Source organism: Vibrio sp. 10N.261.51.F12 (genome assembly GCF_041471725.1).
Classification (GTDB): domain Bacteria; phylum Pseudomonadota; class Gammaproteobacteria; order Enterobacterales; family Vibrionaceae; genus Vibrio.
In genome coordinates this window covers 1-57,671 of sequence record NZ_JBFROV010000034.1, presented here as the reverse complement: position 1 = coordinate 57,671, position 57,671 = coordinate 1, and the positions used below count along the sequence as shown (strand labels likewise).

56 protein-coding genes (1 of these 56 running past the window's edge) are annotated in these 57,671 nt (G+C 43.6%); 26 read left to right on the top strand and 30 right to left on the bottom strand.

The window, feature by feature from the left end; genetic code table 11:
- The 4 genes from AB4405_RS17625 to pyrC form a co-directional block, all read right to left on the bottom strand.
- On the bottom strand, positions 1-349 hold the 5' end (the start) of the coding sequence (locus AB4405_RS17625) for a M14 family metallocarboxypeptidase (protein ID WP_372062089.1). 572 nt of this gene lie to the left of the window's left edge; only the first 349 of its 921 coding nucleotides appear in the window; it begins with the start codon at positions 347-349; the stop codon falls past the left edge of the window.
- Between the two features lie 151 nt (positions 350-500).
- A complete protein-coding gene (locus AB4405_RS17620; protein WP_372062088.1) occupies positions 501-938 on the bottom strand; it encodes an acyl-CoA thioesterase in 438 nt (145 codons plus the stop codon).
- Positions 939-1,188: 250 nt separating this feature from the next.
- The gene (locus AB4405_RS17615; RefSeq protein ID WP_102469460.1) at positions 1,189-1,530 is read right to left on the bottom strand and encodes a DUF1289 domain-containing protein; all 342 of its coding nucleotides are present in this window, start codon (positions 1,528-1,530) and stop codon (positions 1,189-1,191) included.
- 131 nt (positions 1,531-1,661) lie between these two features.
- The gene (gene pyrC, locus AB4405_RS17610) at positions 1,662-2,687 is read right to left on the bottom strand and encodes a dihydroorotase (RefSeq protein ID WP_372062087.1); all 1,026 of its coding nucleotides are present in this window, start codon (positions 2,685-2,687) and stop codon (positions 1,662-1,664) included.
- Between the two features lie 167 nt (positions 2,688-2,854).
- On the opposite strand from pyrC, the gene AB4405_RS17605 reads away from it, so the two are divergent.
- Complete coding sequence (locus tag AB4405_RS17605) at positions 2,855-4,702, top strand: MOSC N-terminal beta barrel domain-containing protein (protein ID WP_372062127.1); 1,848 nt, start codon at positions 2,855-2,857, stop codon at positions 4,700-4,702.
- 178 nt (positions 4,703-4,880) lie between these two features.
- Here AB4405_RS17605 and AB4405_RS17600 read toward each other — a convergent pair whose 3' ends face one another.
- Positions 4,881-5,126: a YdcH family protein gene (locus AB4405_RS17600; RefSeq protein ID WP_102469457.1), complete on the bottom strand. Its 246-nt coding sequence runs from the start codon at positions 5,124-5,126 to the stop codon at positions 4,881-4,883.
- A 274-nt stretch (positions 5,127-5,400) separates the two neighbouring features.
- On the bottom strand, positions 5,401-6,231 hold the full coding sequence (nadE, locus tag AB4405_RS17595; RefSeq protein WP_102469456.1) for an ammonia-dependent NAD(+) synthetase: 831 nt from the start codon (positions 6,229-6,231) through the stop codon (positions 5,401-5,403).
- A gap of 117 nt (positions 6,232-6,348) precedes the next feature.
- Here nadE and AB4405_RS17590 point away from each other — a divergent pair, with 117 nt between their 5' ends.
- Positions 6,349-6,870, top strand: coding sequence for a nicotinate-nicotinamide nucleotide adenylyltransferase (locus AB4405_RS17590; RefSeq protein WP_372062086.1), 522 nt, complete (start codon positions 6,349-6,351; stop codon positions 6,868-6,870).
- A 21-nt stretch (positions 6,871-6,891) separates the two neighbouring features.
- Entirely contained in the window at positions 6,892-7,386 is a 495-nt protein-coding gene (locus AB4405_RS17585) for a hypothetical protein (protein ID WP_102469455.1), read from the top strand.
- A 45-nt stretch (positions 7,387-7,431) separates the two neighbouring features.
- On the opposite strand, the gene AB4405_RS17580 is transcribed toward AB4405_RS17585, so the two are convergent.
- Entirely contained in the window at positions 7,432-8,049 is a 618-nt protein-coding gene (locus AB4405_RS17580) for an AraC family transcriptional regulator (protein WP_102469454.1), read from the bottom strand.
- Positions 8,050-8,249: 200 nt separating this feature from the next.
- Here AB4405_RS17580 and AB4405_RS17575 point away from each other — a divergent pair, with 200 nt between their 5' ends.
- From AB4405_RS17575 to AB4405_RS17565, 3 genes are all read left to right on the top strand, one after another.
- Positions 8,250-9,380, top strand: a complete 1,131-nt coding sequence (locus AB4405_RS17575; RefSeq protein ID WP_372062084.1) for a 1-acyl-sn-glycerol-3-phosphate acyltransferase — start codon at positions 8,250-8,252, stop codon at positions 9,378-9,380.
- A 202-nt stretch (positions 9,381-9,582) separates the two neighbouring features.
- Positions 9,583-9,747 (top strand): hypothetical protein, encoded by a 165-nt coding sequence (locus AB4405_RS17570; protein WP_372062083.1) that lies wholly within the window; start codon positions 9,583-9,585, stop codon positions 9,745-9,747.
- Between the two features lie 167 nt (positions 9,748-9,914).
- Complete coding sequence (locus AB4405_RS17565; RefSeq protein WP_372062082.1) at positions 9,915-10,316, top strand: DUF4345 family protein; 402 nt, start codon at positions 9,915-9,917, stop codon at positions 10,314-10,316.
- Positions 10,317-10,406: 90 nt separating this feature from the next.
- On the opposite strand, the gene AB4405_RS17560 is transcribed toward AB4405_RS17565, so the two are convergent.
- Positions 10,407-10,565: a DUF3012 domain-containing protein gene (locus AB4405_RS17560; protein ID WP_372062081.1), complete on the bottom strand. Its 159-nt coding sequence runs from the start codon at positions 10,563-10,565 to the stop codon at positions 10,407-10,409.
- Between the two features lie 144 nt (positions 10,566-10,709).
- Here AB4405_RS17560 and AB4405_RS17555 point away from each other — a divergent pair, with 144 nt between their 5' ends.
- Positions 10,710-11,564 (top strand): MaoC family dehydratase, encoded by an 855-nt coding sequence (locus AB4405_RS17555; RefSeq protein WP_372062080.1) that lies wholly within the window; start codon positions 10,710-10,712, stop codon positions 11,562-11,564.
- Between the two features lie 84 nt (positions 11,565-11,648).
- Positions 11,649-12,107: a hypothetical protein gene (locus AB4405_RS17550; RefSeq protein WP_198593017.1), complete on the top strand. Its 459-nt coding sequence runs from the start codon at positions 11,649-11,651 to the stop codon at positions 12,105-12,107.
- A gap of 135 nt (positions 12,108-12,242) precedes the next feature.
- Here the strand turns inward: AB4405_RS17550 and artM are convergent, their stop codons facing one another.
- The 4 genes from artM to artP are packed head-to-tail and all read right to left on the bottom strand — an operon-like array spanning position 12,243 to position 15,120.
- Positions 12,243-12,914, bottom strand: a complete 672-nt coding sequence (gene artM, locus AB4405_RS17545; protein ID WP_372062079.1) for an arginine ABC transporter permease ArtM — start codon at positions 12,912-12,914, stop codon at positions 12,243-12,245.
- Positions 12,911-13,603, bottom strand: a complete 693-nt coding sequence (artQ, locus tag AB4405_RS17540) for an arginine ABC transporter permease ArtQ (RefSeq protein WP_102469448.1) — start codon at positions 13,601-13,603, stop codon at positions 12,911-12,913. Before artQ ends, artM begins: the two co-directional genes overlap by 4 nt.
- Before the next feature lies 1 nt (position 13,604).
- Positions 13,605-14,336, bottom strand: coding sequence for an arginine ABC transporter substrate-binding protein (locus tag AB4405_RS17535; protein ID WP_102469447.1), 732 nt, complete (start codon positions 14,334-14,336; stop codon positions 13,605-13,607).
- A 55-nt stretch (positions 14,337-14,391) separates the two neighbouring features.
- The gene (gene artP, locus AB4405_RS17530; RefSeq protein WP_372062078.1) at positions 14,392-15,120 is read right to left on the bottom strand and encodes an arginine ABC transporter ATP-binding protein ArtP; all 729 of its coding nucleotides are present in this window, start codon (positions 15,118-15,120) and stop codon (positions 14,392-14,394) included.
- Between the two features lie 352 nt (positions 15,121-15,472).
- On the opposite strand from artP, the gene AB4405_RS17525 reads away from it, so the two are divergent.
- Positions 15,473-15,898: a septal ring lytic transglycosylase RlpA family protein gene (locus tag AB4405_RS17525; RefSeq protein WP_102469445.1), complete on the top strand. Its 426-nt coding sequence runs from the start codon at positions 15,473-15,475 to the stop codon at positions 15,896-15,898.
- Positions 15,899-16,144: 246 nt separating this feature from the next.
- Here the strand turns inward: AB4405_RS17525 and AB4405_RS17520 are convergent, their stop codons facing one another.
- Positions 16,145-17,008: a hypothetical protein gene (locus tag AB4405_RS17520; RefSeq protein WP_372062076.1), complete on the bottom strand. Its 864-nt coding sequence runs from the start codon at positions 17,006-17,008 to the stop codon at positions 16,145-16,147.
- Positions 17,009-17,121: 113 nt separating this feature from the next.
- Entirely contained in the window at positions 17,122-17,856 is a 735-nt protein-coding gene (locus tag AB4405_RS17515; protein ID WP_372062075.1) for an IclR family transcriptional regulator, read from the bottom strand.
- Positions 17,857-18,078: 222 nt separating this feature from the next.
- Here AB4405_RS17515 and AB4405_RS17510 point away from each other — a divergent pair, with 222 nt between their 5' ends.
- Positions 18,079-18,597 (top strand): hypothetical protein, encoded by a 519-nt coding sequence (locus tag AB4405_RS17510; RefSeq protein WP_372062073.1) that lies wholly within the window; start codon positions 18,079-18,081, stop codon positions 18,595-18,597.
- A 272-nt stretch (positions 18,598-18,869) separates the two neighbouring features.
- Here the strand turns inward: AB4405_RS17510 and nfsA are convergent, their stop codons facing one another.
- The 4 genes from nfsA to AB4405_RS17490 all read right to left on the bottom strand — a co-directional run bounded on the left by nfsA (position 18,870) and on the right by AB4405_RS17490 (position 21,413).
- The gene (nfsA, locus tag AB4405_RS17505; RefSeq protein WP_372062072.1) at positions 18,870-19,592 is read right to left on the bottom strand and encodes an oxygen-insensitive NADPH nitroreductase; all 723 of its coding nucleotides are present in this window, start codon (positions 19,590-19,592) and stop codon (positions 18,870-18,872) included.
- 209 nt (positions 19,593-19,801) lie between these two features.
- Positions 19,802-20,062: a hypothetical protein gene (locus tag AB4405_RS17500; RefSeq protein WP_372062071.1), complete on the bottom strand. Its 261-nt coding sequence runs from the start codon at positions 20,060-20,062 to the stop codon at positions 19,802-19,804.
- Between the two features lie 329 nt (positions 20,063-20,391).
- Positions 20,392-20,823 (bottom strand): MarR family winged helix-turn-helix transcriptional regulator, encoded by a 432-nt coding sequence (locus AB4405_RS17495; RefSeq protein ID WP_372062126.1) that lies wholly within the window; start codon positions 20,821-20,823, stop codon positions 20,392-20,394.
- Positions 20,824-21,011: 188 nt separating this feature from the next.
- On the bottom strand, positions 21,012-21,413 hold the full coding sequence (locus AB4405_RS17490) for a hypothetical protein (protein ID WP_372062069.1): 402 nt from the start codon (positions 21,411-21,413) through the stop codon (positions 21,012-21,014).
- Positions 21,414-21,572: 159 nt separating this feature from the next.
- Between AB4405_RS17490 and AB4405_RS17485 the strand changes: the two genes are divergently transcribed.
- The 3 genes from AB4405_RS17485 (at position 21,573) to secF (ending at position 25,008) form a co-directional block, all read left to right on the top strand.
- Positions 21,573-22,154 (top strand): hypothetical protein, encoded by a 582-nt coding sequence (locus tag AB4405_RS17485; RefSeq protein ID WP_372062068.1) that lies wholly within the window; start codon positions 21,573-21,575, stop codon positions 22,152-22,154.
- A gap of 122 nt (positions 22,155-22,276) precedes the next feature.
- Complete coding sequence (gene secD / locus AB4405_RS17480; protein WP_372062066.1) at positions 22,277-24,103, top strand: protein translocase subunit SecD; 1,827 nt, start codon at positions 22,277-22,279, stop codon at positions 24,101-24,103.
- Positions 24,104-24,105: 2 nt separating this feature from the next.
- Complete coding sequence (gene secF / locus AB4405_RS17475) at positions 24,106-25,008, top strand: protein translocase subunit SecF (RefSeq protein ID WP_102469435.1); 903 nt, start codon at positions 24,106-24,108, stop codon at positions 25,006-25,008.
- Between the two features lie 124 nt (positions 25,009-25,132).
- Here the strand turns inward: secF and AB4405_RS17470 are convergent, their stop codons facing one another.
- On the bottom strand, positions 25,133-26,140 hold the full coding sequence (locus AB4405_RS17470) for a LacI family DNA-binding transcriptional regulator (protein ID WP_372062065.1): 1,008 nt from the start codon (positions 26,138-26,140) through the stop codon (positions 25,133-25,135).
- Between the two features lie 631 nt (positions 26,141-26,771).
- Between AB4405_RS17470 and AB4405_RS17465 the strand changes: the two genes are divergently transcribed.
- From AB4405_RS17465 to AB4405_RS17430, 8 genes are all read left to right on the top strand, one after another.
- Positions 26,772-27,611, top strand: a complete 840-nt coding sequence (locus tag AB4405_RS17465; protein WP_372062064.1) for a MalM family protein — start codon at positions 26,772-26,774, stop codon at positions 27,609-27,611.
- 112 nt (positions 27,612-27,723) lie between these two features.
- On the top strand, positions 27,724-29,289 hold the full coding sequence (locus AB4405_RS17460) for a glycoside hydrolase family 16 protein (RefSeq protein WP_102469432.1): 1,566 nt from the start codon (positions 27,724-27,726) through the stop codon (positions 29,287-29,289).
- A 141-nt stretch (positions 29,290-29,430) separates the two neighbouring features.
- Positions 29,431-30,783, top strand: coding sequence for a carbohydrate porin (locus AB4405_RS17455; protein ID WP_102469431.1), 1,353 nt, complete (start codon positions 29,431-29,433; stop codon positions 30,781-30,783).
- Between the two features lie 225 nt (positions 30,784-31,008).
- Positions 31,009-31,977, top strand: a complete 969-nt coding sequence (locus AB4405_RS17450) for a diguanylate cyclase (protein WP_372062062.1) — start codon at positions 31,009-31,011, stop codon at positions 31,975-31,977.
- Between the two features lie 167 nt (positions 31,978-32,144).
- Complete coding sequence (locus AB4405_RS17445) at positions 32,145-33,971, top strand: extracellular solute-binding protein (protein WP_372062060.1); 1,827 nt, start codon at positions 32,145-32,147, stop codon at positions 33,969-33,971.
- Between the two features lie 9 nt (positions 33,972-33,980).
- On the top strand, positions 33,981-35,069 hold the full coding sequence (locus AB4405_RS17440) for a microcin C ABC transporter permease YejB (RefSeq protein WP_102469428.1): 1,089 nt from the start codon (positions 33,981-33,983) through the stop codon (positions 35,067-35,069).
- Complete coding sequence (locus tag AB4405_RS17435; RefSeq protein WP_372062058.1) at positions 35,070-36,092, top strand: ABC transporter permease; 1,023 nt, start codon at positions 35,070-35,072, stop codon at positions 36,090-36,092.
- 15 nt (positions 36,093-36,107) lie between these two features.
- On the top strand, positions 36,108-37,754 hold the full coding sequence (locus tag AB4405_RS17430) for an ABC transporter ATP-binding protein (protein WP_372062056.1): 1,647 nt from the start codon (positions 36,108-36,110) through the stop codon (positions 37,752-37,754).
- Between the two features lie 159 nt (positions 37,755-37,913).
- Here AB4405_RS17430 and AB4405_RS17425 read toward each other — a convergent pair whose 3' ends face one another.
- The 3 genes from AB4405_RS17425 to AB4405_RS17415 all read right to left on the bottom strand — a co-directional run bounded on the left by AB4405_RS17425 (position 37,914) and on the right by AB4405_RS17415 (position 40,882).
- Positions 37,914-38,582 carry a hypothetical protein gene (locus AB4405_RS17425; protein ID WP_372062054.1) on the bottom strand — a complete coding sequence of 223 codons (669 nt, stop codon included), beginning with the start codon at positions 38,580-38,582 and terminating at the stop codon, positions 37,914-37,916.
- Between the two features lie 70 nt (positions 38,583-38,652).
- Positions 38,653-39,738 carry a hypothetical protein gene (locus tag AB4405_RS17420; RefSeq protein WP_372062052.1) on the bottom strand — a complete coding sequence of 362 codons (1,086 nt, stop codon included), beginning with the start codon at positions 39,736-39,738 and terminating at the stop codon, positions 38,653-38,655.
- Between the two features lie 223 nt (positions 39,739-39,961).
- Positions 39,962-40,882, bottom strand: coding sequence for a LysR family transcriptional regulator (locus AB4405_RS17415; protein ID WP_372062050.1), 921 nt, complete (start codon positions 40,880-40,882; stop codon positions 39,962-39,964).
- A gap of 154 nt (positions 40,883-41,036) precedes the next feature.
- Between AB4405_RS17415 and AB4405_RS17410 the strand changes: the two genes are divergently transcribed.
- Together AB4405_RS17410 and AB4405_RS17405 are read left to right on the top strand one after the other, a co-directional pair.
- The gene (locus tag AB4405_RS17410) at positions 41,037-43,034 is read left to right on the top strand and encodes a methyl-accepting chemotaxis protein (RefSeq protein WP_372062049.1); all 1,998 of its coding nucleotides are present in this window, start codon (positions 41,037-41,039) and stop codon (positions 43,032-43,034) included.
- Between the two features lie 172 nt (positions 43,035-43,206).
- A complete protein-coding gene (locus AB4405_RS17405; RefSeq protein WP_372062048.1) occupies positions 43,207-44,118 on the top strand; it encodes a LysR family transcriptional regulator in 912 nt (303 codons plus the stop codon).
- Positions 44,119-44,214: 96 nt separating this feature from the next.
- On the opposite strand, the gene AB4405_RS17400 is transcribed toward AB4405_RS17405, so the two are convergent.
- Positions 44,215-45,018, bottom strand: coding sequence for an SDR family NAD(P)-dependent oxidoreductase (locus AB4405_RS17400; RefSeq protein WP_372062047.1), 804 nt, complete (start codon positions 45,016-45,018; stop codon positions 44,215-44,217).
- Between the two features lie 454 nt (positions 45,019-45,472).
- On the bottom strand, positions 45,473-45,967 hold the full coding sequence (locus AB4405_RS17395; RefSeq protein WP_102469608.1) for an RNA methyltransferase: 495 nt from the start codon (positions 45,965-45,967) through the stop codon (positions 45,473-45,475).
- Between the two features lie 1,116 nt (positions 45,968-47,083).
- Between AB4405_RS17395 and AB4405_RS17390 the strand changes: the two genes are divergently transcribed.
- Positions 47,084-49,498, top strand: coding sequence for a hypothetical protein (locus AB4405_RS17390; protein WP_372062045.1), 2,415 nt, complete (start codon positions 47,084-47,086; stop codon positions 49,496-49,498).
- 217 nt (positions 49,499-49,715) lie between these two features.
- Here the strand turns inward: AB4405_RS17390 and AB4405_RS17385 are convergent, their stop codons facing one another.
- The gene (locus AB4405_RS17385; RefSeq protein ID WP_372062043.1) at positions 49,716-50,843 is read right to left on the bottom strand and encodes a JmjC domain-containing protein; all 1,128 of its coding nucleotides are present in this window, start codon (positions 50,841-50,843) and stop codon (positions 49,716-49,718) included.
- Between the two features lie 343 nt (positions 50,844-51,186).
- On the opposite strand from AB4405_RS17385, the gene AB4405_RS17380 reads away from it, so the two are divergent.
- On the top strand, positions 51,187-51,930 hold the full coding sequence (locus tag AB4405_RS17380) for a type 1 glutamine amidotransferase (RefSeq protein ID WP_102469415.1): 744 nt from the start codon (positions 51,187-51,189) through the stop codon (positions 51,928-51,930).
- Between the two features lie 202 nt (positions 51,931-52,132).
- Here AB4405_RS17380 and AB4405_RS17375 read toward each other — a convergent pair whose 3' ends face one another.
- Positions 52,133-52,492 carry a glutaredoxin domain-containing protein gene (locus AB4405_RS17375; RefSeq protein ID WP_102469414.1) on the bottom strand — a complete coding sequence of 120 codons (360 nt, stop codon included), beginning with the start codon at positions 52,490-52,492 and terminating at the stop codon, positions 52,133-52,135.
- 90 nt (positions 52,493-52,582) lie between these two features.
- Positions 52,583-54,166: a nitric oxide reductase transcriptional regulator NorR gene (gene norR / locus AB4405_RS17370; RefSeq protein ID WP_372062124.1), complete on the bottom strand. Its 1,584-nt coding sequence runs from the start codon at positions 54,164-54,166 to the stop codon at positions 52,583-52,585.
- A gap of 349 nt (positions 54,167-54,515) precedes the next feature.
- Between norR and hmpA the strand changes: the two genes are divergently transcribed.
- Positions 54,516-55,712, top strand: a complete 1,197-nt coding sequence (gene hmpA, locus AB4405_RS17365; RefSeq protein WP_102469412.1) for an NO-inducible flavohemoprotein — start codon at positions 54,516-54,518, stop codon at positions 55,710-55,712.
- Between the two features lie 171 nt (positions 55,713-55,883).
- On the opposite strand, the gene AB4405_RS17360 is transcribed toward hmpA, so the two are convergent.
- From AB4405_RS17360 to AB4405_RS17350, 3 genes are all read right to left on the bottom strand, one after another.
- Positions 55,884-56,423, bottom strand: coding sequence for a hypothetical protein (locus AB4405_RS17360; RefSeq protein WP_372062041.1), 540 nt, complete (start codon positions 56,421-56,423; stop codon positions 55,884-55,886).
- Positions 56,420-56,956, bottom strand: coding sequence for a YaeQ family protein (locus AB4405_RS17355; protein WP_372062040.1), 537 nt, complete (start codon positions 56,954-56,956; stop codon positions 56,420-56,422). The genes AB4405_RS17360 and AB4405_RS17355 overlap by 4 nt, the downstream gene beginning before the upstream one ends.
- Before the next feature lie 147 nt (positions 56,957-57,103).
- Complete coding sequence (locus AB4405_RS17350) at positions 57,104-57,313, bottom strand: cold-shock protein (RefSeq protein WP_102469409.1); 210 nt, start codon at positions 57,311-57,313, stop codon at positions 57,104-57,106.
- Positions 57,314-57,671 lie beyond the last annotated feature (358 nt).

Here is a 57,671-nt window from a genome sequence, read left to right as displayed (position 1 = left end):
TAACAATGTTGAACTCACCTTGAAATTGATGCGCATTTTCTTTAGCAAATTGTAGGGCACCGTGCACACCAGAGGTTTCGTAGCCGTGAACGCCACCGGTGATCAAAATAGTGGGTTTCGAAGGACACCAATTTTTAGTTTTCAGTGCAAAAAGAGGAAAACGCTCTTCGTCGTATGATAAGGCGCCGTATTGAATGACATCTAATGCTGATCTAAGCGCTTCAATCTTCGGTAAAACGTCTTCTCTATAGGTGCGTTTTACGGCAGTGGTTTTTCGCCATTCAAGGACGTCCTGTTGTGTCCATTTTTGACCCGGAGTCCCAATGGGATACTGAAAACTATTATGCATCTTGCTGTTCTCTTTTGTGTGGTATGACAAAGCGAGGGTGATATCGTTAGTAGGATAACGACGACATCGAAGAACAGCAAGAGCGTAGCGGTGAGGATTACGTAAGTATACGTGTAATCCTCACTCGTCGATGACGCCACGACAGTGACGTTTACGCCATATCGTGATGATGAGAGTTTTCGATGGCGAGCATCAGTTTTTCTGAGAGGTTTGATTTTTGACTGGAGATAAAATTAAACATAACGATACTCGCAGCACCGGTTGTGGTGACCTTGCCTTGTTTTTTACTCACAATTTGATATTCCATCTTAAAGCGATCGGCGCCAACATCGATGATACGTGAACCAACTAATAGCGTGTCGGGGTAGGTGACCGGAAGTTTGTAACGGCAATAGGTATCTCCTAGTACTGGACCTATGTTAGTGGCCGCCATGTCTTCCATGATGCTTAGGTGACGAAAATAATCTAAGCGAGCGGTTTCAAAGTAACGAAAGTAAACGGCGTTGTTAACGTGGTTTAGCGCGTCCATCTCCCCCCAAGCAACAGGGATTTCAGTGATGATAGGGTAATCTTTGAGTAACTCTTCCATGATAGCGGTACCTTTGTGAATTGAATTTTTACTCTAATCATCAATTAACAAATCCGCAACAAGTAACCGCTCGAAATGTGTACTCAATATGGGGAGCCAAGAGGGTAAAACAAGGAGCTGCTGCGCGAATGAGAAGGTAAAGTCCCCACGGGTGACGGGTGACGGGTGACGGGTGACTACGTTTTTGCCGGTAATAAACGACTGCAGATGGTCAAATCCTTAAAGCGGAAAAATAGGGCAATAAGGTGAGTTACTTAACCGGCAGTGCGGAAAGACATTGACGGCACAAGCATAATTTAGACGTTGTGAGCGATGACGTGTCTCGCTTATCTATTTCAAAGCACCAACAGCTTTCATTGCCAGCCGCGATTTCACAAAATGCTGGCGCGCCACACTGCTCACAGACGTGTGTCGAATCTGTACCGGAGATCTGATTCATCTTGGTTTGGCGATCGGTATTCGACAGGTGTCGCCAATCAGACAACTCATTTAGAGTGCGATGACAGCCACTACAGATCCCTGCATTGTTTTTGCAGGCGGCGCGGCAGGGCGTATAAACCGATACTTGCGCGTTATTTGTTTTGTCTGTCATTGCTTATTGTGCCTTATCATTTGCAACAAAGGTGGATAAAAAAACACCCAAATTATAACTTGTGTGCGGTGTGACGATAAAATAAACGCCCCAAAATAGGGGCGTTGGATTCAATGTTCGCTAAGTAATGTTTATTTTACTTTCCACACAATTTGCTCACCGGCACGAATTGGTACAACAATATCATTGCCAAATGGCATCGTTGCGGGTACGTCCCAAGCGGATTTTTCTAGCGTGATAGTGTCGGTGTTACGAGGAAGATTATAGAAGTCAGGCCCGTTATGGCTGGCAAATGCTTCTAGATTTTCAAGCTTACCTTCTTGCTCAAAAACTTCAGCGTAGAGCTCAACTGACGCATGTGCAGTGTAAGACCCCGCGCAACCGCAAGCCGCTTCTTTTGCGCCTTTTGAGTGCGGCGCTGAATCAGTCCCAAGGAAGAACTTTTTACTACCACTAGTAGCGGCTTCAACGAGCGCTTGTTGGTGTGAACCGCGCTTTAAGATAGGTAGGCAATAGAAGTGAGGCTTAATGCCGCCAACTAACATATGGTTGCGGTTATACAACAAATGGTGTGCAGTAATTGTTGCAGCCACATTGTCGTTGGCCTGTTTAACAAAGTTTGCAGCGTCGGCGGTAGTAATATGTTCTAAAACAATTTTTAGATTTGGGAAGTCATTGACGATCGGTGCTAAGACGGTATCAAGAAATTCTTTCTCACGGTCAAAAATATCGACGTCATGCGTGGTGACTTCACCATGAACAAGCAGCAACATGCCCACTTCTTCCATCGCTTCTAACGTGGTGTAAACATTCTTAGCCGATGTGACCCCTGAGTCTGAGTTTGTTGTTGCACCTGCTGGGTACAGCTTAGCGGCAACAATACCTGCCGCCTTTGCTTTGCGAATTTCTTCTGGAGATGTCTTGTCTGTTAGGTACAGCGCCATGAGAGGTTCAAACTGCTCGGAAGGCTGTTCCGCCATGATGCGAGTTTTGTACGCCAGCGCCATGTCGGTGTCAGTGACGGGTGGGATGGTATTTGGCATGATAAGTGCGCGGCCGTTGTAGCGGCTAATATCGCGAACGGTGTCTTTCAATACTTCGCCATCGCGAAGGTGAACGTGCCAGTCATCAGGACGAGTAATAGTCAATGTAGTCATTTCGGCTCCCACCAAGGTTAAATTCTTCTTGAAACGGAGCCTAAACGTGGCGTGAAAATGTGAAAGCAAACGCTTACGTTTAGGCGACAGGATGATAGTGGAATTCGGCACACATTTCACTAAGTTTCTGGGACTGAGCGAGAAAAGACGATAATATCGCTGTCAAAATACAACGACGAAAGGAAGAAATCGTGACTGATTCTGCTCAGCTCTCTCAAATTAATATTTACCCTGCTAAGTCTGTAGGGGGCATTGCTTTGTCATCATCATGGGTGGAATTGCAAGGGTTAAGCTTTGACCGCCGATTTATGGTCGCTTTGGCTGACGGCAGTATGGTGACAGCCAGAAAGCACCCTAACATGGTTAAGGTTTCTTCGAGTATTATCCCATCGGGTCTTGTGTTTACTTATCCTGGCCAGCCAGCGTTAAAACTAGAGTACGCTGGATTCAAAAAACAAGAAGCCTCCGCTCAGGTATGGAATGATAGATTTACGGCCTACACCACTACTGACGAAGCCGATGATTGGTTTAGTCGTGTATTGGGTCAGCGTGTTGAACTCTTGTTCACTGGTGAGCAATCGAATCGTCATCGTGAAAAAATAGGTCACAACGTGAGCTTTGCCGATGGTTATCCTTTGCTGATGATCAGTACTGGATCATTAGAGGCATTGAATAGGCGCAGCCCTGAAACCCATAGCATGGAGCAGTTTCGAACCAATCTAGTGATTCAATCGGACGAAGCGTTTATCGAGGATTCATGGAAACGAATCAAGATTGGTGAGGTCGAGTTTGAGGCAGTCAAACCTTGTGAGCGCTGCGTGTTGACGACGGTTGATGTCAATAAAGGCGAGTTTAGAGCTAGCAAAGAGCCATTAATGACGTTTTCTCGCTTTCGAGCAAATGAAAGAGGCGGTGTATTTTTTGGTCAAAACTTAGTCGCTAAGAACGAAGGCATGATTCATGTCGACGACGTAATTGAAGTGCTGGAATACAAAGAAAAAGAAGTGTACCCCGATTTGGATGTCCATAAGCAAACCTTTGTCTGCGTGGAAAGAGAGCATGTTGCCAAAAACTTTGAGACCTTTTGGCTAGAGCCTCAAAAAGGGGAGATGCCGAGCTATAAAGCAGGTCAACACTTGCCGATAGAGCTCGTTATCGATGGATGCGTTGTGAAGCGATTATATACATTATCTTCATCGCCTAGCAGACCAGGACGGCTCTCGATTTCAGTTAAACGTCTGGATAGTGGCGAGGTGTCCAACTGGTTGTTTGAGCATTTTCAAGTGGGTGATACGTTAGTTGCTGATGCGCCAAATGGAGATTTTCACCTGAAGTTGGATTCTCATGAACCGTTATTGCTGCTGTCGGCTGGAAGCGGAGTGACGCCAATGATGTCAATGCTGCGTGACTTATCCGACAGAGATAGGGTAGGAGACATTGTTTTCTATCATCAATGTTCAACGCCAGAAGATATTCCTTTCAAAGGCGAGCTTGATGCGCTCATGGCCAAGCACCCTTCACTGGTCATCAAGTTAGCACTAACGCAGCCAGGAAGGCATTGGGAGGGTTTGACCGGGCGTATAAGTGTCGGCCAATTGGCGTCAATTTCTGATTTACAAACTAGACAAGCTTTTGTCTGTGGCCCCGACGGTTTTATGACATCGGCGAAGACCTTATTGATGTCGTTGGGATTGCCCGTGACGCATTACCATCAAGAAGCGTTTGGTGTGAGTTCAGCGGTCGACGGAACTAAAAAAACGCTGCAGGTTTCGATTGATGGGCAAGAGTTCATGGGAACGAACCAAGCCAATTTATTGGAGCAAGCGGAAAATGCTGGCGTGACGGTACCATATTCATGCCGTGCAGGGTTCTGTGGCGCTTGTAAGGTGACAGTGGAAAGTGGTTCGGTGCATCAACCTGACGTACCCGCAATACAAGACAGCGAAGTCGCAGAGGGTAAGGCTTTAGCATGTTGCGCGATTCCACAAACCGATGTTGTGTTGTCTACACGTTAATTTGACGAGGTCAGTTTAAGTATGAGTGTTGTCCTGTAATCTCGGTGAAGTTAGCCCGGTAAATGGATATAAAAAGGGAAGTGATTACACTTCCCTTTTGACGTTAATTGCTTGTGGTAACGACCGTTTCTGTCATTGGGTTAACGATAACAGTTTCAGTGTTGACCGTAAGGCCGGTCTATTTTTCAGACTCAATTAAGTGTTTGTGTAACACGTCTTTAAGCACAGCCCGTTCGTGTTTGAGTTGGTGCATTGCGGCGTCATCGATAGGCGCCCCATTAAGTTCTAATACGCGAATTTCCTTGTCTAGAGCATCGTACTTTTTTGTCGCGGATGCAAAAGGTTCATCGGTTTTGATTAGTTGTACAATGGTTTCGTGATGGTCTGGAAATTCTTTTAGAAGAGAATGGTTTTCACCTAACATAGCTATCCCTTTTTATTGTTCGATTCAGGCTTTAAACGACCGCTATTACGTGTAAGTTGCCATGGCATAGATTACATAGATGACTTACACGGTAGCTTACTATAAACATGGCACAAGACTGTCGTTACGCAATGTTACTTAACACGAATGCGCTTGTTTATTGAGCTACATCACGATGCATTTTATTGCTAGGTAAAGATGACGGGTAGGGTAGGTTTGGTGAGAGGGTAGTAAAGCCAACGAGAACACGCTCATTGGCTTTAAATGAAATACTTTAATCGTAGATCGTTGGAATGGGTTCACGTTTGTGTTGTGTTGCTTTGTAGATCGCAACCAGTCGATCGGAGACATCCTGTGAGACGGCTTTACCTTCTAAGAAATCATCGATTTGGTCATAAGATAAATTCAATGCATCTTCATCGGCTTTTTGCGGCGCAAGTTCTTCCAAGTCGGCAGTGGGCACCTTTTTCACGAGAAGTTCTGGCGCACCTAAACTCGCGGCTACCTCACGAACTTGGCGTTTACTTAGCCCAAATAATGGTGCCATATCACAAGCGCCATCACCAAACTTTGTATAGAAACCAGTGATGTTCTCTGCGGAATGGTCGGTCCCCAGAACGAGGCCACCTACATACCCTGCGACTTCGTATTGTGCAGCCATACGAGCGCGCGCTTTCACATTGCCTTTTACGAAGTCAATTTTAGCGCGATCGGTTGGAAGTAGACCTGTTCCTTCTAGTGCAATGTGCGACGCGGCGTGAAGTCCATCAACCCCAGCTTTAATATTCACAGAAATAGAATGTGTTGGTTCGATGAAAGAAAGCGCAAGTTGAGCCTCATCCTCATCTTGTTGTTCGCCGTAAGGTAAGCGCACTGCGATAAATTGATAATCTGCAGAGTTCGCTTGTTGGTTTAATGCATTGATTGCAAGTTGAGCCAATCTGCCGCATGTGGTTGAATCAACACCGCCGCTGATACCAAGAACCAGTGACTTACAGCCAGAGCTGAGTAGTTTAGCTTTAATAAATTCGACGCGACGTTCTATTTCGAATTGAGGGTCAATAGACGGCAGCACACGCATTTCGTCACGAATAAGTTGTTCCATTAGATTTCCTTTTCCTGCAAGCAAATTGAATTGTTTCTATGATACCTACGAAAACTAATGAAAAAAAGTTACAGTAGCCCTGAAAATACCGAAGATAGTCAAACAAGTAGGACATTCATGACAAAGATTGCAATATTTGGTAGTGCTTTTAACCCACCGAGCCTTGGCCACTTGAGTGTGATTGAGTCTCTGAGTCATTTTGATCAAGTGCTATTAGTACCAAGTATTTCCCACGCTTGGGGGAAAACGATGCTTCAATACGACGAGCGCTGTAAGCTAGTGGATTTATTTATCGCTGATATCGAACAGGGCAATATTGTACGCTCGGCGATTGAAGAAACACTGGTTAAACCGGATACATCGGTAACGACGTACGCCGTCCTTGAAGCGATTCAGCATCGCTATCCACACGCTGACTTGACGTTTGTCCTAGGACCTGACAATTTTTTTAGTTTTAGTCGTTTTTATAAAGCAGAAGAGATCGTACAAAGGTGGTCTGTTCTTGCCTGTCCTGAAAAAGTGAACATTCGCTCCACCCAGATTCGAGAGCATTTACAGCAAGGTTTGAACATAGATCACTTAACAACCCCATCGATTGCTAAACATTTATTGAATTTTCCGTTATATTTAAAAGGATAATAAAAAGGATTTTTAATAAAAATGAAAGCAACATTGTGTGGTATTGCTTTGTTAGCAGTGGTGAGTGTGCCTAATGCACACGCGTTTTGCGAAGACAACAGTAATCGCTCTGTCGTACTTAAAGTGACGGAGGAAGAGTCGTTGTGCTCTTTATTGATAAAACCATTTAGCTACTTGGGTACTAAAGTTGTGACTTTAGGCGGACTTCTAGAACCCACAGACCCGTTAGCGGCATTACAAGACTCGTATTGGGATGAGTGGTTATTAAACCAAGAATCAGAGCCAGTATTGACCGGAAACTATAAGAGCAGCTTTGTTGGTATTGGCCTTTGGGCTCCGGCAGAGATTGCCCGCCAAAAGGATGAGATGTCAATGCAAGAGTGGCTCATGTCACAAGGGTTGCATGTTGGTGTCGGTTTTGGAGAAAAAGGCAAGGAGCCGAGGCTACGTCTAGATTACCGCTGGCATGAAGACTACCAGGGTGACATGATGATGCAGGTTGAAGTGCCATTCTAGTAAAAGAAATGAATATAAATAAAAGCGAGCAATGAGCTCGCTTTTTTAGATCGGTTCACCAAGTAGTGATAGATAGAGTTGTTTGAATTGTTCTTCATTACCGTCAAATAACGTTGCGCTTATTCTATCTGTTTTGATCCCGGACAGCTTTAGTTTTCTTGCCTCGCGTATTCTTAGTATTAATGCCAATTCGCCAGAAATTTGTGTTGATTCGGGCTTCCATTGAGTGACCAATTGGCTCTCTTGAGATGACCTAAGTTTTGGCTGCATCTGCTCCAGTTCGTGTTTTAATACTGACAGTAGGTCATTTAAGAACCCAGGTTTTTGTTCATGTTGGATGAACTCAGACTGAAGTTTGTCTAAAATCGCGGTCATCAACGATGTCGGCGTTATTTGACCAGCATTGACTGGAAATGATGTTAACAAGCGAATCGATAGCGTTGTGACTGATAGGTGAGTGCTAGGAAAAATAGTGAGACTGGATAAACAGTCAAAGGGTACCCAAAAGATATCGCCTTGATTATAAACATATTCATTCTTTCCAAGCTTGAGCAATACTTTCCCTGCTTCAACACGGATTAATTGATTATGGAGTGACTTCTTACGTGGTGTAATAGTCAAAAGCTCATAAGGAGCGGATCGAAATTCAATGGCGTGGTTCATGATGCACTTCACTGGTCAAAACTGCGCATAGATTAACGTGAGTTCCTAGTAATGCCAACCAAAGATCACAGTTTTATAGGTTTGAAAATGAACACTAGAGTTAAAATGTGGTCTGACCTTAACAAAAAAAGGCTTAAGATAGCTGCGGTCTTTATACTCTAAGCGTAGAATAGTGCAGCTTTTAATTTGATGTAACCAAAATGACTAACAATACTGACCCATATATTGAGATTCGTCCTTACAATGACGAAGAGATTCCAGCGGCTCTCGATCGTTTGATCAACGACGCTGAGTTTATTGATGCTATCTTGCAACACCGTTTTTCTAACCACGCTCCTTGGTTTAAGGCATTAATGAGCCCTATCCTAAAAGTGTACTTGAAGTTTAAGTGGGCCAAGTTCGATAGCGTTGAAGCCATTCAGATGGAAGTGAAAAAATATCTGACCAAAACACTTAAGTCGACGACTCAAGGAGTCACGTTTAAGGGCTTGGATAATCTTGATAAAAACACCGCCTATCTTTTTGTTTCCAATCACCGTGATATCGCGATGGATCCTGCATTGGTCAACTACGGTTTGCATCAAAGCAACCATAGAACGGTGCGTATTGCGATAGGTGATAACCTGCTTAAAAAGCCATGCGCGACGGAATTGATGCGCCTTAACAAGAGCTTTATCGTAAAACGTTCGGTGAAAGGACCACGTGAAATGATGAAAGCACTCGGTACGTTGTCGTCTTACATTAAGCATTCCTTGGAGACGGGGAATTCTATCTGGATTGCACAAAAAGAAGGCCGCGCAAAAGACGGTAATGACTATACTGACCCGGCTATCTTGAAAATGTTCCACGTCGAAGGCCGTAAACAAAAAACACCGTTCGCAGAATACATTCGTTCTCTTAAAATCGTCCCTGTGTCTATTTCGTATGAAAATGACCCATGTGATACGGCAAAAGCGAACGAACTGTTTGAAAAAGCAGAGCACGGTAGTTATGAAAAAGGTGAGTTCGAAGATATTGAGAGCATCGTTCAGGGTATTATTGGCCGTAAAGACCGCATTCAAGTGGTTTTTGGCGATGTTATAGACCAAGACTTTGAAACGCCAGACGCGCTGGCGGCTGAAATCGATCGACAGATACATGAGAACTACACGTTGTTTCCAATCAACAAGCTGGCTGCTGGATGTGATGACGAGTCGATTACACAAAGTACGCGAGATACGTTGCAAAACAAACTGGATGCCTTACCATCTGGTGCGCATTCATATCTTATTGATAGCTATGCAAACCCAGTAAAAAATGTAGTGAAGGAGCGAGAAGCCCTTTCTGCATAATCAGGCACTCAATCTAAAAAAACCGCTCTTATTCGAGCGGTTTTTTTCATTTATAAAATGATACCAGTGATTCATTGCACCCACTGAAACGTGAAATGATAGGTTAAATTGCCAGTTTTCTTGCAAATTTGTTTGAAGTGAATCACACTTTGCGTGAAATTCGATCCTCAATTAATAACCGTTTTGATGTAAAGGTGAACCTATGAACTCAGCACTTCTATCTATGCTCAACCCTGATAAGAAACAAGAAAGGGCTAAGGCATCGACATCGTCTACGTCGACACCATCAGAGATTGCAACTATCGCGATTATGTCGTTTGCAACGTTTTCAGTTTTAATGCTCCTTGCCATCATTTGGGTCCACTGATTTATAGACGTTCGATGATAGAGGCGCGCCTGCTAGCCTAAGTTGACTCAATAATGAGTCAGATGGGTGATTCTGGTGAAATACAACCCCCATTATCAGCATCTCCCTGTCGGAATATGAGATTTGCATTAAGCTTAGCGATGAGATCATGGTTAATGGACTAGTGTATGTTTCAAGCGAAACTAATGGTTTGGATTACGGTTTTTGTCTTCGTTATCTATGGCGCTTTGTTTGTGGTGTCGCCTGGCGTCATGTTTGAACGAGTGACGGGTAGTGAATTGCTATCAAGGTCTGCGCTGATTGATGTGCGAGCCACGTATGGTGGGTTATCTGTGGCAGTCGGGTTAGTATTGGCAAGGCTGGCGCTTAATGCTGATACACTAAGGACGGCGGTAATGGCATCAATGTGGCTTGCTGCTTTGATGGGATTAACTCGAGCGATGGGCTTTCTTGTGGATCAGAATCCCAGTGATACGATGGTTTTTTACCTTGGCGCAGAAGTGGTATTTACTCTCTGGGGAGGGTTAATACTCCGAAAGCTTCGTACTCGTCGGTATTACTTTAAATAAACCACCAACCTGTTTGAATGATGATCTATGAGCGCGTTTCAGGGAACGTTAACACATGCTCGTTCACCTGAAACCGATAGGGTGAAGCTGTTACTTAAAAATGCAATGCTTAGCGTAATCACTCGCCTCATTAGCGGTCCAATCGCCTTTAGGCTTTTCTTTCATATCTTTACACCATGCATCACTGCCCACCTCGGTACAAGCCATTAATGATGTTGCGATTATCATAGCTAGCGCGATTCTTTTCATTGTTACTTTCCTTGTGAATAAGCCTAATCGAGTCAGTTTATCTAACTGAGCGTGACATTGTTACCGATAATTGTCTTCTTATGGGTGATATTAATTATTTTTCTTCGCTACACTCAAATCCTCGTTTGTTTAGGAATCTAAGTCATGCATATTGAGGTCGATGAACCTACTTCGTATCTACGGCTATTAACGTTGGCGTTGTTTAAAAGGGGAGAGTTGGATAGTGGTGATGATATTCCATTTTTTTCTCTGAAAAGGTCAACGTTCCGATTCAATAAAAGCCAACACCGAGAGTATTGCACTTACTTTGGCTTTGATACTACGACCGTTCCTTTACCGTTTCTATTTGTGGCAACACAAAGTGAACAGTTGATGCTCTTTACTCATCCGAATGCAGTGGTGAAGCCATTAGGCTTGGTGCATACAGAGGTGGCGTTTAATCAAACACGTCCTTTGGCCGTAGACGACAGTTACGAATTTCGATTGTACTTAAGCGATCAACGGCATACGGATAGAGGGGTGTGGTTTGAAGTTACCGGAGAGTTTTATTTTCAAAGGTGTTGTGTCGCTTCATATAAATCCGGCTACCTTATTCCTAATAAGACTCAGCCACGAGGTAGGTCATCATCAGACTCACAACAAACTACTGTTGTTATTGATGAAAGTGCAAGACATTTAGATACCCTGACGTTGACGGTAACATCGTCAAGGGCATACGCTAAGCTGTCCGGTGATTATAATCCTATTCACCTTTCTAAAACATTATCGAGGTTATTTGGTTTCCGGTCTCCGATCATCCATGGCATGCATATGGTGGCTAAGACTTATCTTTTAATGTTGCAACAAGGCGCCCATAAAAATATTCGATTTACTTTTAAACGGCCGATTTTGCTCCCACAAACGATTACCTGCTTTATGGATAGTGAGCGTATTATTTGGAAAAATAAACAGGGTAAAGAACTCATTATTGCGATTTCGCCAGTATGTCATCCACTTTAAGACAATTGTCTACAAAGTGAGACGGGTTTCACAATTATTAGTGCGGTAAAATGAAGCTCAGTTTGACGATATGGTACGAGATTCATGAGCAAGGTAAAAGTGTTACTTGCTGCGGCGCTATTGTGTGCTAGTGGTGCGACATATGCGGCAGAAGAAACACCTCAAGAAGTCGACGCTTTAAAAGGAAATTTTGATCTTACTTACGCTGGCTGGTCAGAACATCTAACGTCTTCAGGAAGAAATCAAGATAACTATATAGTGGGCTTTCGGTATAAACAGTTTGAAGCATTTACGTTGGTGAATAGTTTTGAGCATCGCTCGTATATTCTGTCGTATCATCCTCAATATGACTGGACATCGTGGGCACGCGTTGGCGTTAGACTCGGTGGTATCAGCGGCTACACTGTGGATGAAAACAAAGTGCAAGTGGGAGGGATTACCCCTGTGTTTGCGCCGACGTTGACGCTGCATTACAAGCACTTTGGTTTTGAAACCGCGCTGTTTAATGACGTTCTCGTTTTCTCTCTCAAATTAATGGTCTAATTTCTTAAAGTATGATTTGACCTCTTAAAGTAATGTTTCACTTCTTAAAGTATTCGTTAATCTTTTAAAGCACAGTTTAGTCTCTTAGATTACCGCCCTAAACCAGAGGAGAGTCTCCTCTGGTTCGTTGCGTTGTTATCTGACGGATTCAAATGCCAGCGCTTTTCGTTCAATCTGTCTAAACACGACGGTAAGTAACCCATTGACGCCAAGATAGAATAAGCCCGCGATACCGAACACGGTGAGTGTATCGTACGTTTGAGCGTTGATACGCTGAGCATATCCCATAATATCCATTATCGTTATTGTACTCGCCAGTGAAGTGCCTTTGAAAACTAAAATGACTTCATTTGAGTAAGCGGGCATGGCGCGACGAATTGCGAATGGCAGCAATACACTTAATGTGGCTTTCATATTCATCCCTAATGCACGACATGCTTGCCATTGGCCCTCAGGAATAGCATTGAACGCGCCTTTAAATAGCTGGGTGCTGTATGCTGCAGTGTTCAGCGCTAGAGCTAGCATTGCACAAAACCAAGGTTGGCTTAGCCAATTCCATGCCATGCTTTCACGAATTACGTCAAATTGACCTGGACCGTAGTACACAAGAAAAATCTGGATAAGTAACGGTGTGCCTGTAAAGAGGGTAATAATACCGCGGCTGAGCCAATGAACAACGGGTGTGCGTAAAATAAGGCTTAGCGTCATGAGGATCGCCAGAATACAACCGACTAATAAAGACGCGGCGGTAAGTTGGAGACTCGTAATGAGGCCATCAAACATTTGCCAAATATGCTGTTGATTCATGCCGTTACCCCTTTCGCTGATGTCGATACTTGTTTATCAGAAAATTTATTATCAATACGTTTAACGACTTGCTGAGTAAGCAGTGTAATGACGAGATAAATGGCCGCAGCCGTTGCATACCAGGTAAAAGCTTCATGGGTAGCCGCTGAGGTTAATTGTGCTTGCTTCATCAGGTCAGTGACGCCAATCAGAGAAACTAACGCAGTATCTTTCAACAAAACGAGCCACTGGTTTGTAAGGCCTGGCAGTGCATGTTTGACGGCTTGAGGTAACACAATCTTTATAAAGGTTCGTGTCTGGCCCATGCCAAGTGCTCTTGCCGCTTCTTTTTGTCCGCTAGGGACGGCTTTTAACGCGCCACGAATAGTTTGCGCGGCGTAGGAAGCAAAAATAAGCGATAAAGCGATCACACCAGAAAGGAATGGACTTACCTCGATAAAATCCCCAGTGATAAGAAATAACACTTGGGTAGAACCAAAGAAGATGAACAACACGACTAATAGTTCTGGAAGGCCACGGATGATCGTGACAAAAGCCGTGGTTGGCCATGATATTAATTTGCGGCGCGACATCTCACCTGCCGCAAATAAGATGGCAAGGATCAGCCCAACAAGCAGGCTGACAAAAGCAAGCTGGATGGTTATCCAACTTGCTTGAGCGAGTGACGCAGAATAACCCGTCAGTCCCATATTACTTACCAAAGTACTTATCAAAGATGACTTGGTATTCGCCGTTTGCTTTCACGTTAGCCAATGCTGCGTTAAGTTGGTCGAGTAACGCTGTATTACCTTTGTTTACGGCGATACCGAAGCCATTACCAAAATACTGCTGATTGGTAATCTGTTCACCGACAAACGTCAGAGTATCATTTTTATCAAACCATTCTGCTACGACGGCCGTGTCACCGAATACCGAATCAATACGGCCATTTTGCATATCAATAAATGCATCTTGGTAGCTAGCATAAGGGACTGCTGTGACATCCGACATCTGTTCTAACAGGTAGCTTTGATGTGTTGAGCCATTTTGGACCCCAACTCGTTTACCTTCAAGAGCAGCTTGGCTCGCCACTTTGCCTTCCAGTGCGACAAATGCCGCGGTGTTATCGTAATACGGTGCGGTAAAGCTGACTTGTTGTTGACGCGCTTCCGTAATATCAATACCTGAAATCGCCGCGTCATAACGCTTAAATTTTAATGCTGGAATAAGGCTATCAAATGATTGGTTATGAAAGGTGCATTTTGCATCGATTTGCTGGCAGAGCGCATTCGCTAAATCAACATCAAAGCCTTGAATTTGGTTATTTTCATCAACGTATTCAAATGGTGCGTAGGTGGCTTCCATTGCAAACTTGATCTCTTGTTGAGCGGCAACGTTGGCAGACATAAGACCGATGATTGATGCGAGTACGATTTTTTTCATAATTCTTCTCCAAATAAAACACACCATGTCTGGCAGGTTTTGTTTATTAATTAATTTAGTGTGTTAAATAGTCTGCGAACGCTTGGGTTTTGGGTTCGGTAAACGATGCGTTAGTGCCGTGTTCTACAATGCGTCCCTGCTCTAAATAAAGAACATGGCTGGCAATCTTTTTAGCAAAATCGACTTCGTGAGTGACGACGACTTGGGTGATGCCTGTGCTACTTAGTTCATTGATTATGTTGACAATTTGCGTAGTGATTTCTGGATCCAACGCGGCGGTGGGCTCATCAAACAGTAATACATCAGGTTTCATCATTAGTGCACGAGCAATTGCCACGCGCTGTTGTTGTCCACCTGATAACTGTAATGGCCACGCATCGGCTTTGTCGGCAAGCTGTAAAGTATTTAAGATGACAAGTGCTTCTTTCTTGGCGTCTTCTTTTGCAAGACCTGATACTTTTATGGGTGCTTCGATCAAATTGTCCATCACGGTCATGTGTGGCCATAAATTGTACTGCTGAAAGACCATGCCTACTTTTTTACGTAGTGCGAGGCCTTGCTTTTCAGTAATGGTGGCAGAGAAGTCGTAGGTCTGGTTGGCGATTTCGAGCTGGCCGTTATTGGCGGTTTCCAATAGGTTTAGCACTCGTAAAAGTGAGCTTTTTCCTGCTCCACTTGGGCCGAGTAATACTAATGTCTCACCTTGTTCACAGGTGAAGCTGACATCATGGAGAACCTGTATATCACCATAGGATTTATTTACTTGCTTAACTTGAATTCTCATGCTGATTTACTGCATTAATAGTCACTAGGTGGCTATACTACTAAAAATGATGTTTTATGCAATAAAAATGTATAAAAATCTCAAGTGTTGTTATTTTGTTTTGTTTTTGGGTGTTTTTTTGGGCTTGAATGTTGCCAGGGCTTCATCAGGATGAAAGGTAGTCCAGTGAAGTGAGGAAATGGCTTTTTGTTGGCCGAAAAAAGGCATGATTAAGCTTGTTGATATTGGTTAAATGGTTAGAAAGTGGGAATTGGAGTGAAATTACCGACTACTGACATTGTATTGATGGCCCTTTAACGACTAGCCTTAATACTATTGGACCACACCTATGCAAAAGTGACTCTGTAATAACATGAAGCCATTACACATTGTACCAACCGTATTAGCATTAATTTTGCTAGGAGGTTGTTCATCGACAGCAACAAATGCATCACCGAAAACGAAAGAATATGCTAACTCTCACCAATTGACAGGCCAAGCGTCTTGGTATGGTAGTCAATTTCATGGTCGGCTGACGGCGAGCGGTGAAAAGTACAACATGAGAGCGTACACTGCTGCTCATAAAACATTACCATTCGGAACCGTGGTCCGAGTGGTGAACACCTCAAATAATAAGAGTGTTGACGTGAAAATCAATGATAGAGGGCCGTATGTTAAAGGGCGAGTCATTGACCTTTCGCAAATAGCATTTGAAAAAGTAGGAAGCACGACGCAAGGCGTAGTACCCGTTAGGATTGAAATTCTAGATGATAGTCGTACCTTTAGATATAAACACTAGAAGACGATATCCTTACGAACAAGCGATGAGGGCTAAGCACTGTGATGGGCTGCTACTCATCGAATATCGACGGTAGAGACTTGCTTACAATGAATCAATGGTGATGCTCATATCGTTTCACCATTGATTTATATGATGAGGTTTCACTCTCTGAGTGCCTCGTCAGTCAATACGACAACAAGCCAATTTAAAACACAGTTGATATGAAAAGTAGGCCATGCGAAAAACAGCTAGTGCGAAAACTAGCTAGTGCGAGAAATAGTAAAATTGGCTCGTTTCCTCGATTAACATCTGAGTCGCCTTGGAATAAATATGCTCTTCTTCAGAGCCGACAAGTTGAATCAAGATTGCTTTCTTTGAGGACATGCACTGCCTCAATACCCTAAGTACCATCGAAAGTTCGAGCTTTTGGCCTTTGAGTTTAGATGTGGTTTTCGATATTGAGGGAAGGTCAATGGTGACAATTATCTTGTCGCAATGATGAATGAAACGCGAAACTTGCGACTTAATCATGCCTCTATTTCGATAACAAAGCTCATTTAGTGTTGCCCAGTCACACCCCATATCCTCAGCATAATCCCATTGTTTTTTATGTGACCGCACTGGATCAACGCCTATATGGAATGCACGGCATTCATCATAACGGTTCAATGCAAAATGAAGCATCGAGCCGGTTTTAATTTCTAATGTAGGGTCCATCAAAAACTCGGTATTGATGTTAATCACACCGACTTGTTGAGAATCAATAAGCAGGCTAGGTAATAAGGTCAGTAATGTCTCATGGCAATTAGTGAGAACTAATGGGGTTGCACCATGGGCAAGCTGTTCTATGAGCTGTGTATTAAGGTCTACATTAGCGCGTGGGCTTTCAAAAAAAGGACGCTCTGCCCGATAAGTAGAAAGCAATGGGAAATGGCCCATGTTTCTCATTGAGTGAGAGCATTCGAAACCATTTAACCATTCAAAAGCGGTCTCCAATAATGACTCTGAGTCTTCAAACTGAATATGACTAATTGGTTTAATCGATTCACAAACGGTGAATATCGGAAGCCTATTCTCAGGTACAGAGAGGTATCGGTTTTTCCACAACTGCTTGAAGACACATAACATAATTAATAACCTTGCAGAAATATACTGGTTCAGTGAAGGCAAATAAACCTGATGACAAGCTCAATCTCAAGTATTGGGTTTGAGTGAGGCGCGCTAACGCAAACCCAATACTGTTATCTTTCTGGCGGCAGTGCTCGGGCTGCTTGTAAAACATGTAGGATAAATCTATCTTTATTCGCTTCTACTCGATATGCCGGAGCCATAATCGATACCGCGCCCAGTAGTTTGGTCCCTTTCATCACGGGCGCACTGATACCGGTTACCCCTGGGTCAAATTCTGATGTACTCACGGCATAACCTTGATGTCGAATCAGTGTGAGTTCAGCAATCCATCTATTCATGTTGTCTTCCTCTCCAAAATACCGAAGAATTTTTTCACAACGAATCTCTGGCAAAAAAGCTAACATGGCCTTGGAAGATGCCCCCCTTAATAACGGTTGGCTTTGTCCGCGGACATAACTGCATCGAATTGCCTGAGCGCTTTCTTGCAAGCTAACACATAGCGCTCTGTAGCCTACTGGGACCATGTAGGCGGCCATTTCTCCGGTCTGTTTTTGCAAGCGATTGAGAATGCTTTCTATCGCTTCAGAGTTGTGAGAATTAGATTGATAACTGTGCATCAACATTAGGGCTGCAGGGCCAACAATTAAGGTTTTGTCTTGCACGCTTTCTTCGATTAAATTCCATTCTTTTAGCAATTTGATATGACGATACAAGCTGCTTAGTGGTACCCCCATTTGTATACTGAGGGTTTTTGCTGACACTGGGATCTCGGAGAGCGCGACCTGCATCAGAAGCTGAAGCGGCTTTTCATTGACTTGATTCGTGGAGCGCTGTGTATGGCCCATGTTGGTTATCTACTTTTCAAAACGGATAAGCAATTTATATTCCTATGCAATAAGAAAGGGAATAGTTATTGATTTCGGAATTCTTATTGAGTGAAAAATCGGCCAATTCCTATAAGCGACCAAGCGTTAAGTCAGATTTTGGTTAAAGTGCTTTGATTGCTTTGACGCCGATAACGGAGATGCCTAGAGTGCGGCTCACTTTCTGTTGATGTGTTGACTCAAATGAACAAACCATACTTTAAGCGAGTGTCGCTCGCTATCTTGACGGCGACAGCCATAGCACCTGTTCATGCCCAGGATGCCAACGAGAAAATCGCCGTATTAGCTGGGGTGTCTTTTCTCAACGGTGGTAAAGGCTATTCACTCGGGGTGTACCAATTAAATGGCGATGAAAATTGGGGAGTCGGCGGTGTAATTGAAGGAGGGCGTATCGATGAAAACCCAGACGGTGGTTATTATACTCAATCAAACTTTTATGCAGCAAGGGTTGCCGTGACCTATGGGGTAACGGATCAAATCTATATTGTTCCAAGTTTAGGTGTGGTTCAATCAACGATGGATCGCAGTTATTTTTATGCTGGGCGAGATAACGTCGACCATCACTCATACACGGGCTTCACTCCTGCCGTCGATTTTATCGTAGAAAATGAAGGGTGGACGGCGAGTGTCGGGGTCAGTCAATTACCACTCGTTGACCGCTCAGAGACTGCGTTTAGTTTTAAGGTCGGCTGGTCTTTTTAAGGCTGTCAGTCTCCGCAAAATCATTATCGGCCTCAAGGTCTGCGGATTACGTTTAGACAGTAAGGTCATATAAGCGCTGCGGGTCATAGCGAGAGCGTTATTGGCTTTGAAAGTAGCGAATAACTTGGGGAAAACGCTCGGAACCTCAATCGTCCATGGGTATACCATAGGAATCAGTGCTCCGTTAGTCATCAGCGTGCTGGGGCTGTAGGTAGCGACAGTTGAAACCTTAAGTGTCGCTACCACGGTGATAACAGTAGACCCCCGAACTCTTAACGCTTTGCAAGCCCTTTGCTGTTGAGATACGGAAGAATGTGAGGGCGAGATTCCCCGGACAGTTTCCCCGTTACCTGTTGCGACCAAGAGGTTTGTTTTTGATTGCTTGAGCGACTAGCATAGTACTGAAGCATGGTGTCATCGTAGGCTTGAATGTCGGTCATATCGAGTGCTTGATAGTGGTTTTCATGCAAGATGACATGGGCGGGCAAGCGCGGCTTAACCTCTGGTTTTTGCTCTGGATGACCTAAGCACAAGCCAAACAATACCGCGGTATTAGTGGGTAACTCCAATAATTTGTCGACTTGTTCTGCGCTATTTCGTAACCCACCTATGTAAACCCCGCCCAACCCTAATGACTCAGCGGCCAGCAAGCAATTTTGCGCCATAATGCCTGAGTCGACTGCACCAATTAAAGTCAACTCTGTAAAGTCTGCTTGGACATCGGGATTGATGCTCACATGACGCTGATAGTCGATACAAAACACTAAAAACTCAGCGGCACTTTCCACGTAAGCTTGTCCACCCGCGTATTCGGCTAATAACGTTCGTTTGTTTTTATCAGTAACTCGAATGATGGAAACAACCTGCAGCAAGCTAGAAGACGAGGCCGCAAGGCCTGATTGTATTATGATATCGAGTTGCTCAGCACTGATTGGTTGCTGGGAGAATTGACGAATGGAGCGATGTTCAAGAATAGTTTCTATTGTACGGTTCATAATAGTCAGGTTGTCCTTTGTGCTTATGATGTCGTGAATAGAAATACCATAACGGCATTTATTGGCGAGGTAAATGGCTCATGTTGTAGTGTGGGGACGGCAACGCTTTAGCTCAATGGTTTTGAGCGTGCGGTTATATAACGCGAAACGGGGTCTAGAAGCGTGATGCTTAGCTCGCTTCACGCTTTAAGGTAGTGAGCCTAATAGGCTTACAAACAGATGGCCAATATGCCCGATATTGTGAAGACGATGACCGCATACCAAATAATTTGATTGGAACGATTCACGACGTTGTTTTTGATGTATTGGATTTCTTCTGTCGCGAACGTAGTGAACTCTACCTGGCTGACAGTAAGCTCACTATGTGCTTTTTGCACTTTGTGTTCAAATATATTGAAAGCATTGAGAATAAAGTGTTTTATTTCTGCTAGTGGCGCGGTGCTATTTGCTAGGCTATCCCATATGGCCATTCTGGACTCAAATTCGTTTTCGCTAACACAATTTAATATAAGTAAATCATGCTCGCGCTTGACGCGTTCTTTGCGCATTTTATTGGGACAAATATTCTTGAAACTATTCACGACCGTCACTCCAAGCCATTGATGCTATTGTTCGAGAAGGGCGGAGGCCGCCTCTAATTTGAAAGGCATACTAATGATGACGTTTAGCAACATCAAATGGCGAATTTTGTCGAAACGATAATGAATTGTTATATAGATTTAGTGTATGTCCTGAAGAGACAAACTAAGTTTGAGATAGTTTGTCGTCATTGGGGGGACGTAAAAACATCGGCTAATGCTTAAGGTTGAGACGTCATATTGTGCTTCATCTTCTCGGCGATTTCCTGAAATTTGGCAAGGTCATCTTTAGATAATCCTTTTGTTAGGTTGACTAAAACGTGGCTATCTACACCGGAAATCTTCTCTACAATCTCTTTTCCTTTATCTGTCACTCGTAGGCATTGGCTACGTTTATCTTTTGGGTTGGGCGCTTTCACGATGAACTCTTCTGCGAGTAGGGTATTCAGTAGTCGTGTTACTTGCGCTTTATCGCGATCAAGTAAGCTTGCAATGTCATGAGCAGTACAGGAGTCTTTAGCATTAATTATTTTTAGAACTCGGACGTGCATAGGGGCAATACTCAATCCGAGCTGTTCGATGTGATTGTGCATATTGCGTTTAACAGCATGCATGAGGTGAAACAAGCTATCGAGTGATTTTTGGTTAGGCATCATTCTGGTCCAGTAGTAACGACAAATAGTATCAAAAGAGTTGGTGATTGATATTGTCAACTTGATTTGGGTTGGAATCAAGACTGAATGACGCGGATATAGTGATAAATATTGGAATAGTGGTATTTCGGAAATACAACAGCACGCGATTTGTACCGTTGTAGCGGAGTAAAGTGTTGTGTGGTTGATTACCAAGTGGAATGATCAGATTCGCTTTCTGCGGCCGCCGCCAAGTCTTTTGCGCATTGTTTCAAACGCTGTAGTCCACTGATTTCGCCACGTTCAATGTGCTCAATAGGTGCATAACCATTAAACTGATTCGATGTACTACGGACATTAATGAAGTTATTGATGAAATGAGAACTGTCGAATGCGGTTCGTAAATACCCATCTATCTCTACTAAAATATGGATCCTTTCCATTGTCGTAGGGGTTACTGCGACGGTCGCTGGTGTAATTTTCATTCTGGCGTGTTGTTCTGGTGAGAGCTCAAGTATCGCTTCTGCCTGAAGATTTGATGCCCCCCATCCGTCAAGAATATTGAGTGCATATTTAACCAAAGTGAGTCGTTCATTTTGCGACAAATCCATAGGGTGTCCTTATTTAACCACGTACTTGTTACTATAGTTGTCAGTTTTTGTTACCTCAAGATGACTGAATGAAATTGAATAATAGAATTTAGACTTTTTTATTTGTCTTTAAGCGCAGATAGGCGAATAATAACAACAGAATTTATTGAGGCTGAAGCTTTGTCAAAATCTTGGTGGTCATTTGTTGTTTCGATCTGTGTCGTATTATTTACGTCCTTCGGAGTAACAGCATCTGAAAATAGCGAGGGCTTAGTCGAGCCGTACGCCATAGAGGGTACCTATTTTGACCGTGATATGGTTTCTGAGCGTGATATTTCTTTTGAACGCGACATTGTTTTTGATCGCGACATTGTTTTTGAACGCAATACGGTTGAACACCTTAGTGTAAGCGCACCACATCAAGAAAAACGCCACGCTTTAAGTGCTGATGCTCATGTTCCGGCTCTGACCGATACCTCAAAGCGACCTACCTCTACTCGACCTGACGAAAGTCGCATTAAAGCGATTTTGTCGAACTTACGCTGGATCAGTAGTGGTAATGAAACGAGTGAATTCGAGTCTGCTAATTTTGGATTGATTACAGAAGTTGGTGACTCACCGTGCTGTTTCAAAATTGGGCTTAACACCGATGCCCCTCTTGTTTACTTCAGTTACTTTCTTTTTCACACCAGTGAACATCGCGTTAATGGTTGGAAAGACAGTAATACCATCTATGTTGCTCTCAATAGCCAATACGCATAACCCTTCTTTATAAAGTAACCTGCAACGATAATGTACTGCGAAGACGATCTTAAACGAACGATCTATTTGCGTTGATTCTTATTGCTCAATTTTATCTATCAGCCATTGGCTGAGGAACTGCTATGCGTATAAAAAACAAACCATTAAAACGACTTAATCACTACTCAAAGTGGAAGTATATTGTACTAATTGCGGCGTGTTTGCTGCTGACGTTCAGCGCGTTGCCGTCTTGGTATGGTGAAAAACCAGCCATTGAATTGAAACTCTCAGAGACAAGCAGTCAACTCGATAGTCCTTTTAAAATTCAGACACTACTGGAGAGCAAAGGCGTTCAAGCTGAGTCGATTGAACTGTCTGATAACAAGGCCATGTTAGTGTTTGCTGATGAAGCCATACAGACACGAGCGAGAAATGTACTTAACGGCGCGATCAATGAGAAAGACAGCCTCTCATACTCGTATACCTCAATCGCACCTGCTTGGCTAAAGGATATGGGCCTGTCCCCGATAAAACTGGGGTTAGATTTGCGCGGCGGTGTTCAATTTCTTCTTAATGTTGACGTTGACCAAGCCGTCTCAGAGCAGCGTGACGCAGTAATTGATGAAATCAAACAAGCACTGCGTGAAGAGCGAATCTTTGGTGTCACCATTAACCCTAGAAATAGCAACGGCATGTTGGTGACAACCAAAAACGAAAGTGATCAGCTGACGATTCGCCAGTTTATCAATAAGCAATACCCAGAATGGTTAGCAAAAGGAAATGGGCAAGGTCTCCAGATAAGTTTACGCGAGCAAAATAGTGCCGAGTTCCTTAATTTAACAATGCAACAAAACTTGAAAATAATGCGTCAACGTATTGAAGAGCTCGGTATTACTGAGGCTTTGGTCCAGCGCCAAGGTGAGACAGGTATTCGTATCGAGTTACCTGGTGTTCAAGACCCTTCATTGGCCAAGCGAGTCATCGGTGCGACGGCGAGTTTAGCTTTTTATGAGGTGAAAACGCCCGGAGATGCGGCAAGTTCGACACTAAGAGTAAAAGACGAGCAAGGTAGCATGGTGGTATTGGTGAAGAAACCAGTACTTACCGGCGAGCACATTGTTAACGCTCGAGTTGGATTTGACCAAATGCACCGTCCTGAGGTTGATATCTCAATCGATCATCTCGGCGGAAAAATCATGAGTGACTTTTCTGCTAGCCATATTGGTAAACCCATGGCCACCGTTTATCGTGAATATGGTGTGAATGCCCGTGGGGAAACTCAGAGAAGTGAAAAAGTGATCAGCGTAGCGACAATCCAATCACAACTGGGTAGCCAATTTAGAATCACAGGTTCTGGTGATATGGAAGAAGCACAGCAATTAGCGCTGTTGCTACGTGCAGGTTCGTTAACCGCGCCGGTCACCATTGTCGAAGAGCGCACTATTGGTGCTTCACTCGGGGCTGAAAACATTCAAAACGGTTTTGCTGCACTCGCGCTCGGACTCGGATTAACGCTAACTTTTATGGCGCTGTGGTATCGACGCTTGGGGTGGGTCGCGAATGCTGCTTTGATACTCAATATGAGTTGTCTGTTGGGTCTTATCGCTCTGGTACCGGGAGCGGTACTGACCCTACCTGGTATCGCGGGTCTAGTGTTGACCGTGGGCATGGCGGTGGATACCAATGTTCTAATTTTTGAACGGATACGTGACAAGCTGGCAGAAGGGCGAAGCTTTGCCCAGGCGATTGACCAAGGGTTCAATTCGGCAGTCGCCACTATCTTGGATGCAAATATTACGACCATGATCACTGCTGTTATTTTGTATTCAATGGGTAATGGTCCCATTCAAGGGTTCGCGTTGACACTAGGCTTAGGTCTATTAACCAGCATGTTCACGGGCATTTTTGTTTCTCGTGCCATCATCAATCTTGTATGGGGAAAAGACGCCCGTAGAGAAGTAAGGGTATAACCATGAAAAATTATCTTACGAACCATATCCGTTCTATTCGCTATATGACCAATATGCTGTCTATCGCACTGGTTGTCATGTCCGTTATTGCCGTAGGTGTTAAGGGGCTGAATCTAGGATTAGATTTTACCGGTGGTGTAGTATCAGAAGTTCAGCTTGTACAGCCGACCACTCAAACAGAGTTGCGAGATGCACTGAGCCCGGTATTGGGTGATGGCATTTCTGTCACTAAGTCTGGTGATGAAGGGCGTTGGTCTATCCGCTATGCTGGCGACCGAGGTTCAGAGGTTCATCAAGAGTTCAAGCAAGTATTGATGGCAGCTTACCCAGATTCAAGTATTGTTAGTGACAGCATCGTCGGTGCGCAGGTTGGGCAAGACCTCTATGACCAAGGCGGCCTTGCGTTGTTGGTTTCTCTACTGTGTATTCTCGGTTATCTGAGTTTTCGTTTCGAATGGCGTTTAGCCAGCGGCGCGCTTGCTGCATTGCTGCACGATGTTGTGTTGGTTTTAGGCTTCTTTGCGTTGACGCAGATGGAGTTTAATCTAACGGTGTTTGCCGCCATATTGGCGATACTTGGATACTCATTGAATGACTCCATTATTATCGCGGATAGAATCCGAGAAATCCTGAAGTTTAAACCCCATGAAGAGACAGCGCTGGTAAGCGATCAAGCAGTGCTAGGGACATTTGCTCGTACCATGGTGACATCAGGTACTACGTTAATGACGGTAGGATCTTTATGGTTTTTAGGGGGCGATGCGTTGCAAGGATTTGCTACTGCGATGTTCATTGGCATTTTTTCTGGGACGTGGTCGTCGATCTCCATGGGCACCGTCTTGCCTGAGTGGCTGAAATTAGACGGCAAACATTATCAACCTATTGAGATTGACTCAGCGCCTTAACACAGGCATTTAAAAAGCATAAGTGGTTTTTATTATGCGGGTAAATCAAAAAGGGTAACGCGTTCGTTACCCTTTTTGATTATTATTGCTTATTGCTTATTGCTTATTGCTTATTGCTTATTGTTCAGACGGTGAGATCTTTCACTGAACCTCTTACAATAACGCTAGGTACAATCGGTTCGCTGGTGTGCTTGGCATTGCCTTTTCCTTGAACGATAGCCATGACCTTTTTCGCTGCTTCGCTTGCCATCTGTTGAATCGGAAAGTCAACGGTAGTGAGACCTGGTGTCATGTGTTGACCAAACGAGACATTATCGAAACCGATAATGGAAATATCCTCGCCAATGGTTAAACCTCGTTCAACACACAAACTGTAAGCCGTCATGGCGATGTTATCATTCATGCAAAAAATAGCAGTGAGAGGCACATCTCGGTCGAGTAGACGACGGATAGCTTGTTGATTGCACTTGTGGTCAAATCGACCTTCTACGACAGCATTAGGATTGTATTCGACCCCATACTGATTCAATGCATTTCGAAAACCCTGCAAGCGGTCACGACTGTCGACTTTACTTAATTGACCTGTGACACAACCGATGTGTTTATGCCCTTGCTGAATGAGGTGCTCCGTCGCCAAAAACCCCCCTCGCTCGTTATCAATCCAGATGCAGCGGTCCGAAATTTCTGGGATGTATCGGTTAATAAGCACAGTAGCGTCGACTTCTTTGGTGATATCGAGTAACTCACTGTCTGGAAGTGTGTCGACGGTCAGTACGAGACCATCCACTTTTTTTGAACGAAGGAAGCGAATGGATTCCAACTCTTCATCGTATTTCTCATGTCCGCTAGTAATAATGAGATGATAGTTCTCTTTTCTTACTACTTTTTCAACCTCGTGCATCATCGGCCCATAGAATGGGCCATCAAGCGTACCAACCAACATGCCTATACTACACGAACGATTAGAAGCCAGTGCTTGAGCAAAAGCATTGGGTTTGTAGCCAAGTTCTTCTATGGCTGCATACACTCGTGTTTTGTTCGCTTCTTTCACTGAAGCGTGACCATTTAAGGTTCTTGATACAGTGGCTTGCGAGACTTGAGCAAGTTCAGCGACTTCTTTTATTGTAATCAAATCTTCAATTCCTATGCTTCAATTTCGCTGAAATCACTCACGATTTCATAGACATGACGTTATTTAATTATACAACACAATCATCATTATTCATTGGATTGATGTCGAGCTTGAATTCCTTAAGACTAAAAAATGTGATCTAGGCAGCTAAGCAGGCGGTCAATTTGCCCTTATTGTCGCTAGGTATCATTTTAGTGACCGGAGACTCAATTATTTTTGTAAGCGCTTTCTTAATAGTGATAGTGCTCAAAGTTTACGATATGGCGGTATTTTGTACGTGTACACAGCTCTAATTTTTGATTACGCTTATAATCAACCAAAAGACGGTAATAATATGATTGTTTTCACGTAGAATGTTGCTGGTATTTATCTTTTAAAGCAAGTTTTTTTGAAACCTAAAGAAAGCGCTTACTTTTTGGTGTTATGAAAAGAGAGCTTACGCAATAGCTGGAGACGGTTGGATTCTTCGTCAAGAAAGGGTTTTTGTCGGGATGATGTTTAGGGAAGGGAGCATATGGGGGTATGTGAACTTAATTATCCCGATTTTTTTTTGAAGCAATGGCCTGTTGATTGCAGGCGAACGTGTGTTAGATGAGCCGCGGTATCACGGATGAACACTAGGAGCTAGAAAATGAGATTTTCGTTATGGATAATGGTATCGCTGATAACAGGGTGCAGTCAGTCGTCAACAACGGTTGATGCTTATGGATTAGCCGCCTTGTCTGACAGTAACGTTTGTTGTGAATCCATAAGAGCGCTTGAATTTCAAACGTTACTTAATGAAAAGAAACAGACTATTGAGATAACCTCCCGATCACCTTCATTGATGTTCGATACAGGGAAATCATTTATATCTGCGCTTGAAATTTCGGCTCATCAGGATATACGGAAACTCAATATATACTCAGAAATAGATGCGGATTTATTTGTACCACAGGCACAGTTATTAGACGAAAACTTTACGGTTGTCTTTAACTCTGACGCACAAGATATAGTCCGAGAATCACAGACAGCCTTTCATCCAGAGCGATACCGACTCACTCTCTCCTTCGACCATGAACCGTCGCCTCGATACCTCATTATCTATACAGACTTCCAGTTGTTGGGAGAGTCGACTCCGCGCCAAGCCGATGTTTCAGCAATGGCAGAGACTGGGCAAACGATGGCACTACAGAAATACATGATGGAGCCATTTGGTGTCCATAGCGCTATTGGCACATTAACGCTTTCAATGGAAAAAAGCGCACCAAATGCAGTCGTGGCAAGTCCGACCATAAAAGCCAATACCCTGGATTCGTTAGAGCGCTATAAGCGAAACCTAACGCAAAAAGAGCGGGACAACTTTGGTGTAGAGATCATCGAATTGGTGGAACGTGGAGATTTAGAAAAAGCATTGGCATTCACCAATAAAGCCGCGAACCCTGATATTGCAAAAGGCATATTCACCATGTCAGTAAAACTAAAACCATAACCTCAATAAACCGAAGAACACACATTTAATCGCAAGCTATTTATATCACAAGTTCAGACTGACTCTTTTCGTATTTTTAGAGAGGGTACAGTTGTACAGGGAATAAAATAATATGAATACGAAAGTATCGACTCGTTCCATCCTCTCATCCGCCGTAGTGCTGGCTTTGGTCGGTTGTACGTCGACCAGTGAGCCTATCGCATTTACACAAGAGCAACTCAATGATCCAACAGGGAGCCCAGATCCGGTTTGGACCATGATTTGGAATGATGAATTTCAAGGCGATGAAATTGATAAATCTAAATGGAGTCATGAAGAGAACTGTTGGGGCGGCGGCAATAATGAACAGCAGTGTTACACCAAGCGCAGCGTAAACTCTTTCGTCGACAATGGTGTGCTCCATATTGTCGCAAAAGAAGGCAGCTTTACGGGTGCTAATAATAATACCGGAGACATGCGTTCGAAAGCGACGCTGCCGTTTACTTCGGCGCGTTTACGCACTCTGAATAAAGGTGACTGGAAGTATGGTCGCTTCGAAATTCGAGCGATGTTGCCACACGGTCAAGGGACTTGGCCAGCGATTTGGATGCTGCCGACAGACCAGAAGTATGGAACATGGGCGGCGTCAGGTGAAATTGACATCATGGAAGCCGTAAACCTGCAAGTTCAAACGGATATCGAAGATGCGCCAAAGGGCGAGTTAGAAAGTCGGGTCTATGGCACCTTGCACTATGGTCGTCAGTGGCCAGAAAATGTCAGCTCCGGAACCGATTACCACCTACCAGATAATATTAACCCAGCGGATGGCTTCCATACTTACGCTGTTGAATGGGAGGAAGGCGAAATTCGATGGTATGTAGATAACCATCACTTTGCTACACAACGAAAAGAAGGGTGGTATAGCCAATATAAAAAGAACGGCACATTGATGACTGCCGATGAAAGCGCCCCTTTCAATGAACGTTTTCATCTGTTGTTAAACCTAGCGGTGGGTGGGTCTTGGTCTGCAAATCGAAATGAAGGCGGAATTGATAGCGATATCTTTCCACAGACACTTGCCGTGGATTATGTACGAGTCTTTGAATGCAGCCTTGATAGAGAAACTGGCAAAGGTTGTGCAACGGTCTCACCAGAAGCAAAGTTAGTAAAAGGTAACGCCGCCCCCGCTATTATTATTGCCGATAAAGATTATGGCAAAGGCAAAGAACTGACCATCTTTGATGATGCACTCAATAAACACCTTGTCGCGAGTGGATACGATCCTGATGGGAGAGTCAGTGTTACATACCTTGATGAACCTGGGCGTGGAAAAGTCATTGAACTCACAAAGAAAGGTAAGGTGGGCAATGCGTATTTCATTACTCCTGAGTTGGATTTAAGTGGATGGGCAAGCGACGGTGAATTGGTGTTTGACATGAAGACCGTTGATATTAAAGAAGACTCTCAGTTACTGATTAAAATGGACAGTGGTTGGCCTCTCGCCGGAGATTATGAGGTGCCGCTAAGTGCTGCCACAGGTTGGCAGGAAATCCGAATCCCACTGTCTGAGATTGTCAGCAACGGTAACCGTTTTTCTAAAGGCAGCACTGTCGACCTTTCTAAAATAAAGAACATCCTCGTATTGGAGCCTCAAGCATCACTTACTGTGCAATTAGATAACATTCGACTCGTTCGATAGTGAGATTGAAATTGCTTTGGGTACATTACGAACTTACAAAATGATATTTGGTTAGTTTTACATAGCAGTGGTAGAGCGTTTTAACAATATTATTAGCAACTCTAAAGAAAGCGCTTACAAAATAAATGGAGTTACATTTACATGAAAGTATCAAAATTAGCATTAGGTGTTGTCGCCGCATTAAGTATGCAGTCTGGGGTTTTCGCGCAAGAAACAGAAGGATTTGAATTTCACGGTTATTTTCGAACGGGTGTGATTACCAGTGCCGAGAACGACTTCAAACGTTCTAACTATGCGGGGCAAAAGGAAACATTGGGGCGTCTAGGGATTGAAGCCGACAATGATTACAAAGCCAACTTCGCAAGTACATGGGCGTTTGAAGATGATCGAAGTTTCAAAATTCACTTTGGGATTGGCAAGTCTGGGAAGGAATCTGCGTTAACATCTAGCTCGGATGCGATTGATGCGGGTATTTCCAATGCGTTTATCGAACTTAACGGTATTACGCCATCGGGCACATTTTGGGCTGGTCGAAGGGAGTACGGCAAGGCGGATAACTACATCTTCATGACGGACTTTTTCTACACCGATATGTCTGGTACGGGTATTGGCATTCAAGGCTACGAATTAGGTGATTCGATGGTCGATTTAGCCTATATCGCGAGTGACCGGGTCAATGAAGATGTTGATCGCTGGGCGACGGCACCTGCGGAAATCGGCAACAATGCGACTAACCTAAACAACCTTATGCACGCATTAAATATTTCATCTACTTTCGGCAATTTAAAATTGTCCGCTTTGCTTAAAGCCATGCCAGATAACTGGGATGTTCAAGGCAAAGAATGGGCAGAAACAGGTTACGACCTGACCGCAACTTATAACCTTAATAGCTTCTTTGCGATTCCTGGTAATGGCTTTTCAAAAATCATTGTACAAGGTGGTAAAGGATTGGGAGCCGGAAACTTACTTGGTGGAACCATTACGGACTACAACGCTTATCATCCTGGCTCACTCGCGCAGGGTCAACATAATGACTGGGGACCAGCAGGAGAAGCATCATACTTAGTCACTCAATTAGAGGATGACGATACCTCGGCTCGCGTTTTAATGTGGGGTGGGTATACCTTTGAAAACGGGGTGAGTTTATTCCCTTCAATACAAGCGCAATACAATGATATGGCTACCGGTGATGCTCGTACTGAAGGCGGTTATAATTACTGGGCGTCGGCGATGGTTAGACCAACCATTCCAGTCAGTCAGCACTTCTATATGCAAGGTGAAGTAGGCTATGTTTATAACAATTGGAATGGTAACTCGTGGAAACAGTCTAAATTCACCATTGCCCCTACGTTCATTCTACCCACCTCATTGGGTGTCGCACCGGAAATCAGGTTGCTGGCCACGTATTTACCAGAATCATGGACAAATTTGGATGGGCAAGGCAATGCGGATAAAGATTTTATTGTGGGTTTCCAAGCTGATGTTTGGTGGTAATGTAGGAAAAGTGCGCCGAAAATAGCGCTTTACACTGTCTAAAAAACAATCAAAAAGGCTGCATTTAGTGGTCTTTTTGTGATCTTAATTCAAAAAATGTGGCCTACATATCAAAACTAAACTTTCGCTTTAGTAAACCTGCGTTTATACAGGAAAAATTACAAACTAGGGTTTAAACTCTAGCATTCAATATATTCAACACCATGCATTTATAAAAGCGAGTATATGCTAGAGCTCATACTATCAACTCACCAAGGTTCACCAGAGGAGTTATTAGGCTTATCAGAAGTCTTTGACGCTGTTGACGCGTATATATTTATTAAAGATAGCAATGGGCATTACCAGTACGTGAATAAAAAAGCTGTCGAGACGTTTGGCGTTGGATTAGACGGTATTCGTGGCAAGTCGGATTGGCAGCTGTTTGACTATAATACCGCTAAGTTGATGAGAGCCAGCGACAAGCGAGTCATTACGACCAGTAAACCGACACAGCATAAAATCCCTTTTGCCATTGATGGGCAAGAGTTGTATCACCTTATGGTCTCTTCACCGATAGTCAAAAATGGTAAGGTGCTTGGTGTCATTGGATTCGCTGTCGATATATCCAAAGATATGGAAGAAAGGCAGATACTGCTCGAAGAAGCCAATACTGATGGTTTGACTGGGTGTTATAACCGTCGATATTTGCACTTAGCACTAGAAGAGCAACACAATAGGTACATAGAAGACGGGACTCAGTACTCGGTGCTCATTATTGATGTTGACCGCTTTAAGCCTATTAATGACAAGTATGGTCATTCGATTGGTGATCGAGTGTTGGTCGATATCGTGAAGACGATCAATCGAAGTACTCGAGAAGAAGATTTATTGTGTCGTTACGGTGGTGACGAGTTTGTGTTGATTTTACCCGGTGGTCATATTCAAAAAGCGTATTCGTTGGCGTCTCGCCTTGCTAAAAAGATCGAGGCATTGACCTTTACCAGTAGCAGTAGCAAGAAGTTTAGTGTGTCTTGTTCGATCGGTGTTGCCACCCATTCAGCGCGAGAAGGTAGTATTATTGAGCGAGCAGATAAAGCGCTTTATGTCTCCAAAAAAGGCTGCAGTGGGCGTGTCCATGTTTATTGCTCAGATGCTCCGGGTATCCTCACTTGTGACTTATGCGAACAAGAATCCAGCAGCGTGGCTGGGTTGTAGCAAACTTTAACGTTAATTATTCCAACAATCCCCTCGAACCCTTGAAAACCCTGTCAAATACAGCTATTTATAACAGTATAAGCAAATTTAAATAATTGTCAGATTACTAGGAAAAGGACGCCTCAAGACGCCCTTTTTCTATTTTTAGGGAGAAAGGGATGACAGCAATGAGAAAAGTTTCATTCGGTCTTAAGCTTGGCTTGTTAGCCGTAACGGTGTTCAGTATCAATACGGTGACGGCTAAAACCATAGAGAGCACAACACTCGTTGGCTTTGGCACTGCCAAATATCCTGAAAATTTTACTCACTTTGATTATGTCAATCCAGACGCCCCTAAATACGGCAAGGTAACCTACGGTCAAAATGGTACCTACGACAACTTTAACCGTTTTGCCTCTCGCGGTGTCGCGGCGGCGGCCTCAGGTACCCTTTATGACACCTTAATGTTTTCTCCTAGTGACGAAATTAACGCCTACTACCCATTAATTACAGAGCGTGTCAGGTACTCTGATGATTATTCGTGGATGGAAATCGACATCAACCCTAAAGCTCGATTCAATGATGGGGTGCCTATTACGGCAAAAGATGTCGAGTTTACGTTTGATAAGTTCATGACAGAAGGGGTGCCGCAGTATCGTGCTTATTACAAAGACGTAAAGTCAGTAAAAGCGATCAGCGAACTGACGGTTAGAATTGAAATGGAAACGCCAAACAAAGAGAAACTGTTTGGGCTAGCGCAAAGCACTCGTGTACTCCCTAAACACTTTTGGAAAGACAAAGACTTTGCGGAGCCCCTCACCGAGCCGCCGGTTGGTAGTGGGGCATACAAGATCTCCAGTTTCAAGCTAGGTCAAAGCGTGACCTATAAGCTCGATGAGAATTATTGGGCGAAGGACTTACCTGTTAACGTTGGTCGTAATAATTTCGCAACCGTTCAATACGATTATTATCGTGATGATACTGTGATGCTTGAAGCTTTCAAAGCGGGTGAGTTTGACTTCAGGCAAGAATCTAGTGCGAAATTTTGGGCGAGCTCATACACGGGTGTGAACTTTGACAAGGGATTCATCAAGAAAGAAGAGATTGAACACCACAAGCCGATGGCGACGCAAGCTTTCGTATTTAACATCCAACAGCCTGTATTTAGTGACCCTAAAGTACGAGAAGCTCTGAATTACGCGATGGATTTTGAGTGGATGAACAAGAACATGTTCTATAACCAATACACTCGAACACGCAGTTATTTTCAAAATACAGACTACGAAGCGAAAGGGTTGCCAAGCGATGCTGAGTTAGAAGTGCTAAACAAGTACAAAGATCAGATACCTGCTCGAATTTTTACTGAGGAGTACAATCCTCCTGTTACCGATGGCTCAGGCCGAATTCGCCCGCAAATGCGTAAAGCCTTTGCACTATTTAAAGAAGCCGGATGGGAACTTAAGAATAAAGCGATGACGAATGTCAAAACGGGTGAAAAAATGAGCTTTGAGCTGCTTATTTACAGCCCGACGACAGAGCGATACGCCATTCCAATCCAAAAGAATATGCGTGCCATGGGCATTGATATGCGAATTCGTACTATCGACACAACGCAGTATACTAAGCGACTTAGGGATCGTGACTTTGACATGGTGTCCTCGTCTTACTTTGCAAACCCTTACCCAAATTCAGACCTGAAAATAGTCTGGAACTCTAAATTTATTGATTCTACCTATAATACTGCCGGTGTGATGAACCCAGTGATTGATGCGTTGACGGATGAAATTGCCGACAATCAAGACAATCCCGAAAAGCTACTTGCACTCGGCCGATCTCTCGATCGCGTGCTTCAGTGGAATTATTTTGCTATTCCTCAGTGGTACATCAAAAAATATCGGGTGGCGACGTGGGATAAATTTGAACGCCCTGATGTCTTACCTACCTATGACCTAGGTATTGATACCTGGTGGGTGTCTAAAGAGAAAGCGCAGAAGCTTCCTGTAAAACGTCGATAAGAGGGATTAATGGCGGCTTATATATTCCGGCGATTATTGCTGGTCATCCCAACACTTTGGGCAATTATTACCATTAACTTCTTTATCATTCAGGTTGCACCTGGTGGTCCTGTTGAGCAAGCGATTGCTCAAATGCAAGGGCTTAACTCCGGTGTGATGGAGCGTTTTAGCGGTGGTGGAAAAGAAGTAGAGCTCGATACGAGCTCAGATGATGTATCAACGGGTTATAAGGGCTCTCGTGGACTTGATCCTGAGGTCGTGGAAGCCATTCGAAAACAGTTTGGCTTTGATAAACCTATCCATGAACGTTACTTCGACATGCTCAAGAATTACGCCATGTTTAATTTTGGCGAAAGTTTGTTTCGAGGTGGCAATGTCATAGACCTGATCAAGGAACGGTTACCGGTCTCGATCTCACTGGGTCTGTGGAGCACATTGATCATCTATCTTATCTCTATTCCTCTAGGGATATTCAAAGCAATCCATCATGGCTCTCGCTTCGATATCTGGTCGAGTGCGATGATTATCATCGGTTATGCGATTCCCGGATTCTTGTTCGCCATTATTCTGATCATCTTGTTTGCTAGCGGTAATTATTTTAGTTGGTTCCCGTTGCGCGGGTTGGTGTCGAGTAATTTCGACCAGCTGACTTGGTATCAGCAGATCATTGATTACTTTTGGCATTTAACCCTGCCAATACTGGCCATGGTAATTGGCGGTTTTGCCACCTTGAGTATGCTGACAAAGAACTCGTTTTTAGATGAAATTAACAAACAGTATGTGGTGACGGCGCGTGCCAAGGGGTTAGACGAAAACAATATCCTTTACAAACATGTGTTTCGAAATGCCATGTTAATTATTATCGCCGGATTTCCGAGTGCCTTTATCAGTATATTCTTTACCGGTTCTATGCTGATTGAAGTGATGTTCTCTTTGGAAGGGATCGGGCTTTTGGGTTTTGAGTCTACCATTCAACGAGACTATCCCGTTGTATTTAGTTCTTTGTATATCATGACGTTACTAGGTTTAGTCTTGAGTATTATTTCTGATTTGACGTATATGTGGGTTGATCCGCGTATCGATTTTGAGGCGCGATAGATGGCGACGAACCCGCTTACTCACGCGCGATGGCAGCGCTTTAAGGCCAATAAACGAGGCTTTTGGTCAACGTGGATATTTTGTCTCTTATTCTTTTTAAGTTTGTTTGCGGAGTTTATCGCCAACGACAAGCCGCTATTAGTGGAATACGACTCTCAATGGTATTACCCAATTTTCTCGCAATATGCAGAAACAGAGTTTGGCGGAGAGTTTGAGACGGAGGCTGATTACACGGATCCATATGTCAGTGACCTTATCGAAGAAAATGGCTACATTATTTGGCCCCTTATTCGATTTAGCTACGATACGATTAATTATGACATTGTCGCGTCAGTCCCTTCTGCTCCGGACTCTGCGAATTGGTTAGGTACCGATGATAAGGGGCGAGATGTTTTAGCTCGAATTATTTATGGCTTTCGTATTTCCGTGTTATTTGGTGTGATTTTAACGATCGTATCGAGCATTGTTGGGGTTGCGGTAGGGGCTACACAAGGTTACTACGGTGGCTGGATTGACCTTATTGGCCAACGCTTTATTGAAGTGTGGTCCGGTATGCCGACATTATTTTTGCTGATCATCTTGTCGAGTTTCGTAGAACCAAACTTTTGGTGGTTATTAGGCATTATGGTGCTCTTTAGCTGGATGAGCCTCGTTGGTGTTGTGAGGGCTGAATTTCTACGTTGTCGTAATTTTGATTACGTGAAAGCGGCGCATGCGATGGGTGTCAGCGACAAGCGCATCATGTTAAGGCATATGCTTCCTAATGCGATGGTGGCTTCCTTAACGATGATGCCTTTCATCCTGTCTGGCTCGGTAACGACATTAACGTCATTGGATTTTCTAGGGTTTGGGTTACCGGCGGGTTCACCGTCATTAGGTGAACTGCTTGCCCAAGGTAAGGCTAACCTGCAAGCCCCATGGCTAGGCTTGTCGGCGTTTGCAGTGCTTTCCATCATGCTGACTCTGCTGGTTTTTGCAGGTGAGGCGGTTCGAGATGCGTTTGACCCGCACCAACAAGGTTGATATTGAGAGATGGCAATGATGCAACAGTCAGTGACGCAACAGACAAAACAGGAACGTCAAAAAGACGATAGCGTGAATAAGGTGCTTAGCATCGACAACCTATCGGTTGGATTTGGTCGCGGAGACAATATCGAAACGGTGACGCACGAGGTCAGTCTAAGCATTGAAAAGGGCGAAACGCTCGCGCTTGTAGGGGAAAGTGGTTCTGGTAAATCAGTGACAGCTAACTCTGTGCTGAAATTACTGCCGAAAGGATCAAGCCATTATTTGAACGGCAAGATCACCTTTGATGGTATCGATATGCTGTCATGCAGTAACAGACAACTGCGAGGCATTCGAGGCGGTCGCATTGGTATGATTTTCCAAGAGCCGATGGTATCGCTCAACCCGCTACATAAAGTAGGCAGACAGCTCGTTGAAACCTTAGCCATTCATCGCGGCATGCGCAGCAACAAAGCGGAACAATTGGCAATTTCTTGGTTAAAAAAAGTCGGTATTCGTTCACCGGAACAAAAAATAACCGCGTATCCACATGAATTATCAGGGGGAGAAAGGCAACGCGTTATGATTGCAATGGCGCTGATTAATGAACCAGAGCTCTTGATTGCCGATGAGCCGACTACCGCCCTCGACGTTTCAGTACAAGCTCAAATTTTGGATCTGCTGAAAGCGTTACAACAAGAACTTGGTATGGCAATGTTGTTTATTACCCATGATCTCAGTATCGTGCGCCGCATTGCGGATCGTGTGGCAGTAATGAAACAAGGTGAGCTTGTTGAAATCGGTCAATGCCAACAAGTCTTTAGCAACCCTTCTCATCCTTACACTAAAAAGCTAATCGACTCTGACCCTCGTGGCTTACCTGTTGACGTTGAAGAGAACGCCAAGGCATTGCTGACTGTAAATGATCTCAAAGTCTGGTTTCCAATTAAAGGCGGGATCTTTAAAAAGGTGGTTGATCACGTCAAAGCCGTAACAAAAATGCAGTTTCAACTAAAACGCGGGCACTCCATAGGGCTGGTGGGAGAAAGTGGGTCAGGTAAATCCACAACAGGAATGGCTATTCTCAAATTGGTTCAAAGCGAAGGCTTAATTGAGTTCGATGGTCATGATATTCAAACCTTAGATAGGAAAGGTATGCTGCCATATCGTAGTCGTATGCAGGTTGTATTCCAAGACCCCTTTTCTGCGTTGAATCCAAGAATGTCGGTGGCTCAGGTGATTGGTGAGGGACTACAGGTCCACTTTGCACATGATGACGACACATTAGATAAGATGATTTGTGAGGTGATGACAGAGGTCGATCTTGACCCTGACACTCGGCATCGTTACCCCAATGAATTTTCTGGTGGTCAACGTCAGCGTATTGCGATTGCGCGGGCATTGATTTTAAAACCCGAGTTTATTCTACTAGATGAACCCACGTCATCACTAGATCGGACAGTACAAGCGCAGGTCCTCGACTTGCTCAAGTCACTGCAAACGAAACATGCGTTGACGTATCTCTTCATCAGCCATGATCTTAACGTGGTGAAATCGTTGTGTCATTACACGATAGTAATGCGCAATGGGGAGATTGTAGAGCAAGGGAACACACAGGAGATGTTTGCCTCTCCGCAACATGACTATACAAAGACGTTAGTGTCGTTATCTTCGTTTTAATAATACCTTAGTGTTTAAAAAACCCTCTAGCCAAAGAAGTGCTAGAGGGGGAGAGTACCCAATGAAACTCGGGGAAATCAACTCACTAGAATCAGTAATTCGGCAAGTACTAAAGTAAAAACGGTTAAAATGAATATGTTGATAATCAAGTGAATACTTCTACTTAAAATTTAAATTAAATCCAAACTCGTAAGTCCCTTCGGTGGTCCGAGGCTCACCGGGACGGACTCTGTGCTGTCCATAACGATATTTCACGTAAGGTTCGACGTATCTTGGTTTGAAGGTCAGGGTAAAATCAGCATGCAAGATATTAGGTTCTAAGTCTGTGTATGACATAATTCTTTCATGATTAAGTGAATAGCTAAAGTTCAGCCAGTCCATCGGGGTATAGCTGGTTCCTAGGCTGGTTTTCCACTCCTGATGAGGGGATGCGTCTGTCTCTAGGATTTTCCCAATTACATTTCTTCGCCATTCATAGGATGTAGAACCAAAAATCAACACATCATCGGTCAACATTCTTCCAGCAAATACGCCAACGTTATAAATATCGACAATATCGGCGCGGCCATAGCTAACGAAAGCCTCGGTATAGGTTTCACCAAGTAGCATGCCGTAACCTGCGCCAAGCTCAAGATAGCCAGTAGAGTCCAGCTCAAAGCCTAAATTGACTTCTTCAGTCGCTTGTACGGTTCCGGAAACCGTACCGACCCATGAATCGCCAACTTTTGATGTTTGCAAGCTCATAGACGGTTCGTAATAAGCTAGTTCATGATGGTTCGCATGAACAAAGAAAGGGAAAAATAACAGGGTAAGTAGTTTTTTCATCATCGTTACTCAAACAAAAAGGAGCCGATGAAATCGGCTCCTTTGATTCTTTTGTGATTATTATGTGTCTGATTTATGAACGATTAACTCGGTCTTTTACCGTCTGTTTGATTTGCTGACGTTGCTCTTGAGATAAGTTGCGTAATGACTCTGCAAAGCTGTCTCTAAGTTCATTTTCTGTTGGGTTCTTTATTGGTGTAATGCCTCTGTCAATGCTTGCATCAGTTTCGATAATACGGAGCCCATTATTACTGTCGTAAGAAGCAACGGTTTTACCGTCACTATTGGCGATTACATAGCCAGTGTTTGTTTTGTTAACTTTGCCAATTACTTCACTTGTGTTTGTGTCGTATATGTTTCCATTTTTTCCTACAACAGCGCTATTACCCGCATCACCTTGTATGAGATAGCCCGACTTAGTTTCAGTAATTGTAACGTTGTAACCATCAAAAATTGGATGCTCGATAGGTACAATACCTCGATCAATATCTTCGTCTCGGTCTATGAATGTTAAGCCATTTGATTTATCCCAGGTTGCAACTGATTGACCATTATTATCGACGAGAACAAATCCAGTTTTTATTTGGTATACGGAGCCAATGATCTCACTAGTATTGGTATCATAAATATTCCCATCCTTTCCAACGAATGCACTGTTGCCTGCTTTCCCTTGAATGATATACCCAGATTTAGTTTCTGTAATCGTGTAGTCATGGTCATCAAAAATTGGGTGTGCAGGTAGTATTGGAAGTTCAGGGCGAGGTGGCTGGTATCCTGAAATAACGAGGCGACCGTCAACATTCGTCAGAGTAATCTCACCACCGTTGTTACCATGGAAGATGTAGCCGCCATCTTGGCCTTGAACACTGCCCACAGCATCGCCATTCTTGTCGGTGACATCACCGTTATCAACGAAGTAGGTCTCACCATTTAGGTGGATGTAACCACTTCCTTCGTTATCAACGGCGACAAATGCATTATGCTCACCTTCATCACCTTGAATAAGTGCTGCGTTAAAAATGTCACCTTCATAGGTTGTGACCTCAGCAATGCCATCTTGTGGGGCTGGTCCAGTGTCACCATCGTTGCTAGAACCATTCGATGAACAACCTGCTAAAAAAGACGCGGCGATAAGTGTGCTGATAAGTTTAAGTTTCATGCTTTTCTCTCAAAAGTGTGTTGGAACTAAAAGTGTGCTTCATGCTTGTGAAGTGGCGTTCCTAGCCGATGAGAGAAGTATAGGGACTGAGAAGAACGCGCTCTAATGAAACGGTTTTATCATACAAATAACACTAAGTTATTAATAAAAAAGAGGAATGGGCTTGATAACCGCTGGTTATCAAGCATGAACACGATAAGGTTTTGAGGGGAGTATGAGGGGCTTATTCTAATTCTAGGCTTAGACGAAGTTTCTTTCTCAACCATTGAGTGGTCGCATTGTTTCTGTTTTTGTAGTGATAATAACTGTTAATGTCGGTGTTAATGGCAGAGTTCCCAAATTGAATGTTAATTGAACGCAATCCAGGATGGGCGTCAAGGTTCAGATACATGGAGCCTGGAAAGATAATGTCGGAGTTTTTAACTACATCGATAACTGCCGATGGCAACTCGGATCGGAATACAACGTTGGGTTCGATCCCCTTAACTTTTAGAACTTTTTCTGTGTTAGATAAGTTTGAGTTCCAATCTGCAGCGATTAATGTCGCCACTTCAAAATTCCCAGCATCTTGCATCTGAATGACATCTTTGTCGTAAGGGTGACCTTTTCTAACATAAGCTTTAAAAGTATCGGTAGTTAGGCGCGTTTGAACCAACTCTTTGGGGGCGTGTGCGATTGAATAGTTGAGACCGAGTTGAACATCATCATTAACGATATCTTGTAGCGTTGTTTTACCCCAGTTTAATAGCTGAATCTGTGTGTTCGGCGCTTCTTCTCTTATTGAGCGAAACAATTTACTTGCGGTGCTAGATAAGAAAAACGGTGACATTGCAATCTTGATGGTGCCATCTAATGCACTTGGATCAAATTCTGATGAATGATTCACGGCATTGGATAGCTCATCTAATATAGGGGAGAGAGACTCTGCGAGAATGTTGGCTTTCTCTGTCGCTCTTAAGCCATGATGAGTTTTGACAAAGAGTTCATCATCAAAGTGGTCTCTTAAGCGCTGTAAGGCTTTACTCACTGCCGGTTGAGAGACAAACAAGCGTTCGGAGGCTTTTCTCATATTGCGTTCTTGATTCAAAATAAGAAACGTACGCAATAAATTGAGGTCGAGATTAGAAAAGAGATCTTTAGCCATACGGTATCCTTAACGACAAGTGACCTATTCATAGTAAGAATAAATGTTATGGGACGTAAAGGGTAATTAACATAAATTACAATAAATTATGTAGATTTTGTTACGCTTGCCGATATAGTGACTGAGGTTAAAGGATTTATAAAAGGATTTAAGAATGACGCTTTCGATATCGGGTAAGCTCAGGATGAGTTTTCTAGCGCTTGGTGTACTGTTTATCGTCTCTTCGTTATTTGTTTATCGAAGTATTACGCAGGTACAAGACCAAACTCGCTCTTTGTTGCAGTATGATCTCCCAACGGTTGATGCGAGCCGTCAAGTTGGACAATCTCTTCAGGCTACGGTGTCTCTATTACGAGGTTACATGCTACTAAATAGTTCTGAAGCAGAACGTGAAAGTGGCCAGCAACTCGTATTAAATGCCTTTGATACGACCGATATTCAACTGATCAGTTTAGAGTCATTAATTTCAGTTCCGCATTATAACGGGCTCGATGAGTCTTGGAGTGAGATAAAAAGTACGGCTCAAGAAATTCTAACGTTGAGCCACAGTGACGACAACCTTCCTGCTCACTCTATGTTCATGAACGAAGCCGCTCCGATTGCCGAAGTTGCCCTCGATCAGTTGCAAGGTTTGATTAACGATGAAGCGGGTCGATCTGAGGGTGGCGAGCGAAAACGCTTGTTTAAGCTGTATGCTGACGGATATACCTCGCTTGCTAATGCGTTAGCAGCATTGCGTGATTACTTGCAGTATGGACAGCAAGACTATCTTGAAAAGTACAATGATTTGATGAAATACCATAAACAGGTTGTGAAAGAAATCGCGAGCAAAACAGCGTTGCTTAGTGCGAGTGACCAAAGTTTGTGGTCGTTGTTTAATGAGATGAAAGCTCTCTATTTTCCACTTGCAGACCAGGTGATCAAAATTCGTCAATCTTCTGATTGGGACCAAGCGAGTTATTTGATGACCGCCTCATTAATTCCTACTGTCGATAACATGCAAACTCGCTTAGATACCATTGTGTCTGAACAACAAACTAATGCGTCCAATACGGAACGAAACATTGCAACTAGCATTGCGACCGTTGTGGTTATCCTGATGGCGAGTTGTGGTATCGCGCTGTTATCTGCATTGGTTGTCTCTAGTGTGATGGGACAACATATAGGGGCGCGTATTCGAACCATCGCCGGTCGAGCACAACAAATCGCGGCAGGGGATGTGTCAAATCCAGCTCTGGTCATTAGAGGGAGTGATGAATTGTCAGAGTTGACTCGCTCGGTAAACACAATGAACCTGTCCTTGGCGAATCTTGTCGGCGGCGTGACTGACAATGCCACATCAGTGCAAGAAAGAATGACACAGTTGATACAATCGAGTCAGGACGGTTTGCAACGTATGGAGCGTCAATCACAGCACGTAGATGAGATTGGGCATTCATTGTCAGAAGTCGCCGTTGGCGCAGAGCAAACTGCGCAACAAGTCCAAGATTCATCAACGACCTTATTTAACTCCAAGGCCGAGCTTAAAAATGGTGAGGTCGCACTAAGGGCTAATCAAGACAGTATGATTTCGTTATCTGAAGCCATAGAGAAAACACAACGATTGGTTGAAACCTTGAGCCAAGAGAGTCAAGCGATCGGTAAAGTAACCGAGGTGATTGAAGGGTTGGCCGAGCAGACCAATCTTCTGGCGTTAAATGCCGCGATTGAGGCCGCAAGAGCCGGAGAGCAAGGGCGTGGTTTTGCTGTCGTCGCCGATGAGGTTCGACTTCTGGCGAGTAGGACGACGGAATCAACCGGTGAGATTAATGGCATCATTCAAGCGATACAGTCGTCAACAGGGAAAGTAGCGGAGCAGATCTGCATTGGTACTCACATCGCAAATCAAGCGGTTGAGCATACTAATAACGCTGCTCAAAGAATTAAGTCGACAGGTGAGCAAGTTGAAAACGTCAATGATCAGATGAGCGCACTTGCGACCACCGCTGAGCAGCAAGCTTCAGCTACACAGTCAATATCTATCTTGGTCAATGAAATCAATGAATCACTGAAAGTGGTGGCTCAACAATCACGCGATGCTAACACTGTGACCGATGATGTAACAGCACGGGTCAAACAGCTCAATGAGCAGGTTGCCCAATTTAAATGCTAGTAGTTCGACCACGCTTTATATTTGAATGAAAACTAGGCGCTCATGAATGAGCGCCTAGTTTTTTGGTCATACTGAAATCGTCAATTGACGGTTGTTTTTCTGCTTTACTGGCGATTATCCTGATAATTAGATAGATTTTAATATTACTTTTAAGATCTTGTTGAAAATCGCCATGAATATTGAACATTTGAAACTACTGGTTCGCATTGCCTCTACTCATAATATTAGTTTGGCCGGCCAGGAGCTGGGCTTATCGCCTGCAGTGGCAAGTGCGCATATCAGTAAACTAGAGCAGAGTTTAGGTGTACGCTTGGTTCATCGCACAACGCGCAAAGTATCCCTTACAGAAGAGGGCGAATCGTTTTTACCCCATGCTGAAGAAGTGCTTGCGAGTGTTGAGGCGGCTCGTGGTTCTGTCGGCGCAGGTCATACCTCACCGTCAGGGACATTACGAATTACTGCCCCCGCGTCGTTTGGGCGTATGCACCTTATCCCCGCCTTGAAAGGTTTTTTGCAGCAGTATCCCGATTTGACGATGGACCTTCGTTTCTCCGATACCATGATTGATTTGGTAGAAGGGGGATTTGACATTGCTATCCGTAACGCCGAGTTGAAAAACTCAACGCTGGTGGCGCGAAAGCTTGCGCCTGATCACCGGATCGTCTGTGCCTCACCAGACTATCTTGAGCAATACGGAGAACCACAAACGCCCCAAGATTTAGTGAAGCACCGATGCATTAACCTTGCAGGATTAGACTCGTGGAATTTTAGTACATCGAGTGGGATGGTCACGGTAAAGACACGTGGGTGCATACGTACAGATAATGGTGATGCGATACGTGAAGCAACAATCGACGGGTTAGGGATCTCAATAAACTCAACGTGGAGTGCGTATCAGGGATTAGCAAGCGGTCAACTGGTTGAAATTTTACAAGATTCGCCTCTCGTGCAAGAAACGGCACTTTGGGCTGTTTACCCAAGCTCGCGACTTATCGCGCCAAAAGTTCGCGCATTTATTGATTACTTTGCCGACTACTTTGGGCAACCGCCCTATTGGGATGTGCTACAACAAGGAAACCAATAGGGCTGATTAGATCGTATATACGTGATCATGATTGCCACGTGATACCTGAAGTTTAATTAGTTAATTAGTTAATTAGTCAATTCGGTTCACGAGACGTTAGCGACCTGCCCAAAAGATATCAAGTGCGTCTATCACCTCTTGGGCCTTCGTATCGTCAAGCGCATCACGATGTGGCGGTGCGAAGGCTTCGATGTCATTATCATAATATTGACCGTGTGCTTGAGCGAATTCTTCAGAAAGTGATGCTCGCACTAAGATATCTGCACCGACGCTTAAATCACTGCCAGCAATCCCATAGGCATCTTGTACCATTTTACTCCCCAGTAGCGATTTTGGGTTAACGGATACAATCATTGGCCCTTGCACCTTATTACGCAGTCCTAATACACGTGACCACATTGTTAGTGCGAGCTTGCTTTGCGCATACGCTTCGCCATGTGATAGCGACTTGTTGCCAGCAAGTGCGTCAAGGTTGACGGTGGATTGGGCAGCTGAAGACAGATTGACGATACGTCCTGATGGTGCCATTAATGGTATCAATTTTGATGTCAGTATATAAGGGGCGAGAGTGTTCACTGCAAAGCGTACATCAAGATTGTTAGCGGTAATGGTTGATACCGTGTTGAATACCCCCGCATTATTGATTAGAACATCAAGGGAAGAAAATCTGTTCGATACCTCTGTAACCATCGTGTCGATGGACGACATTACCGATAAATCTGCAACGATGGTATCGACACGCGCTGAAGAATCGAGTGCGATGAGTTGTTCCTTTACGTGCTGTACTTTGTCTGCACTGCGGCCATGGACGATGACATGATGCCCCTTTGTAACAAGCATCTTAACGGTTTCCAAACCGATACCATCGGTCGCGCCTGTTACTAGAATAGATTTTTGCATGTTAGAGCTCTCTTATTGAAAAAACGGGTTCATCTTGGAAAAGTCTACATCCCTTATAATTAATCCGTAATCCGTAATCTATTATTCACGGACTACTATTTAGTGTAGTCAGTAATACGACGGTGATGACGCTTCCGGCCGACATAGTTAAGCCTAACACCATTGATTGAAAAAATAATATTGGTAAAGAGCGAATCAGTTTTTAGTTTCTATTGATAATGAGCGGCTTTCGTTGTTAGGACATAACAAAGCTCACTTCTTTTAGTTCGTCACAGCGTGAGATTTGAAACCGATTTATTTAGCGTTAAACGGGTGCAACCGACAATTTAAATTATGGCAACCGAAATGTATGGGTAAACCAAGTAATTAGAGCGATGGATGATTGGCGTTGATACTTGCATTGAATAGCAGGCCTTTGCCCTAACTTTGCGTCAGAAAAAAGACCTGGGCTTGATTACGCCTTCAGGCGATTATTCTTATCGCGACTGCTCTTAATTCGCTCAGCATGATCAATAGCTTGAGTCGATTTGGCCAATCGATCATAAAGCAAGACATTTACCGTAGCGGCAAGATTCATGCAACCGATAGTGGGCACATAGACCACATGACTCGCTTTATCGACAATCTCTTGTGGTATTGAGCCATCTTCTGGCCCGAAGACATACATAGCATTTTCTGGGTGAATAAACTCAGGAAGCGGGGTAGCACCTTCCGCCAATTCAACACATACAATCTCGCTATTAGGCGCTAAGTTACCAATAAGATCTTGTGCAGCCACAAGAGGAATCGTTTGGTGAACATTTTTCGTGTCGGTTTGAAATTTAGCAGCACGAGCAAATCGTTCACCATTATAACGAACTTCCGATGCTTGATAACAACCAGCCGCGCGCATAACCGCCCCTACGTTGGTAGGGCTCTTTGGGTTCACTAGACCAATAACAACAGACATTTCATTTGCCACAAACGGATTCCTCTAAACAGTTAGGCTCAGGAGTATACCGAGAAATTGATGATTGGTAAGGGTAGATTGGAAAATAATACGAAGTAACAAGTAATGTTAGGTAGATAAAGACGAGCGTTTGTAGACAATGGCGTTAGTTCTTTTTTATAGCTAAACATTGGGCTCCATTTCAGGTGCACATTCTCATTCTTTATCCGTTGTAACTAGCCCTAAGAGGCTAGAAATCATAACCCTTATAAGAAAGCGTTTTCTTTGGTGTTGTTAGAATAAAAAGGTGATGGTTGTGAAATGATAATTAGAAAACCCATGCACTACCAACATTAAAATCAATATAATATTCATTACATTACGATGAATTAACTGGTTTTAATAGTTAGAAAGCTATCCCGCCACAATGAATTTATGATGATGCTTCAGTCAGTGTAAACTTAAGGTGATCAAGTTTTTTATTAGTAGGTAATTATAAGTTACCTTGCATAATACGTTGAATGTCAGCCCCAAAAACCTAGATTTATTGCTTGATTTGTTGGACATTTTTTAGATATTGACTAATTAAATGACCCCAGAAAAAGACAGTATGCAATAATAGTCATTCCAGAAAGCATAGGTTCTAGATGAACGGGTACATTGGTTAAATGTCTGATTATATAAAATTTCATTGACTCAAAGGTGGTGGTGAGGTTAATTCCTGTTTTACAATGGCTTAATACGTATCGTGTACACGTCGGTTTCGAATTTAGCAAAAGATGACCGACATGTTATCGCAGGTATTTGATTGTGCTCTTACGTAACTAATGACTACTTGACACAGCTTGGCAGTCATAAAGGTTAGTGACAAGGATCTCATTATCATAAGAAAGCGCTTTCGATTAAGAGATGCTCATCAGATTTTTCATGCGATGCTTTATTAAGCTATATACAGGGAAAAATAAATGGTGTTTATTAGTATACAAAGGATTGAAGGCTAACTTCCTTCTCGCGTGTTGTCTATATTAAAGTGAGTTTTTAATAATAGCAGTCAAACCAAAAAGAAAGCGCTTACATTGATGAGTGTGAGTCTGGTCGACTTCATACCGGTTGCAAACAAAAATAAGGATATATTGAATGAGAGTAACGAATGGAAGTTTTCGCCTAGCTAACGCAGCATTATTGTCTGCTGTTACGCTTGCTTTGTTTGGCTGTGGTAGCGACAGCCTGAGTGAGGGCGTTCAAACATCTGGTGACAATGAGGGTGATCAAATAGTGGTGTCGGTTACTCCTGATTATAAATTAGATCTTACTGCACCTGTGGATTTTGGGGGGACGTTGACAGAAGAAACAGCCATTAACCCAGACATAGCAGCTTTTGCGAGCGGGGCAGCGCCATTATCTTCGAGACCAATGGGTACTGTTCTTAAGACGACTAAACCAGCCGGCGCTGAAGTATGGGCGGGAACGACGCTCTCTGATACCAAGGCTCTGGATTTGAGCGAAGAGCTAAGCCAAATCACAATTTGGGTGTATTCACCAGAAGCGGGTATTCCAGTCCTGCTTAAAGTAGAAAATGTGAACAATAGTGCTAATAGTGCTGAATTTGCTCAAGTGCTAGTTAATACGACTCAGGCAAATCAGTGGGAGATGTTGACATTTGACTTCACAAACCTCAATGATGGGGAGTTAAATCCAGAGTTCATTTACAATAAGAAGAGTATCTTTTTTGACTTCAATAACCAGGGTAGTGGGAAGGTCTTCTACTGGGACAATGTTCGTCACGAGGGTAAAGGTTTACTTGAGCAGCCACAACCAGAAAGCTTTCCAGTGTCAGATTCTGGTGAACCGCTTTTAGGTAACCCTAACTATCAGGCGATATCATACGGTGCTTGGCGAACTAAAGAGCGCATGTCTGGCGAGACTGTGCCGAGTATTGCTGACCAAATGGAGGACATGAAAGTTCTTAATGCCATGGGTATTAAGATGATTCGAACTTATAATACTCAGGGGTTTATAGGTCTTGACGATGAAAGCAATACAGAGAATTTACTTGCCGCCATTCATCAGCTTAAAACAGAAGATCCTGACTTTGAAATGTACGTAATGTTAGGTGTATGGATTAGCGCCTTTAACTCAGGAGTCGATGGAGCGACCATGGACTCGGGAACCGATTCACCAGATAACGTATTAGAACTAACTAAAGCGAAAGAACTGGCGCTTGAATATCCAGACATTGTTAAAGTGATTGCGGTAGGCAACGAGGCCATGGTGGATTGGGCGGAAGCTTATAAAGTACACCCTTCCATTATTCTAAACCACGTAAATGAGTTACAAAGTTGGAAGTTAGAAAGTGATGATACTAAAGATATTTGGGTGACCACCTCTGACAACTGGGCCGTTTGGGCGGGACAAGACGCAAATGGTAACCTCAACGAACAACAAGACTTAAAAGCACTAATTCAGGCTGTTGATTATGTGTCATTGCACACTTACGCCCATCATGATACCCACTATCATCCAACATTCAGCGAAGAATGGAAAGTTCCAGAATCAGACCAGGACCTAACCAAAGAAGAACAGATTTCAACGTCAATGGATAAAGCTTTTGTTCATTCTCTAGAGCAATATGCAGCCGCTCAACAGTTTGTACATGCAGTAGATCCTAGCAAACCCATACACATTGGAGAGACGGGTTGGTCAACAGTTTCAACTGACCTCTATGGTGAAGGTGGAACGCAGGCAGCCGATGAATATAAGCAGAAGTTATTCCATGATGATATGCGTGATTTTTCTCAGGACGAAGGGGTATCTTTATTCTTCTTCCAAGCATTCGACGAACCATGGAAAGGAGACGCAAGTAATGATGGTCATTCAGAGCAGCATTTTGGTCTTATTGACATAGATTGCAATATCAAATATTTGGCTTGGGATAAAGTTGATACACTTAATGAGCTTGGCCTCACTCGTGATTGTGCGTTTACTGCCAGCTATGGTGGCAACTTGGAAGCACTAGTAGCGGATATATTACCACCACCATTTGTTACAGAGGAAAAACCTGTGGTCGGTGATGAGCTCGACTATATCTTCTCTGCAAGCGAGCTGAGTCCGTTCTCCTTTTTATATTGGGGTGACACCTGGGGTTCCGGTGCTACATTTGAGGTTTTAGAGACGGATAGCAGCTATGATAAAGTCATTGAGTTGGTTAGTGGAAATGTTTGGGGGGCTGATGTAGGGGCTATTGCTTGGGGCAACGAAGATATCGCCGATGCAGTAGATACGTCAAACTATTCTCATATTCGTTTTCAGGTTAAATCCGATGGTTTCGATTCCGTCAAAGTCAGCATGCAGAGCTTTGAGGGAGCAGGAGAAACGCATGAACCAATTTACTCGATTACAACAGATGGCACACTACTTGATAATGGCTGGTATCAGATAGACGCTACCTTACCAACGTCAACAAAACTACAGTGGATAGGGTTGGTGTTTGAAACCTCTTCCGGTAGCAGTTCAACAGTGCGAATCAGCGATATATCATTGGTCTTGAAGTAATTGCAATAGTCTATAACTTAGAGTGGTTTGATGATGGCTCTTTAGACTGCACTAATATTCATCGCGATTCACGCTGATGGAATATAAAGCGACACGAAAATAAGCAAATCACTGTTAATAAAAGGCTCAGTTAATATTTTTTGACTGAGCCTTCAAGATCTACAGATTCACTGAAAAATTGGATGATTTTCAGCGACCTGCGTATTTACGTGCCACGTTAGTCAGTAAACCAATACCCTTTGTTCACCAGTTCAGTAAGGAACGAAACCGCACTGGTTGAAGGGTTAGGAAGCTGAATTACGCTGCTATGACAAAGCGCGCTAACTAAAGGCGCGAGGTCTTCTGGAACCTTTAGGGTTTCGCCGTTGACGTAAAGCATCGTAGGTTCGTCTTCGTGGTGCAGGGCACGTAAACCCGACACTTTAAACAATTCACCGCCACTAGTTAAGTGTTGAGCCATCTCTTCTTGTGTCCATTTAGGATCAGGTGTAATGATGTTTAAATGATGACGGGATTGGCTGAGCATGGCGGCCATGAAATCTTTTACAATGAGCGGATCGTCAAGTTTTGATTTCAACATTTGTGTCAGTGATTCGAGATCTGATGCACTGATTGCGCCGTGGTTCTCTTGAGTGGTGAGTTCAGGCTTATGCAGATGTACGTCTCCATAATCGTGTGCCAAAACATAATCGGCAAAGTTACTCACGAGTTCTTGTTCTTTTGGAGAGCGGAAGCCAACCGAGTAACTCATTGATGGTTCAAGTGCGTAGCCATCGTGTGGGAAACCGGGTGGGATGTAGAGAATGTCGCCTGGCTCTAATACTTGGTCAATCTCAGCATCAAATGATTCAATCTGACGCAGTGCCTCGTGGCGACAAGTTTCTTTATATTGACCGACATCTTTTGCACCGACACGCCAGTGACGTTTGCCCATACCTTGAATAATAAAGACATCATATTGATCAATATGAGGACCCACTCCGCCGTCTTTCACGGAATAACTGATCATTAAATCATCGAACAACCATTGCGGCATGCCTTTGAACGGCTTAACCAGTTGCGCGGCGTCATCATGCCAATGGTTGGCGGCTTGAACAATGAATGACCAATTACTTTCACCGAGTGAAGCAAACTTCTCATCGTCAAATGGACCATGTTCCGCTTGCCATTCATCATTGAGATTAGAGACAAATCGAGAGTCGACCTCCTCTTCCATGGTCAGTCCAGCCAGCTCTTCTGGAGAAATTGGATCCTGAAAGTTGGCAAAACCACCTTTAATGATGGTTGGTTTTTTTTGCCAGTATGTGGCAAGAAATTCTTGAAGCGAGAAAGTTAATTGATACATGTTTGGGTTCTACTCTAATAATAGCTGCGCGCATTCTAACAAGAACTCGGCAAGAGTCACAAAATAGTCGCATTATTTAAAAAATTGTTTGGACAGAGCGGCTGAAGAACAAATCTTACCAATGTTTTGGGTGTTAAATGGCATTGGTATAGAACAGTTCTATAATCAAAGTAAGCATGAATATTTGTTTGTAAAGATGTTGAATAGTAACCGGATTTACTAAGCGAGCTTTGATATCAGCAGCTAACGACACCGACCGTCTAAGTACAAGCATAAGATTCATCGTGAGTATTTAAACAACGAATAATCAAACAACGAGTAATCAAACAAGAATGGGTGGCTGATGAAGATAGGGATTTTAACGTGCGGACAAGTAAATTTGCCACTGTCTGAGGTGTATGGACAGTATGCCGACATGATCAAACGGTCATTATCAGAAGTCAACAGTGCCTGTGAGTTCGTGAACTTTGACGTGCGGCAAGGCGAGCGGCCATGTATCGATGAATTTCACGGTTTTATTGTGACGGGGAGCGTCCACAATGCTTACGATGATCTTCCTTGGATTCTCGATCTAATGGATTGGATTCGTGCTTGTGAGGCGAGACGAAAACCTTTAGTGGGTATTTGTTTCGGGCATCAAGTGATTGCTCGTGCATTAGGCGGTACCGTAGAGAAATCGCCCAAAGGGTGGGGCATAGGCAGTTATGATGTGCATGTGACGGCTCAAAAGAAATGGATGAACCTTTCTATGGATTCCATTCGTCTTCTAGTGAGTCATCAAGATCAAGTAACCATTGTCCCTAAAGGAATGAAAGTGGTTGCTAGCAATGCGTTTTGCCCCAACTTTATGCTGGTAAAAGATAACCATGTATTGACCGTTCAAGGGCACCCCGAATTCAGCGGTGAGTTTACGACTGAGCTCCTAGAGAATAGAAAGCACTTAATCACACCTCAACATTATAAAGATGCTTTTAAGCAAATAGATAAGCCGCAAGACTCTGTCCTCGTGTTGCACTGGATCGACGCATTCTTTGTGTTAGGTAGCCAGAAGCGTCAGGCCGATCCTATCGATGAAATGACGAGTTAATAAGTTATCGCTGATGACTATAGCGGAATGATGACTGCAACGGAGTGATGATTATTGCGGAGTACTCACTATAAGCGAGTACTGACGCGAGTGGATAGAGCAAATGAGATAAGGGAGAGATGAGTACAAACTCAGTGTTGTGATTTACACGGTGTTTGTACTCACGCCAAGCGCATAACTTTATAACGTTATAACTTTACAGCTATGCGAATTCTTTTTGCAGGTAGTTGACGATATCTCCTGATTCGTACATCCATTCCACTTGGCCATTTTTTTCAATTTTTAGACAAGGTACTTTTACTCGACCGCCACCTTCTAAAAGTTGTTCACGCGCGACATCGTCATTTTTCGCATCTTTCAGAGTAATATTGACAGACTGGCGCTTCATCTCACGGCGCACTTTCACGCAAAAAGGGCAAGCCTCAAATTGGTATAATGAAAGCGTTTTGGCTTTCTCGTTGGCCTGATTTTGTGCTTCGGCTGTGCGTTTTACACCACGTGGGCTAAATACGAAATTAAGTACGAGAATGATTTTTCCAAGAATTATACGAATGAACTTCATAACGACCTTATTTGAGCAATTTTTTATTGTGACCTGGATGTTAACATTTTATTTACGCCTCAGACATCTCTTTACCGCGTTTACAACACGTTAATCTCGGTTGATTTGTGGATTTTTCGATACGGTAATACCTAAGCGTTTCGCTAGTCGAATGAGGTTCGCACGATCAGTTTTTAGTACTCGGCTTGCTTGAGCCCAGTTGTAATCGGCTTGAATTAACGCATCGGAGATAATACTGCGTTGAAATTCTTCAGTGACTTCCCGAAGCCCGCGATTGAGCTCAATATTTAAAGGGGCTGTTGACGCGGATGCGATTGTCCTTGGTGCGGGCTCATCATCAAATTGTCCGCAGTCTTCGATGCTCACCGCAATCACTTTTTTGTCAAACATGCGTGCTTTTGCTTTTAGAGTTGCCCTATTAATCACATGCTCGAGCTCGCGTACATTGCCCGGCCAGTTGTAACGATTTAGGTAAGCACTCACGTTTGGACTCAGCTTCAACTGAGCAATCCCAAGTTTTCGACGTGCCTGTTCAAGGAAGAAACCCGTCAATAATTCAATATCACCATTTCGTTCACGTAATGGGGGAACGAAAATGGGGTAAACGGTTAATCGATGATATAGATCGGCCCTAAACTTGCCTTGCTCCACTTCTTCTTTTAATTCTCGATTGGTGGCGGCTAACACGCGTACATTGATTTTTTGTATTTCATCGCGCCCAACGGGTTGGATTTCATTGTTTTGCAATGCTCGTAATAATTTACTTTGCGCGGCTAAAGGCAACTCGCCGATTTCATCTAGAAACAGTGTACCGCCGTCGGCTAAAGCAAATTTGCCCATACGATTGCGATCAGCTCCCGTAAAAGCCCCTTTAATATGACCAAATAACTCACTTTCAATGAGGTTTTCTGGGATGGCAGCGCAGTTCACATACACTAATGGGTTCTGCCTGCGGGTGGATTGATGATGCAGGGTACGAGCAACGAGCTCTTTTCCTACGCCCGTTTCGCCGTGGATCAATATATTAAAATCGGAAGGCGCGACAATCTCGATATCGGATTTCATCGCTTGCATTGGTGCGCTATTACCAATCATCTCCCCACCATCACGCTCCCATGACTCAACGTTTAGCTCTTCGAGTAACTGCTTGGACTGCTTGGCTTGGTATTCGAGCTGTGAGAATGTCATGGCCATTTTTAATGTGGAAGCAGCGATCGCGGATAATACCTCTAGGCTTCGTTGTGGAATATCGTTAAAAGCTTTGGTAGATAAACTATCCAATGTTAAGACGCCTAGCATTTTGTCGCCAAATATTAATGGCAGCCCCATACAAGAGTGCATTGGAAGATCGCCGTGATGATCCATAAGAAGCCCATCAAATGGGTCGGGCAAGTCACTGTCCGCGTCGAATATGACTGGAGAGAGTGACGAACAAATTTGAGAAAAACGTGGATGTTCGGCGATAACAAAGCGTCGGCCCATGGTGTCGCGTGCCAACCCTTGCATTGCTAAAGGGACTAATGTGTTGCCTTGCTGTGAGAGTAACGCTACAGAATCACAGTGGACAGTTTTGCGTATGGTATTAAGCAAAGTATCAAAACGCTGTTGATCATTGCTGCTGCTCGCAAGCCCTATCGTTAGTTCAACGAGATTGGAAGGAGAAAAATCTTGCATGGGGCGTTCGCCTAAAGAGAGTACAAATCGCATTATAGAGTCTAATTGACTTGTTTGGAAGTAGTCATTTAGACATAATAAATAAGTAAATAGCGTTAAGAATCATGATATAGCAAGCAATTGACGAATTGGCATGGTCTGTGCTTTACCTATAATAGCCGAAAGACAAATACGTATGATTCTCAACTCATAACCGTCATCGTTCGGTGACAGTGACACACATAATTATAAACAGTACTGGTGCCTGAATTGTCTATTTTGATTCACTCAGAGGACACAGTCAAAAACTCAATATGTAAAGTAAGTTCATCATTTTAAGTAAGCCATTATCGCCTTTAAGGGAGCTCATATGCTAACCAACCAACACATTGACATCGTTAAAAGCACTATTCCACTACTAGAATCTGCGGGTCCCGCGCTTACACAACATTTTTACCAAAGAATGTTTTCTCACAACCCTGAACTCAAAGATATTTTCAATATGACTCACCAACAAACAGGCCGTCAAAGTGTCGCCTTGTTTGAAGCCATTGCCGCGTATGCGAAAAACATTGAAAACTTAGCGGCGTTAAGTTCCGCGGTGGAGCGTATCGCTCATAAACACACTAGTTTTAATATTAAAGCAGAACACTATCAAATTGTTGGTCTACACCTGATCGAAACACTGAGAGAATTGGCACCCGATGCGTTTACTCCAGATGTGGAAGAAGCGTGGACGGCCGCTTATCTATTCTTAGCACAGATATTTATCGACCGCGAATCGGCACTGTACTCTGCAAGCGAAGCAGCCGTAGGTGGTTGGGCTGGCGCACGTTCGTTTATTGTGTCTGATAAAGTGAAGCAATCAGACATCGTAACGAGCTTCGTGTTAACGCCAGAAGACGGTCAGCCGGTTATCGGATACAACGCTGGTCAATACTTAGGTATCGAGGTGACACCGTCTAAAGGCGAGAATCTAGAGATTCGTCAGTACTCATTATCACAAGCACCAAACGGTGAAAATTATCGTATTTCAGTGAAAAAAGAAGGCAGCGCCTCTCAACTTGGTTTAGTTTCGCATTATTTACACGATGAAGTGAGCATTGGTGACAAAGTGAACCTTATGCCACCGGCAGGCGATTTCTTTTATGTAGAAAAGCAAAAACCTGTTGTGTTGATCTCTGCTGGTGTAGGGTGCACACCAATGCAAGCTATACTGCAGCAGCTCTCTAAAGCAGGAAAAAAAGAGCACGTAACCTATCTACACGCCTGTGAAAATCACGCGCAACATTCATTCTTAGACGAGACGGATACGTTGGTGGCAGGCAATGGTTGGGCTAGCCAGATATGGTACAACAAGCCAACACTTGCGCTTAACAATACCAGCGACCATGAAGGGCTGATGGATCTCAACAACATTGCAGAGCAACTGCCTCTTGATGATGGCGATTTCTATATTTGTGGGCCAGTGGTGTTCATGGAAAGCGTCGTTAAACAGCTGGAAGCACTTGGCGTAGCGCGTGATAACATCCACTACGAAGTCTTTGGACCTCATGCTTATCTTTAGTTAAGCAGCGCGTTAAAATTCGTTAAGCGACGCGTTAATTAGTTAAGCAACGCGTCAATTAAGTAATGCGTTCGATGGCTTCATTAAAGCGATAGAGCGGAAATATAATGACGATTGGCATCTGGTGCTGTCTTACTTGATGCCAATTTACTTGATGATCGAGCGCAAGCCTTAGTTAAACCATTTTTCAAACCACCGCTTCCATCCGGTTGCTGGTGGTTTGTTTGCTTCAAAATAGCGAAAGCCTAGGTAGTAACTTTTAGTGAATGCGATACGGGTTTCATCGACATTGTTACCGTTAAACCCTGCAATTACCTGGCTAGTCTGGTCTGCGTGGTCATTGGCTAAGCTGTAATCCATGCCCAAGCAGCCTTGTATGTATAACCAGACGTGGGTCACCAGCACGAGTTCTTCAAGTACAGGCAGCTTAAACACTTGTGCTTCATCTTTGCCCAGTTCATCTTCAAAGCTTTTTCGCATCGCGAGGACTTGACTTGAATACGTTTGCAATGACGCAATCGACTCAACATTGAGCTTGGTGAACAACCCTAATAGAAGACCGAGTATTGGTGTGTCAGGTTTGTTGGTTTGAGCACGCTCGAATAGCGCATTTTCCCGAGCGCAAAGCTCAGAAAAAAGCGCAGCTTGATCGGCAACGACAGACATCTGTGCAACGTTGAAGGTTTGCAGATGCGTCTCTAGCGTACTCATTTCTCTTGCAGTTCCTCTACTAGTACTTCTACAGAGCCACTTTCACCGTCCACGAACAACGATGTCCCCGTAATCATGACAGAGAGATCCATTGTACGAGCGACAAGTCCGGTCAGTGCTTCAATGGATTCATTATTGAAGCGATAAACACTGGCATTGAGAAAGCCAAACTTACCTTGGTTTTGTTTCCACCATACATCGCTCTTAGTATTGAAGCTGTAGACCTTGGTCGCTTTAGACAAACGAGTGGCTTTCTTCACTCTTTCGACGTCAGGCTCACCGATCTCTATCCACATTTCAGTTTGGTCATCGAGAGACTTTTGCCAAATGTCAGGCTCTTCAACATCGGATAGACCTTTAGTGAACTGGAGCTCAGGTGACGCATTCAAGCAAAATGCCATCAGGCGCGCCATCATTCTTAAATGAGTTTCCGATGGATGCAGTGCAACGGTTAGATTCAATGAATCATAATAGTCACGATTCATGTCAGTCAGGGCAACACGGAATTTGTAGATGGTTGGTTTGATAGCCATAGGTAGGTTACAACGCAGTAAATTAGAAGACAGGGTATCTTACGTAGCTTAACGGCAAATTGGTACAGAATTGGTAAGTTAATGGATTAAATGGCAAAAAAATAGCCAGCTTACGCTGGCTAATAGTATCTGGAGTATCAACAGTAATTAAACTGGCATGATCTCTTCAGCTTGAGGGCCTTTTTGACCTTGAGTTACTTTAAACTCAACTTTTTGGCCTTCTGCTAAAGTGCGGAAACCGTCTGCTTTGATGTTGCTGAAGTGAGCGAACACGTCAGGACCATTTTCTTGTTGAATGAAGCCAAAGCCTTTAGTTTCGTTAAACCATTTAACGGTGCCAGTTACTGTGTTAGACATAATGTAATCCTAAAATTCAATATTTTCTTTTTTGTTTTGCCGATTCGGCAGCTATAGCGCGAAAACGTAAATTGCTATTGCGTACAACACGACAAAGAATTGAGTAAATTCGGTAAATGTCTTTTGTAAACAAAGTAACTTCATTTCAAGCTAGAAATTAATATAAGCCACTGCGAAGTTAAGTCAACGATTCTCAGTAAAGCTTGTGTAGAATATTTGAACTTAAGCTCGTTTTTTGATTTCAATTACATGACATTTCATTTCTCTGACAATCTGGCTAATTAGAAAGTATGTAGCAGATAAGAAACAAATATTTAACCTTCTGATATAAAAGAATAATTTTTAAACTAAAATTAAT

Coding starts and splice junctions, on each gene's coding strand:
- AB4405_RS17620 (WP_372062088.1), bottom strand. CDS start 938: ATGGAAGAGTTACTCAAAGATTACCCTATCATCACTGAAATCCCTGTT.
- AB4405_RS17615 (WP_102469460.1), bottom strand. CDS start 1,530: ATGACAGACAAAACAAATAACGCGCAAGTATCGGTTTATACGCCCTGC.
- pyrC (WP_372062087.1), bottom strand. CDS start 2,687: ATGACTACATTGACTATTACTCGTCCTGATGACTGGCACGTTCACCTT.
- AB4405_RS17600 (WP_102469457.1), bottom strand. CDS start 5,126: ATGTTAGGTGAAAACCATTCTCTTCTAAAAGAATTTCCAGACCATCAC.
- nadE (WP_102469456.1), bottom strand. CDS start 6,231: ATGGAACAACTTATTCGTGACGAAATGCGTGTGCTGCCGTCTATTGAC.
- AB4405_RS17590 (WP_372062086.1), top strand. CDS start 6,349: ATGACAAAGATTGCAATATTTGGTAGTGCTTTTAACCCACCGAGCCTT.
- AB4405_RS17585 (WP_102469455.1), top strand. CDS start 6,892: ATGAAAGCAACATTGTGTGGTATTGCTTTGTTAGCAGTGGTGAGTGTG.
- AB4405_RS17580 (WP_102469454.1), bottom strand. CDS start 8,049: ATGAACCACGCCATTGAATTTCGATCCGCTCCTTATGAGCTTTTGACT.
- AB4405_RS17575 (WP_372062084.1), top strand. CDS start 8,250: ATGACTAACAATACTGACCCATATATTGAGATTCGTCCTTACAATGAC.
- AB4405_RS17570 (WP_372062083.1), top strand. CDS start 9,583: ATGAACTCAGCACTTCTATCTATGCTCAACCCTGATAAGAAACAAGAA.
- AB4405_RS17565 (WP_372062082.1), top strand. CDS start 9,915: ATGTTTCAAGCGAAACTAATGGTTTGGATTACGGTTTTTGTCTTCGTT.
- AB4405_RS17560 (WP_372062081.1), bottom strand. CDS start 10,565: ATGAAAAGAATCGCGCTAGCTATGATAATCGCAACATCATTAATGGCT.
- AB4405_RS17555 (WP_372062080.1), top strand. CDS start 10,710: ATGCATATTGAGGTCGATGAACCTACTTCGTATCTACGGCTATTAACG.
- AB4405_RS17550 (WP_198593017.1), top strand. CDS start 11,649: ATGAGCAAGGTAAAAGTGTTACTTGCTGCGGCGCTATTGTGTGCTAGT.
- artM (WP_372062079.1), bottom strand. CDS start 12,914: ATGAATCAACAGCATATTTGGCAAATGTTTGATGGCCTCATTACGAGT.
- artQ (WP_102469448.1), bottom strand. CDS start 13,603: ATGGGACTGACGGGTTATTCTGCGTCACTCGCTCAAGCAAGTTGGATA.
- AB4405_RS17535 (WP_102469447.1), bottom strand. CDS start 14,336: ATGAAAAAAATCGTACTCGCATCAATCATCGGTCTTATGTCTGCCAAC.
- artP (WP_372062078.1), bottom strand. CDS start 15,120: ATGAGAATTCAAGTTAAGCAAGTAAATAAATCCTATGGTGATATACAG.
- AB4405_RS17525 (WP_102469445.1), top strand. CDS start 15,473: ATGAAGCCATTACACATTGTACCAACCGTATTAGCATTAATTTTGCTA.
- AB4405_RS17520 (WP_372062076.1), bottom strand. CDS start 17,008: ATGTTATGTGTCTTCAAGCAGTTGTGGAAAAACCGATACCTCTCTGTA.
- AB4405_RS17515 (WP_372062075.1), bottom strand. CDS start 17,856: ATGGGCCATACACAGCGCTCCACGAATCAAGTCAATGAAAAGCCGCTT.
- AB4405_RS17510 (WP_372062073.1), top strand. CDS start 18,079: ATGAACAAACCATACTTTAAGCGAGTGTCGCTCGCTATCTTGACGGCG.
- nfsA (WP_372062072.1), bottom strand. CDS start 19,592: ATGAACCGTACAATAGAAACTATTCTTGAACATCGCTCCATTCGTCAA.
- AB4405_RS17500 (WP_372062071.1), bottom strand. CDS start 20,062: ATGGCCATATGGGATAGCCTAGCAAATAGCACCGCGCCACTAGCAGAA.
- AB4405_RS17495 (WP_372062126.1), bottom strand. CDS start 20,823: ATGCCTAACCAAAAATCACTCGATAGCTTGTTTCACCTCATGCATGCT.
- AB4405_RS17490 (WP_372062069.1), bottom strand. CDS start 21,413: ATGGATTTGTCGCAAAATGAACGACTCACTTTGGTTAAATATGCACTC.
- secD (WP_372062066.1), top strand. CDS start 22,277: ATGCGTATAAAAAACAAACCATTAAAACGACTTAATCACTACTCAAAG.
- secF (WP_102469435.1), top strand. CDS start 24,106: ATGAAAAATTATCTTACGAACCATATCCGTTCTATTCGCTATATGACC.
- AB4405_RS17465 (WP_372062064.1), top strand. CDS start 26,772: ATGAGATTTTCGTTATGGATAATGGTATCGCTGATAACAGGGTGCAGT.
- AB4405_RS17460 (WP_102469432.1), top strand. CDS start 27,724: ATGAATACGAAAGTATCGACTCGTTCCATCCTCTCATCCGCCGTAGTG.
- AB4405_RS17455 (WP_102469431.1), top strand. CDS start 29,431: ATGAAAGTATCAAAATTAGCATTAGGTGTTGTCGCCGCATTAAGTATG.
- AB4405_RS17450 (WP_372062062.1), top strand. CDS start 31,009: ATGCTAGAGCTCATACTATCAACTCACCAAGGTTCACCAGAGGAGTTA.
- AB4405_RS17445 (WP_372062060.1), top strand. CDS start 32,145: ATGAGAAAAGTTTCATTCGGTCTTAAGCTTGGCTTGTTAGCCGTAACG.
- AB4405_RS17440 (WP_102469428.1), top strand. CDS start 33,981: ATGGCGGCTTATATATTCCGGCGATTATTGCTGGTCATCCCAACACTT.
- AB4405_RS17435 (WP_372062058.1), top strand. CDS start 35,070: ATGGCGACGAACCCGCTTACTCACGCGCGATGGCAGCGCTTTAAGGCC.
- AB4405_RS17430 (WP_372062056.1), top strand. CDS start 36,108: ATGATGCAACAGTCAGTGACGCAACAGACAAAACAGGAACGTCAAAAA.
- AB4405_RS17425 (WP_372062054.1), bottom strand. CDS start 38,582: ATGATGAAAAAACTACTTACCCTGTTATTTTTCCCTTTCTTTGTTCAT.
- AB4405_RS17420 (WP_372062052.1), bottom strand. CDS start 39,738: ATGAAACTTAAACTTATCAGCACACTTATCGCCGCGTCTTTTTTAGCA.
- AB4405_RS17415 (WP_372062050.1), bottom strand. CDS start 40,882: ATGGCTAAAGATCTCTTTTCTAATCTCGACCTCAATTTATTGCGTACG.
- AB4405_RS17410 (WP_372062049.1), top strand. CDS start 41,037: ATGACGCTTTCGATATCGGGTAAGCTCAGGATGAGTTTTCTAGCGCTT.
- AB4405_RS17405 (WP_372062048.1), top strand. CDS start 43,207: ATGAATATTGAACATTTGAAACTACTGGTTCGCATTGCCTCTACTCAT.
- AB4405_RS17400 (WP_372062047.1), bottom strand. CDS start 45,018: ATGCAAAAATCTATTCTAGTAACAGGCGCGACCGATGGTATCGGTTTG.
- AB4405_RS17395 (WP_102469608.1), bottom strand. CDS start 45,967: ATGTCTGTTGTTATTGGTCTAGTGAACCCAAAGAGCCCTACCAACGTA.
- AB4405_RS17390 (WP_372062045.1), top strand. CDS start 47,084: ATGAGAGTAACGAATGGAAGTTTTCGCCTAGCTAACGCAGCATTATTG.
- AB4405_RS17385 (WP_372062043.1), bottom strand. CDS start 50,843: ATGTATCAATTAACTTTCTCGCTTCAAGAATTTCTTGCCACATACTGG.
- AB4405_RS17380 (WP_102469415.1), top strand. CDS start 51,187: ATGAAGATAGGGATTTTAACGTGCGGACAAGTAAATTTGCCACTGTCT.
- AB4405_RS17375 (WP_102469414.1), bottom strand. CDS start 52,492: ATGAAGTTCATTCGTATAATTCTTGGAAAAATCATTCTCGTACTTAAT.
- norR (WP_372062124.1), bottom strand. CDS start 54,166: ATGCAAGATTTTTCTCCTTCCAATCTCGTTGAACTAACGATAGGGCTT.
- hmpA (WP_102469412.1), top strand. CDS start 54,516: ATGCTAACCAACCAACACATTGACATCGTTAAAAGCACTATTCCACTA.
- AB4405_RS17360 (WP_372062041.1), bottom strand. CDS start 56,423: ATGAGTACGCTAGAGACGCATCTGCAAACCTTCAACGTTGCACAGATG.
- AB4405_RS17355 (WP_372062040.1), bottom strand. CDS start 56,956: ATGGCTATCAAACCAACCATCTACAAATTCCGTGTTGCCCTGACTGAC.
- AB4405_RS17350 (WP_102469409.1), bottom strand. CDS start 57,313: ATGTCTAACACAGTAACTGGCACCGTTAAATGGTTTAACGAAACTAAA.